The following is a 57671-nucleotide window of genomic DNA, read 5'->3' as shown; positions in this document are numbered from 1 at the left end:
CCGATGAAGAAGCACAGTATTTGGCAACCAGTGTTTACCAACGGATTCAAGCCTTATTGACAGGACAAAGTTTAAAACTTAAACCACCTGTAGACAGTATGGAGGGACGTTGGTCTGTTTCCGAAAAAATGGCAGTGCAAAACTTCTTAGCCGTGGCACAAATTGGTTCTCCTAAAACAGTAAAAACCGGTCTTGAACAGCTTTTAGAAAAATACCAAGTTGATGAATTTATTTTTACTTGCGATATTTATGACACAAAAAAGCGTTTAGAAAACTTTAGCTTATTGATGGATTTGAAAAAATAATACAGACATAATCACTTTTCCTCTTTACCAAAATGAGACGCCATGTTTCATTTTGGTTTTTTAATTCAAAAAATAAAAATAGCATCACATTTATTTGATTTTTAGCATAATTTTATAATTCACATCGCTTTATGATTTTTCATCAATAGAGACCAACTTGAAATAAATTGCCATCTCTTTTCAAATCAGCATAATAGATCATATAAAAATCTATAGAAAATCAATAAGAGGCAACCATGAATCAATATATCAACAAACCCACCCCCGCTTTTATTGCCGTGAGTTGGATTGCCTTGCTTGCAGGAGCTGCAGCTTATTGTATTGGCTTATTCAATGCACAAATTCAGTTGAATGAAAAAGGCTACTATCTCATCCTCATCCTTTATGGTTTGTTTTCTGCTGTTTCATTACAGAAAATTGTTCGTGATAAATTAGAAGGTCAGCAAGTGACTGCCATTTATTATGGACTATGTTGGGCTTCGGTCGCGATTTGCATTGTACTTTTAGCTTTAGGGTTATGGAATGCAACCATGACTTTAAGCGAAAAGGGTTTTTATATCATGGCATTTTTATTGAGCTTATTTGGTTCTGTTGCTGTTCAAAAGAATATTCGAGACCTAGAATACTTGCGCACACATAATACTCAAGAATTACCTCATATCACTCAAAACATCGAATCAAAAGAGATTGAAAATAAAGAAGATGTTTTATAATTTCTAAAATTAAAAATACAAATCACACATTATATGGCGAATTCTATCAACCCAATTTGTATATTTTGGATAGATAGAATTCGCATCAAATCAAATAAACTTTCAAAGTATTTTCCTCAAAATCAATCATCAATACTAAAAGCTTGAGGATGACTGGCAAGCTTGCACAAACTCAAGCAAAATTTCTGAGTTGGATATATAAGTAAATATGGAACGAACCGCTGTTCATAAATAAAAAAAGGAAAGAATATGCTCGACAGGAAAAAGAGCCAAACCGAAGGTTTTTTTCAAAATTTACCTGAGTTTTTTAAATGCTATAAAGGTAAATGTATCGCTTCATCAGAGATCAAAATGATGGACTTTACAGGATTAAAGGTCGCGATTATTGGTGCTGATCAATTGACAGTTACGCATTTAGATCACATTTTAAATTCAGCTGAATTTGTTAAAGTATTTCAGATCGCCCCTGCCTTTATCTTGCCTCAGACTGAAAAAGGTGTTCAGAAACTGGTTTCACATCCCCTGATTATTAAAAACCGTCGTTTGTTTAATCAACGGGTTAAATCCATGTTGTCTATTCGTTTTCTAGAATCACAAGTCCAAGAACAATGGGTAAAACGTCAACTCATGCCGAATTCTGCAGCAAAAACCAAAGTATTTTTTAAATCGGATAGCTATTACAAAGCACTACAACGTGATAACTGTCAGTTAATCACTTGGCCCATCGTTAAAATTACGGAAAATGCGATTCAAAGCATGGACGGTGTTGAACATTTTGCGGATGTGATGATTAGCACTTATTAAATCCCCCAATTCTAAGCGAAGTCTTCTTTGGACTTCCCTTAGTCCCCCATTTTTTCAATGGTTTGTCTAAGTCCAAAATGGTTCACTACATCAGTAAGTTTTTCAATACTGATTCAAAACGATTTAACCGCCTATTCCTAATTCCTAATTCCTAATTCCTAATTCCTAATTCCTAATTCCTAATTCCTAATTCCTAATTCCTAATTCCTAATTCCTAATTCCTAATTCCTAATTCAATGATGATGGAATTACATTACTTTTATTTCATTTTTAATCAATTTTAAAATGATGCCTTGGATAAAATTCACCCAAAAACTTTTTTTTCGGGCAATAGAACAGCAAGTAGATGAAAAATTTTACGTCACAAAAAAACCAAATTGTGTATTTATTAATCAAAATTATCTAAATTTTCCTCATTTTACTATTTAGATTTTAAATAGTTGCTATACCTAATATCATTTCAGATAATATTTACATCATTTTTTTTATAACTATGTCCCATTTTTTTGAGTGATACCTTATAAGCATCTTAAAAACTCCAGACTAACAATGCGCATAATTTAATCAAATTCTGCTAAATACAGTCCATTTTATTGTGCTGATTAATAGAAATTTTATATGAATAAGCACAATATTTGTAATGACAAAACATAAAAAAAGCCGAATTTACATTCAGCTTAATCACGACAAAAAAATAGATTTTTAGAGATTAAATATCAACCAATTCGACGTTTTAAACCAGTCATTTGCAGTACACGTGTTGAGATTTCTTCAATCGACATTTCCGAAACATTTAAGTATTTAATCCCCTCTGAAATGTAGATTCCTTCCACAGCTCGGAGTTCCATTTGACATTGTGAAAAGCTCGCATAACGGCTATTCGCCTTACGTTCTGTACGAATCGCAACCAAGCGCTCAGCATCAATCATCAAACCGAACAACTTATGTTTATGTTCTTTAAGCACTGCTGGCAAGCGATTGTCATCCAAGTCCTCTTCTGTAAGTGGATAATTTGCAACACGAATTCCAAATTGTAATGACAAATAAATAGAGGTTGGAGTTTTCCCTGAACGTGACACTCCGATCAAAATTAAGTCAGCTTTATCGTAATGACGGGTACGTGCTCCATCGTCATTATCCAAAGCAAAATGTACTGCATCAATACGTGCTTTGTATGACTCAGAATCGGTTACCGCATGGGTCTGCCCGACTAAAGTCGTAGGCTGAGTACCTAAAACATCTGACAACTTGCTAATAAGCCCTTCAAAAACATCAAGATTTACAGCATTTGCAGTATTAATAATGTCACGTACATAAGGGTCAACCAAAGTGTCAAAAACTAGGGGTTGTTGACCGTCTTTTTCCGCACGAATATTGATCTCTTCAACCACATTCATGGCAGCTTCTTCAGAGGTAATATAAGGAATAATATGTATATCAAACTTTACATGAGGAAATTGCGCTAATAAAGAATGTCCAAGGGTTTCAGCAGTGATCGCTGTACCATCAGAAATAAAAAATACACTTCTCTTTATCTGGTTACTTTCTGACATTAAAAATCTCCTTACACATTTGTCTTAGCGATGTATAATCTTTATAGTAAGCCCATCTTACATGACCTTAGACTGAGTGGAATAAAAAAGCTCAGTTTTTTGTTATAATTTCACGCCAAGATAGTGATTAAAACTGCATAAGTGGAGTAACAACTTTGGAAGCACGCGTAATCGGTCTGGAAAAACTAGGAAAACACGACGTTGAACTCGTGGGTGGTAAAAACTCATCACTGGGAGAAATGATCAGCCATTTAGCTAATGCCGGCGTATCAGTACCAGGGGGTTTTGCAACTACTGCTGACGCGTACCGCGAATTCCTTGAGCAAAGTGGTCTAAACGCTAAAATCAATGCCGAATTAGCAACATTGAATGTCGATGATGTTCTTGCACTTGCAGAAACAGGCGCAAAAATTCGTCAATGGATTGTAGACACTCCTCTTACAGCTGGTTTAGAAAAAGAAGTTCGCGAAGCTTTCGCAGCACTTTCAAATGGTAATCCAGATATTGCAGTTGCAGTTCGTTCTTCTGCTACAGCAGAAGATTTACCAGATGCGTCTTTTGCAGGACAACAAGAAACTTTCTTAAACATTCGCGGAATCGACAACGTTCTCATCGCGATTAAAGAAGTTTTTGCTTCACTTTATAATGACCGTGCTATTGCTTACCGTGTACACCAAAACTTCGCGCATGACATCGTTGCTCTTTCAGCAGGTGTTCAGCGTATGGTTCGCTCTGAAACAGGTGCTGCAGGTGTAATGTTTACCCTTGATACAGAATCTGGTTTCCGTGAAGCGGTATTCATCACTGCCTCTTATGGTTTGGGTGAAATGGTTGTACAAGGTGCAGTAAACCCTGACGAATTCTATGTTTCAAAGCCACTTCTTAGAAATGGTAAACACGCAGTCATCCGTCGTAACCTTGGTTCTAAACACCAAAAAATGATTTATGGTGAAGAAGGTGCGGCAGGTAAATCTGTTGTTGTTGTCGACGTTGAAAAAGCTGAACGTCAACAGTTCGCTTTGAATGATTTAGAACTTCAAGAACTTGCTAAACAAGCATTGATCATTGAAGAACATTATCAAGCACCGATGGACATCGAATGGGCGAAGGATGGTGACGACGGTCAGATCTATATCGTTCAAGCACGTCCTGAAACAGTTAAAAGCCGTGAAAATGTCGGCACAATGGAACGCTACCTACTTAAACAAAAAGGTACTGTACTTTGTGAAGGTCGTTCAATCGGTCAACGTATCGGTTCTGGTAAAGTCCGTATCGTTACTTCTATTAAAGAAATGGACAAAGTACAACCAGGTGATGTTCTTGTATCAGACATGACTGACCCAGACTGGGAACCAGTGATGAAACGTGCTGCAGCAATCGTCACTAACCGTGGTGGTCGTACTTGTCACGCTGCAATTATTGCACGTGAATTAGGCGTTCCAGCAATCGTGGGTTGTGGTAATGCAACTGAAGTCCTTGTAGATGGTCAAGAAGTGACTGTTTCATGTGCTGAAGGTGATACAGGCTTTATCTACGAAGGCGCGTTAGATTTTGAAATCCAACGTAACTCGATTGAGTCTATGCCTGCACTTCCATTCAAAGTGATGATGAACGTCGGTAACCCTGACCGTGCATTTGACTTTGCGCAAATCCCTAACGCAGGTATTGGTCTAGCACGTTTAGAATTCATCATCAACCGCATGATCGGCGTGCATCCTAAAGCATTGTTGAACATTGACAGCCTACCACGTGAAACTCGTGCAGCTGTAATGGCGCGTACTGCGGGTTATTCATCACCAATCGAATTCTATGTAGAAAAACTAGTTGAAGGTATTTCTACGCTTGCTGCTGCATTTGCAGATAAACCTGTGATTGTTCGTATGTCAGATTTTAAATCTAACGAATATGCGAACTTGATCGGTGGTAAATTGTACGAGCCTGAAGAAGAAAACCCAATGTTGGGCTTCCGTGGTGCAAGTCGTTATGTGTCTGATAACTTCCGTGACTGCTTCGAGTTAGAATGCCGTGCGTTGAAAAAAGCACGTGACGAAATGGGCTTAACCAATATCCAAATCATGATTCCTTTCGTACGTACAGTTCACGAAGCGAAACGTGTCATCGAGTTATTGGCTCAAAACGGTCTTAAACGTGGTGAAAATGGTCTTAAAGTGATCATGATGTGTGAATTGCCAACCAATGCGTTATTGGCTGAACAATTCCTTGAACACTTCGATGGCTTCTCTATCGGTTCAAATGACTTAACTCAGTTAACGCTTGGTTTAGACCGTGACTCTGGTATTGTTTCTCACTTGTTCGACGAACGTGATCCAGCGGTTAAAGCATTACTTTCTATGGCAATTCATGCTTGCCGTAAAGCAGGTAAATACATCGGTATCTGTGGTCAAGGTCCTTCTGACCACCCAGACCTGGCATTCTGGTTAATGGAACAAGGTATCGAATCTGTTTCTTTAAACCCAGACTCAGTTTTAGATACTTGGTTCTTCCTTGCTGAAGAAAAATCTAAAGCTTAAGCTTAATTAAACTGATAAAAAGACCCTTTCGAGGGTCTTTTTTATTTCAAACGACAACACACAATAAAATTACAAATATAGCGACAACATAAAATGACTATTAAGCTTGAATGTAAGTTTTTTAGTGAAAATAAACACATAACAAAATTGTTTCTCATCGTTGATTTTAAAATTTCACGTAAATTTAATTTTCAACAGGGTAAAAATCTTGTATACATAGTCGTTTATAAAAATTGATGAATTCAGTTTATGTTATATTGTATTCATTCACGATTTTAGATTTATTTTGAGATTTAAGTTTTATGCAAATTTACTTGGCGAGAAATAACCAACAAGCTGGTCCCTACTCAGTTGAAGAACTCAACCAGATGCTTGCAAGTCAACAAGTTTTATTGACTGATTTAGCATGGTATCAAGGTATGACTGAATGGAAAGCACTTGGCGAACTTACACAAGGTAAACTTGTATTTGAACCTTTACACAATCCACCTGTATCAAATTCCCATGAAGCAAATCCAACCATACAAAGCCTAAAAGTAGAGAAAAAGACTCAAGTATCGGCCACACCTGCTTCTGTAGGTAAGCGTATTTCTGCAAAACTGATCGATTTTTTATTGCTTTTAATCCCGCAGATGTGCGCCATTATCTACTACTTACCTGCTGATGCGTATAAAATAGCAGAATCAGGATATTCAGCTGAGAATCAAACTAAAGTCACTGAAATGCTTACACAAAGCATGCCAGTTTATGTGAGCACTGGTTTACTGGTATATTTATTTGCATTATTAATTGTACAATATTTTTTAATCAGTAAAACTGGTCAATCCATTGGTAAAAAAATATTCAAATTACAAATTGTTGATGTAGAAACCAATCAACTTGCAGGTTCTCTACGTGCTTTTTTTGTACGTACATTCCTATTTCTACTTATTTCTCAATTAACAAGTATTATTCCATTGCTTGTGATTGTTTTTATTGTCGATTTCGTTATGTTCCTTTCAAAACCACATTACGCCTTACATGACCGTATCTCAAAAACCAAAGTGATTGACATTTCAAAATAGAAATGTAATTACAAGCATTAAGAATGCTTCACTAATTTCCCAATGAATATAAAACTCAATGTTTTATATTCATTAACCTACATCAATAAGAACATATAAAAGTGCTACCTCATTATTGAAGAATCATACTGAGCAAATATCTAAACATTTATCATCCAAACACAACCTTCTCTTATTCTAAAAATTAAGTTTCGATTCTCTAAATTGCAAAGCATGATATATATCATTGTTTTCAGTCAAAACTGCTAAGTTTTACTTAACCAATTTGCTAAATACAAAGTGATAAATGAAAAACTTTTCACATAAACATAGGGATGTAATATAAAACCATACAATTCATAAGCAATTGTTTTTATTATCCAAATAAGCTCAATTGAATTTAATCCTGAGTAAATAAATTGGTTTTTATTACAGTCATTTAAAGCCACTTTATCTATAGCTAAGTTTGCTGATATGAGGCATAATGCCCTACAACGTAGCGGTGTCAGATGATTGAGAATGTTTGCTATTTGTAAATAATAGTCATTTTCAATCATGCGACACTTTATTCGCTATCCCGAATTTATTTAGGGAATGGGACTCTTCACCGAGGTTGTAAAATGAGACAAACGACTTTAGCTGTATTGTCTTTATCTGCGATGGCTGCACTCTTAACTGGGTGTGGCGGTGATATGGTACTTCTAAACTCTAAAGGTCCAGTTGCTGAAGGTCAAAGTAACCTGATGATGACTGCGATCTACTTAATGTTATTGGTCGTAATTCCTTCGATTTTAATGGCATTATGGTTTGGTTGGAAATATCGCGCGTCAAATAAAGATGCAGACTATAAACCTACATGGGCACATTCAACTGCAATTGAAATTGTAGTATGGGGTATCCCTTGTATTATTATTGCTATTCTTGCGTATTTAACATGGTGGGGCTCACATAAATATGACCCATACCGTCCGCTTGAATCAGACAAAGCGCCTGTAACTATTCAAGTTGTTGCTGAACAGTTTAAATGGATCTTTATCTATCCTGAACAACAAATTGCAACTGTTAACGAAATTCGTTTCCCTGAAAAAACGCCAGTTAACTTTAAAGTGACTTCTAACTTTACAATGAACTCTTTCTTCATTCCTAAGTTAGCAGGTCAAATCTATGCAATGGCAGGTATGCAAACTCAGTTACACGTATTAGCAGATGAAACTGGCGTATATCGTGGTTTCTCTTCTAACTATAGTGGTTATGGTTTCACACAAATGCGCTTCTTAGCTCATTCTGTTACTGAACCAGAATTCAACAGCTGGGTAGAAGCAGTTAAAGCAGGTAAAGGAACTTCAATTAACCCTGAAGCTCAACAAAAAACTGTTTTAGATGCAGCAGAATTTGCAGCGCTTAAAGATGGTGACCGTTCTAAGCACCAAATTGAGAATATGCTCAAAAATGCGCATACCCCAGAAGAAAAAGCACTTGCAGAAGAAGCTGAACGTAAAGGTCCATTCCCTACTAAGCCGTATCCTGTAACTTACTATTCTTCAGTTGAGTCTAATTTGTTCGAAAGCATTATCAATAAATACATGAGCAACTACCACGGTGCAGATCATTCTGCGCAAGCGGGTACTGAACATGTTGGTGCTGAACATGCAACTGCTTCAGTAGAGGAATAAGACATGTCGGTATTATTCGGTAAACTCAACTGGGACTCGATCCCTTATCAAGAGCCAATCGTACTTGTAACCATGATCATCATGGCTTTAGGTGCAGCTGCGCTTCTTGGTGGTATCACCTATTTCAAAAAATGGGGCTACCTGTGGAATGTATGGTTTAAATCTGTAGACCATAAAAAAATTGGTATCATGTATATCATTGTATCTGTGGTCATGCTTGTGCGTGGTTTCGCCGATGCGATCATGATGCGTCTTCAACTGTTCCTTGCAAAAGGTGGCGGTGAAGGTTACTTACACCCTGACCATTACGATCAGATCTTTACCGCGCATGGCGTGATCATGATCTTCTTCGTAGCAATGGGTCTTGTTGTAGGTATGATGAACATCACTGTACCACTTCAAATTGGTGCGCGTGACGTTGCATTCCCATTATTAAACTCTTTAAGCTTCTGGTTATTCGCAGGCGCTGCTGGTTTGATGATGGCATCACTTGTATTAGGTGAATTTGCTGCAACTGGTTGGATGGCTTACCCTCCTCTTTCAGGTATTCAGTATTCTCCTGGTGTTGGTGTTGACTACTACATCTGGGCACTTCAGGTTTCAGGTTTAGGTACGCTTTTAACAGGTGTTAACTTCTTTGTTACCATCATCAAAATGCGTGCACCAGGCATGGGTCTTATGGACATGCCGATCTTTACTTGGACTGCACTTTGTACAGCAGTATTGATCATTGCATCTTTCCCTGTGTTAACTGCAACTATTGCAATGTTAACGCTTGACCGTTACTTCGGTTTCCATTTCTTCACCAATGAGCTTGGCGGTAGCCCAATGCTTTATGTGAACTTGATTTGGACATGGGGTCACCCAGAAGTATATATCTTAGTTTTACCTGCGTTTGGTATTTACTCAGAAGTAGTATCTACATTCTCTCGCAAAACTTTGTTCGGTTACAAATCAATGGTATATGCAACTATCGCAATTACAGTTCTTGCGTTCGTTGTATGGTTACACCACTTCTTTACCATGGGTGCTGGTGCCAACGTTAACGCGTTCTTCGGTATCATGACCATGATTATTGCGATCCCAACAGGTGTGAAAATCTTCTCTTGGTTATTCACCATGTATAAGGGTCGTATTACGTTTACATCACCAATGTACTGGACACTTGGCTTCCTTGTGACTTTCGGTATCGGTGGTTTAACTGGTGTATTAATGGCTGTTCCACCAGCTGACTTCTTAGTACACAACTCTTTATTCTTGATTGCTCACTTCCATAACGTAATTATTGGTGGTGTAGTATTTGCAATGTTCGCAGGTATCACTTTCTACTGGCCAAAAATGTTTGGTTGGAAGTTAAATGAAACTTGGGGTAAAGCATCTTTCTGGTTCTGGTTCTTCGGTTTCTATTTTGCATTCATTCCACTTTATATCCTTGGTTTCATGGGTATGACTCGTCGTTTGAATACATATGACAACCCTGAATGGGATCCGTACCTTGCAATTGCATTCTTCGGTTCTGTACTTGTTGCAATCGGTATTTTCTGTTTCATCATGCAAGTTGTTGTAGGTTTCTTACAACGCGAACAAAACATGGACCACACAGGTGACCCATGGGATGGTCGTGTACTTGAATGGTCTACGTCATCACCTGCTCCATTCTATAACTTTGCTCACCTTCCAAAAATCAATGGTATTGATACTTTCTGGAATGACAAAGAAAATGGTGTAGCGTATGCACGTCCAACAGAATATGAAGATATTCATATGCCAACTGACCGCGCTGCTGGTTTTGTGATCGCAATGTTCATTACTGTAATGGGCATGGCTTTGGTATGGCATGTTTGGTGGCTTGTTATTGCAACTTTCTTAGGTGCTGTGATCAGTTTCATCGTAAGTTCATTTACGAAAAAAGTGGATTACTATGTGCCTGCAGCTGAAGTAGAACGTATCGAAAACGAACGTTATGCTTTACTTGAAAAACACTTGAAGAAGGACTAAGACAATGGCTGAAGTACTTCATCACGATAACCACGGACACGATGAGCATCATCATCACGATGATACTGACATCACTGTCTTTGGTTTTTGGACCTACTTGATGAGTGACTTGATTTTATTCGGTACACTCTTCATCGCGTTCGCTGTATTAAGCAGTCATATTCCGCCTGGAACTCCTAGTCCAAAAGATTTATTTGGTGAGTCTTTAGGTTTCGTACTTGTAGAAACTTTTGCTCTCTTGATCTCTTCTGTGACTTTTGGTTTTGCAGTACTTGCTTCATACAAGAAAAATGTTGGTCAAGTTTTAACTTGGTTAGCAATTACTTGGTTATTCGGTGCAACATTCATCGGTATGGAACTTTATGAATTTAATCATTTAGTTCATGCTGGTCATGGTCCAAGCACGAGTGCGTTCTTATCTGCGTTCTTTACTCTTGTAGGAACACACGGTATTCACGTAACTTCTGGTTTGGTTTGGATGCTTGTGTTGATGTATCAAATCAAGAAAAATGGTTTGACTCTTCCAAACACACGTCGTCTTGCTTGCTTAAGCTTGTTCTGGCACTTCCTTGACATCGTTTGGATCTGTGTATTCAGCGTCGTTTACTTACTGGGAGTTATCTAATGAGTCACGATCATAATTCTGCAGGTGCTTCGCATGGTAATGTGAAACAATATACGATTGGTTTTATTGTTTCTGTATTGCTTACCATTGTTCCATTCTATATGGCAATGCATCCAGCTGACTTCGGTCGTGGTGCGATTATAGCAACGATTGCGATTACAGCTGTGGCGCAGGTTCTTGTTCAATTAGTATTCTTCTTGCACATGAACACTTCATCAGAACAACGTTGGAACGTAATTGCATTCATTTACACGATCTTGTGTATCGCAGTTCTTCTCATCGGTTCTGTATGGATCATGAACTACTTACATTCAAACATGATGCTCTAGGGTGTCATGTTGAAGAAATATCTATTCCTGACTAAGCCAGGAATTCTCTTCGGTAACTTCGTTACCACTTTGGGCGGCTTTTTCTTAGCCGCTCAAGGTTCTGTAGATTTCCTTTTACTTCTCATCACACTTCTTGGCACTACCCTCGTGGTTGCTTCTGGCTGTGTTGTGAATAATGTCATTGACCAAGACATTGACCAAAAAATGCAACGTACGATGAATCGTGCTTTAGTCAAAAAAACCATCAGCCCTACAGTTGCTTTATTGTTTTCTGCTGTGCTCGGTTTACTTGGCTTTGCTTTGTTGTGGTTTTTTGTCAACGCCTACGCATTTGGCTTTGCGGTACTTGGCTTTGTCGTATATGTGATTTTTTATAGTTTATGGAGTAAACGTACCACCATTCACCAAACCGTGATTGGCAGTATTTCTGGTGCAAGCCCTCCAGTGATTGGTTATACCGCTGTTTCAAATGAATTTGATGTTGCTGCGCTACTGATTTTTTTAGCATATGCACTTTGGCAAATGCCACATTCATGGGGAATTGCAGTTTATCGTTTCGATGACTATAAAAATGCTGGGATTCCTATTTTACCCGTTGCTCGTTCGATTTATCGTACTAAGGTTGAAAGCCTGATCTACGTGATCTTATTTGCACTGGTATTAAATGGTTTGTATTGTTTTGGCTATACCAATATTTTCTTTTTAATTATCTTTAATGTGATGTGCGCTTATTGGGTGTATTTATCGCTGATTGGATTTAAAGCTGAAAATGATCAGGTTTGGGCAAAAAAATACTTTTTGTATTCTGTAATTTTAATTACCGCTTTAAGTTTTAGCTTTAGTTTTAGTTACGTCTCCCCTGCACCACATTTACCAATTTTTTAAAAAGATAGAGTTCCACTCTATCTTTTTTTTGATCTGCTCTAAATCTCAAATCAATTTCGATTCAATAATATATTTTGTACTTTGTATTCCCTGTTTCACTTGTTATCATATTTTCAATAATTACAACTTTCACATTTTCAATGAAGACTCAAACTAAGTTCATTTATAAAATCCTATTCAGTTCCACCCTACCTTTTTTATTTTATAGCGCTACTGTGCATGCAGGTGCTGAAGACATTTGTGAGCCTGATTTTTATTTAAATGGTGACAGCTACAATAAGTGTAGTAATTTACCCGTTCTTGTTCCAAGTAATGACAACCAAACCAATATGCTGCTATTGCTCAGTGATTTAGGCTTGGCGAATATTAAACCGCGTCAACCCGATACTGAGTTATGGACATCCGCGTATGGTCAAACACCTTTTGAAGGCGTTCCTTCTGCAGAAAATCGGATTACCAACCAACGTATTAAATTTGCAAATGATCAAAAAGGTTATGATGAACGTTGCAATACTTTAGCCAATGGTAAAACCAGTTTCATTACTCAAGTTCAAAATAATAAAAATATATCTGCATCTGAGAAACAGGCTCTCATCGCTGAACGTAATAAAATTTCAGAATGTACCAATAAAATTCCATTAATTCCAATCAATGCGCAATGGTCACCTACTACTCGACAATATGCCTCCTATTTAAATGCGACAATTGCATTTTACAATGCTAACTTTTCCACAGCGACGAAGATATATTCAGTACTATCCACTGTAGATGATGCATGGCTCAAAGAAACTTCGCAATATATGTTGATTCGCTCAAGTTTAAATTCAGCCTATGCAACAGGAACCAACCAATATGGTGATGTAGATTTAGATAAAATTAATAAAACTTTACTGAAGCAGTTTTTAGATAACATTACAGCTTATCTCAAAGCTTATCCAAATGGTCAATATGCTGCCAGTGCTCGTGGATTTATGCGTCGTGGATTTTGGCTTACAGGTCGACAAGATTTATTGGTCAATGAAATTATTTGGCAAATCAACAATCCGAAATCCAAATACTACAATCTTGATGTCAATGAGTTCCCTGCCGAAATTGACCGTCGCGTTTTTGGTAGTCAATATTTCAATGTTAAAAATTTGAATGATCCATTTTTATTGGCAACTTATGATCTCATGCAAATGCGCGATTCTTCTGCCGAAGGTTATAAGCCGATAACGTGGACGCAGTTGAATGCGCAAAAAGAAAGTTTTAAAAATCAACCTGAGTTGTTTAAACATTTACAAGCTGTGCATTTATTTTATGTACAGAAAAAGCCACAAGAAGCTTCAAAATATTTATCAGATAGCAATGATTTAAATCAATATGTTCAACTGAGCCAAGCCTTTTTAAAAGGTCAAATCTTAGAAAAAACCAATCCTACGCAAGCTGAACAATATTGGTCACAACTACTCAATAAATCGAAAAATACTTATCAGCGTGGCTTATTTGAAACAGCGCTGTCCAATCATTTAAATGCCAAACAAGATGCAAATGCATTTATTGGCAAAAAACCTTTGATTAGCCAAATCAATTTACAAAAGCGCTTTATCCTCTATAAAGCCAATGATAAATCTTTGCAAAATATCATTCAGAATAATGTTGCAACAACTGATCAAAAACAGGCAGCCATTTACACCTTACTGCATAAATCGTTGAATCAACAAAATTATGCCTTGTTTAATCAATACTATAGTCAGCTACCAAAAGATGCTGTGCAATATAAAGATTATGAAAGTTCTGATAAATATAAAGAAAAACCACCCTTTGCCGATTTTGTTTGGAATGGCACAACCATTACACAACAACTCAAATGTTCCAATTTACCGACATTGACCAGTCAATTAGAAAAATCTCCCAAAGATCCACTGTTAAATGTCTGTATGGGTGAATATGTTCGAACTGGTCATCATGGTTTTCCTTATCAAATGAATGGGGAGAACACTTCAAACCAAGAGGATAAAGGCGAATTTGCTCGCGGTGATGTTTATAAATCAATTATTAAATCAAGCACTAAAGGTGAATTACATGCCTATGCCCTATATCGTGCCATCATGTGTTATTCACCGAGCGGTATGAATGATTGTAATGATAAAGAAGTACCTAAAACTGTCCGTAAACAATGGTACGACCAAATCAAACAAGATTATCCAAATACCACTTGGGCTAAATCTTTGAAATATTATTGGTAGTTTCAATGTCAAAAAGATTGATTCGGTTTTTATGGCTATCACTTTGTTGCTTGAGCATTATTGCATGTCAGCCGAGTCAATCTGCTTCTTCAAATCATCATGTTAATGCAAATGATTATGATGCTTTTTGGATTTGGGGCGATATTAAATCCGCGCCCTATTTAGCCAAAGCCAAAGATATTTATATTCTTCAAGGCGAAGTTCGAGTAGATAAAAAGACACGACAATCCACTTTGATTCCACAAGGCACAGGAATTTTAAAATTACCTCACCAAAAAGTCTGGCTCGTGTTTAGAAATCATCATTTGAATTGGCAAACCCATGAATTAGATCAAATTTTAAAACGTGTTCGACAATGGGAAAACTCAGGCAATGATATTCAAGGCATACAAATCGACTTTGATGCACGAACTAAGAACTTGAATGAATATGCCCTTTTTCTTCAAAAACTTAGAAAGCTATTGCCGAAACAATATCAACTCAGTATTACCAGTTTAATGGATTGGACCAATATTCAAGATCAAAATACGCTTAGGCTATTTAGAGAAAATATTGATGAAATGGTGATTCAGACTTATCAGGGTTCAACCACGATTTCGAATTATCAGCAATATTTAAAGAAAGTTTCAACACTTCGATTGCCCTACAAAATTGGGCTTGTTCAGCATGGTGAATGGAATCCGAATTTAAACTTTAAAGCTGATCCAAATTTTAAAGGTTATGTGGTATTTTTGCTGAAAAACTAGCCATTTTTTAAATAATGAATATCACCACTTCAAACTTACGATCTCTCATACAATAGATTTTATTATTTTAAACTCATGGAAATAAGCATGCTAAAAAGAACACTTTGTTTAATGTTGATATTACAAGGATGTAGCACAAATCCGCCTCAAAAAAATTTGGACACCAAACCTTCAGAATCATCCGCAATTACAGCCCCAATTTCTGAGAATAAAGCCCCTGCTTCAAAGAGTTCAAGTACAAAATTACAAGATGCTTTAAGGGCGAATATCTATCAAGTATCAACAATCAATCGCGATGAAGATTTATGGGATTTTCCACCAGTAAAATACAAAAAAGTTACTTTTGAACAATTAACTGATCAAGAAAGAACTGTGTATACCGCTTTAGAAAAAAACTATTTAAATGAGTGGATTATGTGCAATGGTAAAGAATATGTTTTCTCTAGCGGTGGTGCTCCGTTTTTTCTATTTTTTGAAGTCATGAATTATCAAGCTCGTGTAGAAATCAATACACTTCCTCTTAATCAGCAAGATCGTATAGATCAAATCCAGTGGAAAGGTAATATTCGCCTAGGATTTTACAAATCTCTGGCTCGCGATGTGGTAATCAATCAAAAATATACTTTTTTATCTGAAGACCCGTACCAATCCTTACCTAATTTCCGTTGGTATAGTAATAATAGTGACTTTCAATTAAAAAATGATCGCATTTTCCATGAAGATCGCCAAAAAATCGTGGCTTATGAAATCAACCCGCCTAAACTAAATTGTGATTTGGTACAAAAAGTTTTAGAAACCACAAAATAGTACAGCGAAACACCGTTTATTTAGATTGTAATTCAATGGTGTTATGCCTATAATACCACCTCGCAAATTTTGCGGCTTAATCTGTTAGCTGTTTCAGTTAACTTAAGATTATGACTCCTTGCTTCATTCATTTTTGGATGGGGCTGCATAAACCGTAAGGAGCTGACAATGCGTCACTACGAAATCGTAATTCTGGTACACCCAGACCAAAGCGATCAAGTGGTAGGTATGGTAGAACGCTATATCTCTCACATTAAAGATGCTGAAGGTCAAATTCACCGTCTTGAAGATTGGGGCCGTCGCCAATTGGCTTACCCAATTAACAAAATCCACAAAGCGCACTACATTTTGATGAACATCGAATGTGGTCAAACTACGCTTAATGAATTAGAAGAATTGTTCCGTTATAACGATGCAATCCTTCGTAATGTAATTATCCGTCGTGAACACGCTATCACTGAAGAATCTTTACTCGCTAAGAGTGCTGAAGAAAAACGTGCGCGTAAAGCTCAACGTGAAGAAGCACAACAAGCTCAAGATTCTGTTGAAGCATAAGGAGAACATCAATGGCACGTTTTTACCGTCGTCGCAAGTTCTGCCGCTTTACAGCTGAGAACGTTACGTACATCGACTACAAAGATATCGACACTTTAAAACAGTACATCACTGAAAACGGCAAGATTGTTCCTAGCCGTATTACAGGTACTAAAGCTCGTTACCAACGTCAATTAGCGCTTGCTATCAAACAAGCTCGCTATTTAGCGTTGATTCCTTACACTGACAATCATAAGTGAGGTTGAGCCGTGGATATTATCTTATTACAACGCATTAAAAACCTTGGTAAATTAGGCGATAAAGTATCAGTTAAAGCTGGTTACGGCCGTAACTTCCTTATCCCTCAAGGTAAAGCAGTTGCTGCTACTGAAGCTAACACTGCTGCTTTTGAAGCTCGTCGTGCAGAACTTGAGAAAGCTGAAGCTGAAGTTTTAGCTACTGCTCAAGCACGTGCTGACCAATTGAACGAAGTAAATATCGTAATCACTGCGAAAGCTGGTGATGAAGGTAAATTATTCGGTTCTATCGGTACTCGTGACATCGCAGACGCGTTAACTAACGCTGGTCTAGTTGTTGACCGTGCTGAAGTACGTTTACCTAACGGTGCGCTTCGTAACACTGGTGAATTCAACATCGCAATCCAATTGCACCATGATGTTGTTGCAGAAGTTCTCGTTACTATCGTATCTGAGTAATTTCGTACCAAGAAAAAGAGCATACTTTTGTATGCTCTTTTTTTATCTTTAAAATTTCAAACATTCCCCCATTTACCTATGTAAGTTTGATATGCTCCCTTATCAAATATACTCGTTAGATAATTTCAGACTGCTGCATTAAGATACCTACTTGATCAAGTAAGTAATTTTTTTACCGCATACACATTATTTAAAATCAAGGTCTTATATGTCACAGGCAACCGCCACAGCTTCATCAAATAATTTTAATAAAGATGCTAAGTCACCAGACACAGCACAACAATTAAAAGAATTTCGCACGCCACCACATAACTTGGCGATTGAACAGGCTGTGCTTGCTGCATTGATGACTGTTGCTGAATCTTTTGAACAAGTCAGCGATACCTTGAATGAAAATGACTTTTATGCGACACGACATAAATACATTTTCCGTGCCATTGAAAAACTTGCCCAAGAAAGTTCACCTTATGATGCTGTTTTGGTCAATGACTGGTTAATTAAACAGAATCTACTCGATGCCATTGGTGGTGAAGAATATTTAATGCAATTGATGGCAGATTCTCCATCAAGCTTTTATAACCTCGAAACCTATGCAGCTAAAATTAAAGAATTTGCGACTTTAAGAAATATGATTAAAATTGGGAATGAAATTCTGCAAAATGCTTATGACACTAAAGGTCGAGATGTCAGTGAAATTTTAGACCTTGCTGAAACCAATATTTTTTCGATTGCGGAACAACATAATAACAATGCCAAAGCGCAAGGTCCTAAACCGATTACCTCAGTTGTAGCGGACGTATTCGATAAATTGAATGAGTTGTCACAACTCGATGGTAATATCACAGGTTTAACTACAGGTTTTACCGAGCTTGATAATAAGACTTCGGGAATGCAAGCGGGTGACATGATCATTGTCGCTGCGCGTCCTTCGATGGGTAAAACCACTTTTGCGATGAACTTGGTCGAAAGTGTTTTATTTAACTGTGACTTACCTGCCCTTGTGTTCTCTATGGAAATGCCAGCTGACTCGATCGCCATGCGTTTGATTTCAGCTTACGGTAAAGTCCACCAAGGTCACTTACGTTCAGGTAAATTGGATGGTGATGAATGGTCTAAAGTGACAGGTACAATCCTACAACTTCAAGAAAAGCATCTGTATATAGATGACTCTTCTGCCCTACCGCCTACGGAAATGCGTGCGCGAGCAAGACGTATTGCCAAACAACACGGCGGTAAGTTGGGTTGTATCATGGTCGATTATCTTCAGCTCATGAAAGTTCCAGGTATGGGCGATAACCGTGTTGGTGAGATTGGTGAAATTTCACGAAGCTTAAAAGCGCTTGCCAAAGAAATGATGTGCCCTGTTATTGCACTGTCTCAGCTCAACCGTTCTTTGGAGAACCGTCCAAATAAACGCCCTGTGATGTCAGACTTACGTGAATCTGGTGCGATCGAGCAGGATGCCGATTTGATTATGTTTATTTACCGTGATGAGGTGTATAACAAAGAATCGAAAGAAGCAGGTACAGCAGAAATTATTATTGGTAAACAGCGTAACGGTCCAATTGGTACAGTGCGTTTAGCTTTTGAAGGTCAATATACTCGTTTCAGTAACTTATCCCCTGAATACTATGCGCAATATGATGATGAAGAGTAAGGGATTCCCTGCTCTTTGTTTCATAAGTGGGCTTTAATTTACCGTTTTATATTCAGGCTGATATTTTCAAAACTACGACTTAAACCAGTTGATCAGCCTTTCCCACCACAATTTCCAACCCGATATCGCTTGTGAATGTTGAGGATGATCATTCATTTCAAGTGGTGGAAATGCCTTGTTTAACTGCTGACAGCCTAGATATTTCTGTTGTAGTTTCGCAAGATAATAAGCCTGATCATGTTCTAAAAAACCGTCCAGAATTCCTGTGTCTTTCCGATCTCCCAAGGCACAATTTGCTGTTTGTTTATTCCACGCTAAAAATGGCTCAATCGGTTTAGAAATACTCAACTGATCATTCTCACAACTCAGTTCTGCAAATGAAGCGATCTGATATTGCTCAGGCTTCCCACCATCAGGCGCATAAGCTAAACCAATGATTAAACTGTCTTTTGCAACATGTTGACTTAAAAATGCGCTATGCCATTGTTTCGGTTTAGCATATTTAAATATATCCGACCATGAACGAAAAATAAATTGATCTGAGCTGAGCACTACAGCGAAATTTGTATTCTCATGATTCATAGCTTGTGAGCTTTGAAACCGTGCAATAAATACATCATCTGGTGAGTGTGGCATACATGCCAAAACTGTCTGCGTAAAAAATAATACACATAATCCAATATAGTAAGAGATACGTATCATTAATTTATTCGGTATATCTAAGTTTATGATGCATTTTTTAATATTGCTTTCAGTTCATTTAAGTTTTGTGTCCATTCTTCATAATCATCAGAATCTTGCCACAACTCATCGAGTTCAGAATTTTCTTGTGTCAGGATATCAATAACGATGATGGCTTTCTGAATCAGCGCAGTAGGAGGTCGTGCATCCAGTTGATCAATCCACTGACTCACACCATCCAGAAAATCCAGATCCTGTGTACCCTGACCCGTGATTTGAGCCAACACTTCCGCTGCCGCGTGCGCAATACTGCCATCGTCCGCATCAATAAAATCTTCATTTTTATCTGCAATGACCTGATCTAAAGCTTGCTCTATCACCACAAAGCCCGTGCTTTCCTCTAATTCAGCCGCCCAATCACAGGCGGTGTCATTACCAAATGGTTCGTGTGACCATGCTCCCATCTTTCTACTACCCTTTCAAAATATCATGTTTATAAAATGTACAATTTTATATTAAAAATAAAGTCTGAAATTTTTACAAATTATGTTCAGAAGCAATTTTCACAAAAATTTCGATCTTAAGTCAAATCATGATCAAAAACATAAATGTTGATGTTTATTTCAAGTTGATCGGCATACAATAGACAGCATTGGAAAATCCTCAACAATATTTGATATTCTCCAAATGACGTGCAGCTTAGACTGCACGTTTATGTTTTTAATCTTCCTGAAGGAGTAATCAGGGTGCGCCAAGCAACAGTTTATATTGACAGTAAAGCGCTGCAATATAATTTAAACCGTGTTAAACAACTTGCCCCAACTGCTAAAATTGTCTGCATGGTCAAAGCCAACGCCTATGGGCACGGCGTAAAAGACTGTTTAGCCGCCTTAGCTGAAACGGATGCATTCGGTGTTGCCTGCCTTGAAGAAGCTTTAGAAATTCGTGCATTGGGCTATCAACAGCCGATTACCTTAATCGAAGGTATTTTCAGTGCCGATGAAATGGCTGTGGTGGTTGAAAATAACATTGAAGTCGTCGTCCATCAGCAAGTACAGTTAGATTGGTTACGCACTCAAAAAGATGCCTACATTGCCAAAGGATTAAAAGTCTGGGTGAAACTCAACAGTGGCATGAATCGCTTAGGTTTTAAAGTCCCTGAAATTATTGATGTGATTAACTCACTCAAAGCAGACGGTTTTACTTGCGTACTTGCAATGCACTTTGCCAATGCTGATGCAGAAGATCATCCGCTCAATGAGCAACAAAAAAATCAATTTTTAGATGTCAAAGAAGCCTGTGATCCAATTATGGCGTCATGCTGTAACTCAGCTGCGATATTTAAATGGCCAGAACTTAACTTTGACTTTGTTCGTCCAGGCATCATGCTCTATGGTGCATCACCTTTTGCCGATAAGTCTGCCAATGATTTAGACATCAAACCTGTCATGACGTTTACTGCGGAAATTATTGCTTTAAATCATATTCAAGCAGGTGAATCAGTTGGTTATGGTTCAACATTTGTTGCAGACACTGAGATGAATATCGCCATTGTGTCTATTGGTTATGGTGATGGTTATCCACGTGCATTTCCAAAGCAAAACTATGTGGCAATCAATGGCAAACCAACTCGTGTGATTGGTCGAGTGGCAATGGATATGATTGCGATTGATGTCACAAGTTTAAATGCACCTTTAGGCACTGAAGTTGAACTTTGGGGTAAGGATCGCTTAGTCGATGATGTAGCTGAAGCCAATGGGACGATTGGTTATGAATTGCTGTGTCGTATGAGCAATCGCCCTGTTCGTAAGCAAATCTGAGCTTTATAAAAAAGATGAGGGGTTTTAACACCCTCATCCTAAGCTTCTATAAAAGCCCCCTCATCCTAACCTTCTCCCTGAGCCATATATGGCGCAAGAGAAGGAATTTCCAATATATTTTATAATTTATGCAAGAATTCGATTAAGTTCATTTATAAGACTTCTTGAACAATCTTTTGAGTTAGCATAGCTCTCTAATTTATTGATAAAAATAAAGTATCCCATTCACTGAAAAAAATCATCATTCGGTTTTGGCAAATCCTGTAAACCCTTTTTCAAGGTTTCAGACCACTGCTTACTGATATTCTGAAAATAAGGTTCATCTTCATTGATTCTTTTTCCTTGCGGAATCACAAAAGAATCTTTTTGATAGACCAAAGTATCCAATGGCATGCCTACAGAAACATTGGAACGCAAAGTAGAATCAAAAGAAATTAAACTGCAACGTAAAGCTTCATCTAAAGGCATGTCATAACTTAGAGCACGATCTAAAATAGGCTTACCATACTTACTTTCACCAATCTGAAAATACGGCGTATCACTGGTCGCAGAGATAAAATTCCCTTGTGGGTAAATATTATACAACTGCATTTCCTCGCCCTTGATCTGACCACCGACCAATAAACTACAGAAATAATTGCTTTGCTCTTGCGTATCTTCGGTTACATCTGCGATCACTTTACGTAGAATCTGCCCCACCAAACCCGCAACCTCAAACATGGTATTTACACTGTATAAATTGGGTTCTTGTTTAAGTGCTAAATGATTTTGCAAATGCCCGATGACTGCTTGAGTTGTTGCCAAATTTCCAGACGTTTGAATGCAAATGAAACGCTCATTCTGCACCCCAAATGTATACAGTTTTCGATATACTGAAATATGATCTACACCTGCATTGGTTCTTGTATCACTAATGAATACCAAACCATCTTTGAGCCTTAATGCACAGCAATACGTCATAGAATTACCTTTTACAACAACGTCTTAAATTTGAAATAAATCACACTTTTGCAAGTGTTTAGACTATTTAACACTCATCAGATTAACATGCAAGCACTTGAACGATAGAGTACATGGTTTCAATTCCACCTAGCTGACGCATGCCACGCACAGGGGCAACATCCCAATAATCACGTCCAACTGCTACATAAACATGTGAATCTGGACGAAAAAGTTGGTTACTCACATCCATAACATGCCAAGCACCATCCAAATAGACTTCTGCCCATGCATGACTAGCTAGGTGAGATTGCTGATTGACATGCAAATAACCTGAAACATAACGTGCGGGGACACCTAAGGCTTTCGCCATCGCAATCAATACATGGCTATGATCTTGGCATACCCCTTGTCGGTCAGTGAAAGACTCCATTGCTGTATGCATCACTGTCGTACTGGCACTGATATACGGCATATAACTCAATAATGCTGCAGCAAGTTTTTTAAAATTCGATACGGTAATTATCGGCACATGCGATTTTGCAAAATCCAGCATTTCTGTATTACATAAAGTTGCCACAGTCGGTTGCAAATACAGCATGGGTGATAATTGATCGGAAACCCCAAACTGATTGTGTAAATTAATCTCAACAAACCCCTGTGCCATAATCAACATTTGTTGATAAGGCTCAGACTGCGAACTGGTCAACCAGACATTATCAAAAGCATCACGCTTCAGTTGTGTCACCCCCGGCACACTCACCTGCCACGCTGTCACATGTTGGTGTATGTTTGATTGTGGCGTCATCTTGATATACTGAATACTATTCTTTGCCCATTCAGTATATTGATAATGTGTTTGATGATTAATCATGAGCTTCATAGGCGATCCAATTCAAATAATGAATCAATATGATCACTAAAATGATAATAATTCGCACGATTTGGCTGTTGTTTAAGTTCCAACCAAACATCAGGCAAACTACTCATTCCTTCCTGATCTAAACTGCGAATCAAACCATCCAACTGCATTAGGGTCACTGAATGATTTTGATTTAAACGTAAGTTACGATCCAGTTGCTCCATTTTTTGCCCTAAACTAAAAAATAGAAATAATAATTCGTCTTCTTCAGCTTCTAAGACGTCATTGCATTCCTCACAGACATCGCAAATAAATCCTGCATTTTGTTCAGCTTGTTGCAATAATTGATTGAGTGCAGCAAAAGATTGTGCGGAAATCACACCACGCAAATCATGAATATTATTTTTTGCACAAATGAATTGCTGATGAAACGACGCAGGTTGTTCAAAATCTAAAATTAATTCATTCAATGAACTGGCATCAAATGCAGGCAAACAGAATGCATGTGCATAATCTAAAGCCAATTCATTGGTTTTAAATGGATATTGGCTACATAAATATTGTATACGTGTTAAATAACGACCTAACCAAAATATATTTTGTGCATTTGTACTGAGTAAAATCATGTTCTCGCTCCTTTGGTTGAGGTTATGGGCGTGGGCTAAATTGAAAATTCATCAATCACCCATGTGTCCTTAATTCCACCACCTTGTGATGAGTTGACCACCAATGAGCCTTGTTGCATCGCAACACGGGTTAAGCCCCCTGGAACAATTTCCACCCGTTCTGGAGAACTTAAAATGAATGGTCTTAAATCAATATGTCGTTCAGCTATACCTTGATGAGATAATGTTGGTGCAACAGATAAATCCAAAGTGGGTTGCGCTATATAGGCTGATGGTGAACTCATCAATTTGATTTTAAATAAATCAATTTCTTGCTCAGATGCCTTAGGGCCGATCAACATACCGTAGCCACCAGAGCCTTGCGCCTCTTTCACGACCAACTTATCAAGATTTGCCAAAACATAATCTAAAGCTTCTGCTTCACGACATTGATAAGTAGGCACATTGCATAAAATGGGCTTTTCATTGAGATAATATTCAATCATTTTATCCACATAAGGATAAATTGATTTGTCATCCGCAACGCCAGTTCCAGGTGCATTGGCAATCACCACATGACCACTAATATATGCTGACATGAGCCCTGCAACACCCAAAGTGCTGTCAGGTCTAAAGCTCAACGGATCTAAAAACCCATCATCAAGTCGTCTATAAATTACATCAACTTGTTGACGTCCTCGGATGGTTTTCACATAAACCTTGTCGTTTTCAACAAAAAGGTCACGTGATGTCACCAATGGCACACCCATTTCCCTTGCAAGAAAAGCATGTTCATAATACGCACTGTTATAGCGACCAGGCGTGAGTACAACGATCATTGGCGCATCGACTTTAGAATTTTCAGCCAATATTTCACGCAATAATTGTGGGTATTGTTCGATACCTGCAACTGTTTGATTACACAAATCAGGCATGAGTTTTTGGCTCATTTTACGACTTTCAAGCATGTACGACACACCCGATGGTGTACGCAAATTATCTTCGAGTACAAAGAAATCCCCATGACGATCTCGAACAATGTCTATTCCACTGATTTGACTGTAAATATTGCCATTTAGCGTATTATTTAACATCGTCGGTTGATAGGCTTCATGTGACAGCACCTGTAACTCTGGAATCAAACCCTCTTTTAAAATATGTTGTTGATGGTAAATATCCGCAAGAAATAAATTCAAAGCTTGAATTCTTTGCGTACATCCAGCAGCTATTTTGTTCCATTGCTGTTTTGCAATCACACGTGGAATTAGATCAAAAGGAATTGTTCTGTCAATTCCAGATTTTTCACCATAAACCGCAAATGTAATACCTTGATGTAAAAAATGTGATTTTGCTGATTCATTTAACTTTTCAAGTTCATAAATACTGTGCTTTGATAACCAATCCTCTATTTTTTCAGCTGTTTCAGGTGATAGAGCTTGATCATCCGTCATTTCATTGAAAAAAATAGAATCCATTTGTTTGAGCAAATGTTGTGTGGGTTGCTGCACATCGATGAATTGTACAACCTCTTGAATCTGACTCGTTTGTTGCTGTCTAGCGCGCGTCGTTTGTGTATCTGTTTGCTCAATCACAGGCAAAGTAAAATTTTCAGAATAATGATCTTTCGGTGAATTTGTATCTAGCGTTTCTTTTAGCATACAAACCTCTTTTATGTTCTATTTGGTATAGTTTATTAAGCAATATCAATGCCAAAGTGCATGTGAGCTGTGAACTTTAGGTAAATTATGACTTAAACAATAAGGAGAATATTTATTAATTCATTGTTTGAACTTCAGCTCAATACAAGTTTTGATCGAACATGTTTCAAAATTTTTTAGTCAATTTTTTCAATAATTAAACAGATAAATTTAGGATATAACTTGCAGAACGATGCTGAATTTTCTATTGTGTAACTGATTTAATTCCTTAACCTTTCACGATTTAAACGATAGCGATCATGTCTGCACAAGAAAAAGAAACTTCCAATAGCCTTTACCGCCAATGGCAAATTCTCTCTCGTTTATCTACGGGTAAATGGTTGGGTACGAGGGAATTACAAGAAACCTTAGAACGCGAGGGCATTGAAATCAGCCTGAGAACCATTCAACGTGATCTCAATCAAATCGCACAACGTTTCCCGATTGAGAGCAATAAAACTGTTCCCCAAGGCTGGCGCTGGCGCTCAGATGCACCGATTCAAAGCTTACCGCACATGACTAGCTCACAAGCGGTCACCTTTATGATGGTCGAAGAACACTTAAAACATTTATTGCCACCAAGTTTGATTGATGAAATGAATCCTTGGTTTGATTTGGCACGACGTAGTCTTTCAACTCAGAACAATGTTCGCCAATGGATCAACCGTGTTCGGATCGTTCCTGCGAGTCAGCCTGTTATTCCCCCTCTCGTTGAGCGTCAAGCGCAACAGTCGATTTATGAAGGTTTATTGCAAGACAAACAAATTGAATGTGTTTATCGTTCACGCGGACATCAAGGTGAGGAAAAAACCTATACACTCAATCCATTAGGCTTGGTTCAAAAAGGTGCAATTATTTATTTGATTTGTACTCGACATGATAAAACTGAAGTTCAAACTTTTGCACTGCATCGTTTTAAATCTGCAACTGTTTTAGACACTCGCGCATTACACCCTGTTCAATTTGATATTGATGAATATATTGATTCAGGTGCTTTAGGCTTTAGGGTTGATTTTTCAAAGCCAACTGAAAATGTTGAATTAAAACTGGTGATGCACGAAGATGATGCACTCTACTTTACTGAAAGCCAACTCAGTAAAGAGCAAAAAGTTGAACAGTTAAATGAACAACTTTATCAAGTCAGTGCTGTTGTGCCTTTTACTTCGCAACTGGTTTGGTGGCTCAGAAGTTTTGGTAAAAAAATTGTACGAATTGAACCTGTTGAAGTATTCAATGCCGTTCATGAAATTGAATGATTTTTAGTGCAATCTGTTCATAGAATCTCTAAATTCAAAACAATAAAAAAAGAGCCTTTCGGCTCTTAATTGTTTATTATTTTCATTCTTTTTTAAATTTTATTGTTTTGCGCTTATTTAAAACTCATGTCACATCTTTGCAAATGTCCACAAGACATGAGTTTTCATTGGAGAATTGAACATCACATTAAGCAGCATGCTAGTTCAGCAGTATTGTAACGAATGCTCTTCATAGTCATGGTTTTCACCTCTCGTTTGAATGTAGTTTTAATTTAGAATATTTTATTTTGATTGTGAAATAAGCAATTTTGAAATTTTATTCTTAATTTATATTAAACAATTATCCTGATATTTTTATCTTATAAATAAAAAAGCGACCATTTAAATGATCGCTTATATTATCAATTCAATGACATCATCCAATATAAGATTATTTCTTATTCGCTTTATATGTCGATAATGCTGTAACTGCAATTGCAGACAACACAATCCCTGGCGCACTTGCCACGAGAATACCTGTCGTACCTAAACCTAAGGCAAGGATTTTCCCTGTTAATAAAGGCCCAGTCATTGCACCCAAACGTCCAAGTGAAATCGCACTCCCCACGCCTGTGACTTTTCCTGTTGGTGTATAGAAAATCGGTGAAATACCATAAAGAATCGACTGCCCACCCGTAGAGAAAATACCACCGATCAGCCCTGCGAAAATCAGCAATGGAATTGATTTTGTGGTGAATAAAATCAATACCGCAATAAATAAACCTGTATAGATAATTACCGCCATTTGCCACAATTTAAGACGATCTAATAAATAACCCAAACCTAAAGTCCCAATCACAGCACCGACTTGGAAAATCAACATAATCATAAAAGCTTGTTGCTTTTCTAAGCCTTGTTCCATGAGTAGGTTTGGCAACCAACTGATCAGAATATAATTCACCATTAGAGTGAAAAAGAAACTCACCCAGAGTGGTAACGTTTGTTTATAGGTATTATTTTTAAATAAAATTTCTGTCATTGCAGGAACATGTTCATCCACTGCAACCACTTGTTCTTTTCGTTTGTCTTTTAAAATCATTGCCATAAATGGAATGAGTAGCAATGGTGTAATCCCACCTATCAAGAATAAGGTATGCCAAGAAATATCTTTGAATAAAATACCCAATCCTGCGACAAAAATTGCGCCTACAGGTAAACCGCAATACATTAAGCTGTTTAATTTACCGCGATTGGCTTCAGTTGCTTCATCGCCTACCACTGAAATCATGGTTGGCATTGCAGCACCTAGACCTAAGCCTGTAAAGAAACGTGCTGCATATAAAATCTCTACATTTGAGGCAATTGCAGTGAGTGTCATAAAAACACCGAATATGGCGATAGACAGCATCAATACTTTCTTTTGCCCTAAATAATCTGCGATACGTCCACCGAAGAATGCGCCAAAGAGCATTCCGAATACACCTAAACTAAAGACATAGCCCATTTGCACTTGGTCTAAGCCAAATGTCGCTGCGATTCCTTTTGCTGCGATGCCGGGTGCTTGTAAATCGAATCCTTCAAAGAAGGCGACCCAGAAACATAAAAATACGGTGAGTATTTTTTGCACCTTTGTTGACTGTTCATGTGCCATGATTGATCTCCATCAATAGTGAACAAATTACATGACCGAGTAATTTGCTCGACTATTGTGAAATCAAATACCGAGGAGAAATAGCACGACAAAGGTCGGGTTTCTACAAATAAATACCGTAATTTCTTAGCGAAATAAGACTTCAAAGCGAGTTTATTGATAGTTATCAGAGATAAACCACTTATTTCTACCTAGTATTCAAATACTTAATTTAATAAAAGCTATAAATGATCATGTAATCACTTAAATCTATTCAGTATTAAAAATCCTGAATCAACCGATCAATCTGTTTAGATTTTAAATAGATGAAGACACATGCTTCAGTAATTTATTCAGCAAAGGTTCTACAAGCGCTTTACCACTTAATTGTTCAGCCCAAACTTTTGGAATTGCCTCAGAACCATAGTACAAACCTGCAATTCCGCCTGCGACGCAAGCCGTGGTATCTGTATCTCGACCTAGTGAAATCGCTGTTTTCACAACATCTTGATAAGTCGGTTGTTGCAATGCAAAACGAGCCGATTTCAAACAATCCACGACATAGCCACTGCCTGTATGTACTCCCTCTTCATCTGGCTGAATATATAGTTCGAGCTGTTCCAAGTCTTCAGGTTTGTCTTGATAATATTCACGTAAAATTGCTACAGCCTTCTTCCACCCTTCATTAATATCCAAACCATTTAATATAGATCTCACCCATAAACAATACAGTGCACAACAGACTTTTGAACGTAAATGAGCGTGGGTAATATGCGATTGTGCATAAGCATCTTGAATTAATTCTTCATCTGTTCCTTGATGCCACAATGCTAGAGGCAATACTCGCATCAGCGAACCATTACCATTCGATAACTCATCATTTTTGGCAACTTTTTCCAATGGAACGCCATTTAAATACAGATTAATTGCAGACGATGTCTGTATACCCACATCAAACACTTGGTAATCAACAGCCATATAACCATGTTGATACCAATTGCAGATTCGATTCATAAAGTCTTCAACATCGAATTTATTTTTATAAAGCAATGAATCTAATAAACATAACACTTGAGCGCCATCATCTGACCATGTTCCAAAAGCAATATTAGGATAGGTTTTTACAAAGCCATTTGGTGTGATCATATCAATTTGATCATAGACAGGTAGTTGTTCGGGTAAATTAAATTCATACGGTACACCCACTGCATCACCAATTAGTAAACCGTAAATTGCGCCTTTGATTTAATCTTGTCTGCTCATATTTCTACACGTCAATTATTTGAACAAATTATATATTGTTATAGTGACACTATATTGTAATATATTCAAGCCTTTCAATATCAAAAATAGCGACAATAAAAAAGCCCGCATTACGCGAGCTTCTTAAAACTAAAAAATCTTAAGCAGATTTTTTAGTTTGATTATTCTTACGAATCGTAATCATCACCAACTGAACTGCCGCAGGTGTAACACCTGGAATACGGCTTGCTTGACCTAAAGTTTCAGGACGAACATCTTTCAATTTCAAGGTAATTTCACGAGAAAGACCAGAAACCACATCATAATCAAAATCAGCAGGAATACGGGTATCTTCCAAACGCTTCATTTGCGCAACATCTTCTTGCTGACGGTTAATATAACCCGCATATTTCACCGCAATTTCAATTTGCTCACCGACAAATGCTGACACTTCAGAACCTGTGATTTCAGCAATTTGAGAGAAATTAATATTCGGACGTTTTAACAAATCAATCGCATTGGTTTCTTTAGACAGATCATCGCCAGTCAATTCAACGAATTTTTTACCCAAAGGATTATTCGGTGCAGCCCAAAGATGTTGCAAACGACCTGTTTCTTTCTCTACAGCTTCCATTTTTTGGCAGTAAGAATCCCAACGCTCATCGTCCACAAGACCCATTTCACGACCAATAGCTGTTAAACGCTGATCAGCATTGTCTTCACGCAACATCAAACGATATTCCGCACGTGAAGTGAACATACGGTACGGTTCTTTCGTACCCAAAGTAATAAGATCGTCAACAAGTACGCCCATGTACGCTTCATCACGTTTTGGTGTCCATTGCTCTTGATCCCATGCACGACGAGCAGCATTTAGACCTGCCAATAAACCTTGTGCACCTGCTTCCTCATAACCTGTTGTACCGTTGATTTGACCCGCGAAGTACAAGTTATTGATTGATTTTGTTTCTAAAGAGAATTTCAAAGATTGCGGGTTGAAATAATCATATTCAATTGCATAACCTGGACGAAGAATGTGCGCATTCTCCATACCACGAATCGAACGAACCAACTCAAACTGCACATCAAATGGCAAAGAAGTCGAGATACCATTTGGATAAAGCTCATGTGTATCCAAACCTTCAGGTTCTAAGAATACTTGATGCGAGTTTTTATCGGCAAATTTATGAATTTTATCTTCAATTGATGGGCAATAACGTGGGCCTACGCCTTCGATCACACCGGTATACATTGGTGAACGATCTAAACCACCACGGATAATGTCGTGCGTACGTTCATTGGTATGCGTGATATAGCAGTTCACTTGTTCAGGATGCATTGACACATCGCCCATGAATGACATGGTTGGTGATGGGAAATCACCTGGTTGCGGTGTCATTACAGAGAAATCGACTGAACGTGCATCAATACGTGGTGGTGTACCCGTTTTTAAACGACCAACAGGTAAATTCAATTCACGTAAACGTGCCGCCAGTGAAATTGAAGGAGGATCACCCGCACGACCACCTGATGAATTGTTTAAACCGACGTGAATCACACCACCAAGGAAAGTACCCGTTGTTAAGACTACAGTTTTCGCATCAAAGCGAATCCCCATTTGGGTCACAACACCTTTAACGGTATCGCCTTCAACGATTAAATCATCCGCTGCTTGCTGGAAAATATCCAAATTGGCTTGATTTTCTAAAGTATGACGAATCGCTGCTTTATAACGAATACGGTCTGCTTGCGCACGTGTAGCACGAACTGCCGCACCTTTGCGGGAGTTGAGAATACGGAATTGAATACCACCTTTGTCAGCTGCAAGTGCCATTGCACCGCCTAAAGCATCAATTTCACGCACCAAGTGTGATTTACCAATACCACCAATCGCTGGGTTACAGCTCATCTGCCCTAAAGTCTCAATATTATGAGTAAGGAGTAAAGTCTGTCGACCCATACGTGCCGCAGCAAGTGCCGCTTCCGTACCTGCGTGACCGCCGCCGATAACAATGACATCGTAAACTTTAGGATAATGCATAGTGGTAATATTAGGAGAAAAAGAATGACAGAAAATTATAACAAAATTTTGATTTAAGTTTTAGGCAGTTTTACAAATTTATTGGGCTAAATCGCCAGACTAAGCCAATAAACAATACTTTACAGAGACTACATAAGATAAACAGACCGTTGCAGTAAGTCTTCACAAATCGAATTTAACTGAACATAAAACAGCTTTAGGATAAAAACCACTCAGACAAATAAATTTTCAATGAATATAAGGATTAGGAATATGAAAAATATAGTGTCTAAGCTGATGGTTAGCTCATTACTGACTTGTGTTGCTTTATCTACGGCACATGCTGAGGAAGAAAATGCCAGTAAAGCTGAAATTAAAAAGCAAATCCAAGTCTGTGCTAAGAAAAAAGAGGGGGATTGGGTCACTTATGCCAATAAAGGTGTCACTTATAATGGTGCATGCTTACCAAATGAAAGTGGCAAACTTCAATTTAGCTTCCCTGCACCTGCGGGCGGTTCTTCAGCAGCTGTTGCACCTCCAGCCGCAGATGATGCCATTGCCAATAAGCCCGCTGTAGAAGCTGTGCCTGCTACGCAACCTGCTCCTGCGGCTGCACCAGAAGCACCTGTTGAGCAATCTGCACCTCAAGCAAGTGAACAACCTGCAACAGATGCACCTGCCCCACCGTCAGCTCAATAAGATCATTTCAACTTTGTAGAATTTATTCATCGTTTTTACTGACCTAAAAATGGAAGGACTCACATTGATGAGTCCTTTTTTATACTTTAAATTTTATGCTTTAAAAAGTGAAGTTCGTCTGTACTCTAATTTTCTAATTATTTTTTATTTTCTAATTCAATTATTTCTATTACACTCAAAGTGAATCTGGATGATTCTTCAAACAACTTTAACCTATATAAAATAACAAATTAAGGATGAAAATATGGATTCAGGGATTATTACGATCATGCTTCCGCTTGCCTTAGCTATCATCATGATTGGCTTAGGTCTCGAACTTACACCCAAAGACTTTGCCCGAGTTTCCAAACATCCCAAAGCAGTATTGATTGCTCTATTTTGTCAATTGGTTCTGCTTGTTGGAATTGCCTTTATTATTTGTAAAGTATTGGCATTGCCTCCCTTACTGGCAGTCGGCTTAATGCTACTCGCAGCATCACCAGGGGGAAGTACTGCAAATTTATTTAGCTATTTATTTAAGGGCGATATTGCGCTCAATATTACACTCACAGCCATTAATTCAGTGATTGCAGCATTTACTTTACCGTTGATTGTAAATTTCTCGATTCAATATTTTATGAATGATGGTCAACAAATTAGTATGCAATTCAGCAAGATCATTCAAGTTTTTGCGATTATTCTAATTCCAGTGTGTATTGGCATGTTAATACGCCACTTTGCACCTCATTTCAGTGAGAAATTAAATAAACCTTTGCGTATATTTTCCGTCCTATTTTTAGTTTTAATTATCATCGGAGCAATCGCAAAAGAACGTGCAAATATTTTGCAATACCTCACCCAAGTCGGTTTCGCTACAGTCATTTTCTGTATTTGTAGTTTAGTGATTGGTTATTTTGTACCACGACTCATGGGGATTAATAGTGCGCAAGCACGTGCTTGTGCCTTTGAAATTGGCATTCACAACAGCACTTTAGCGATGACGATTGCCTTAACTGTGATTGCCAATAGCACGGTTGCGATGCCTGCCGCAGTCTATTCTATTTTTATGTACATTTTCGCTGCTCTATTCGGATTCCTCATTTCCAAACTTGCCGACAAAGAAACCGTACAAAAAATGGCATAGCTCAGTGATAATAAAGCTTTGTACAAATTCAGCATCAGAAATAGCACTGATTTAAAATGGACGTTTCAACGTCCATTTTTTATTTCTACAGGAATATAGGCGTAACTTGCCTGTTTCGGCTACAATATGCGTTTTTAAGAAAATGATTTAGGTCTTTCCCGTGAAGTGGTTACAAATCCATATTACAGTAGAACAAGCTCAAGTTGATTTTACAGAAACATTGTTAAGCTCTTTAGGTGCAGTCAGTGTGACTCTGGATGATGCTGAGAACCAAGATTTACTAGAACCACTTCCTGGTGAAACGCCACTTTGGAATAAAGTCATTGTCACTGGCATTTATGCGCAAGAAGATGATGAAACGATTGATGTCGCTGCTTTAGAAACTTTTATTCGCACTCAACTTCCAACTGAACCAATGCGTAGTGAATTCTTAGAAGACCAAGAATGGGAACGTACTTGGATGGATGCCTATGAACCCATTCAGATTGCTGAAAAATATTGGATTGTTCCAGAATGGATGGAAGCACCTGAAGCAGATGCAGTCAATATTAAACTTGATCCAGGTTTAGCTTTCGGTACAGGAAACCACGCGTCAACATTTCTTTGCTTACAATGGTTAGGCAAAACAGATGTTAAAGATAAAATCGTCATCGACTATGGTTGTGGTTCAGGTATTTTAGGTGTTGCTGCACTGCTTCTCGGTGCTAAAAAAGTCTATGCAACGGATATTGATCCGCAAGCAGTTTTAGCAACCCAACAAAATGCTGAACTCAATGGTGTACTTGAAAATCTATACGTTGGGCTTCCTGAAGAGTTCAATGCAGAATTTAAAGATAAACAAGCAGATATTTTAGTTGCCAATATTCTTGCAGGACCACTGATGTCACTTGCAGAAGAATTCTCAACTTTAATTAAATCTGAGGGAGAATTCGCACTCGCTGGTGTAATTGAAGAGCAAGTAACTGATGTATCTAGTGTTTATTCTGAATTTTTTGATATAGTAGAAGTTGAGAAACGTGACGAAACTTGGTGTCGAATTTCAGGATCACGTAAAAAATTTTAATCCTATGAAATAATCATATCTATGGCTGAAAAACAAACCATTTGCCCAAATTGTGCATCTATTTATAAAGTATCAGTAACTCAGCTTACTGTTGCGCAGGGAATGGTTTGTTGCCCAAAATGTTCACATGATTTTAATGCCCTACTGCATTTACAAAAAACACCGCCTATTGATACTAATATTGATCACACAATCACTTATTTTGAAGAACCCCAAGATTTTTTCTTTAAGAATAAAGAAGCTGAATTCACTATTTACGATATTTTTAAACGTAAAGTTGAAAATTCAAATATTGATTTAAAAACATATTTGAATAACTTAAATTACTTTAATAATGAACCAATCAATGTCATACCAAGCTTAAATCTTGCACAAGGCATACATAAGCCCAAACAAGATAGTTCTTCGTCTAAAAGCGTACTCTATTATGCAGTTTGGAGCCTGATCAATCTTGCGCTGTTCAGCGTACTGTTATTTCAAATCGTATGGTTCAATCCAAAACTAACAGACCAGTACCCGATCGTTAATTCAATTTTCACAAAAACATGCGCTATATTACGTTGTGACACCATTGATCAACGTTATAAAAAAGTCATAGTTCAAAATATTAAAGTTATTTCGCTCAACCATCAGCAAACCCAATTTACAGGACAAATTAACAATCAGTATTCTAAAAGCTTAGAACTTCCAATATTAAAGTTAACGCTTAAAGATAAAGGAAACGTTGTTAATACCTCGATCATAACTTCTGATGAATATTTGATTGATAGTTTGCAAGGCATAAAACGGATTCCTCAAAATAGCCCTTATCCGTTCAAATTTGTAATCAAACAACCGAGAAATAGTTTTGATGAGTATGAATTCGTAATCATTCACCCTTAAGATTGAAAAAAACTATAAAAAAATGAAAAAAAATGTAGTTTTCTTGCTCATTTTTTCTTAGACAATGGTATCATACGCGCCACGAAAGCTTTGTCCTGCAAACTCCTCGCATTTTTTCAAAAAAATATAGTTTTATTATGTGCTTTATAATTTCAATATCGCGCAAGTAGAACGTTTTTTGTTTAAAAGAGTGTTGTAACAAATATTAATCTATTGTTACGCTTATTTTTCACTCAATACGATGATTTGTGGCAAGCTAATTGTTCTTGTTTTAGAGCCAACCGTTTTAGGATCTAAAACGGAGCTCAGATTTTTTTAGACCACATTTATATATTGCTTTACCCTAGCAATATTTTGATTTTTCGGATTAACTCGCATGAATAGCAAATCTCCTATTTTTACTGCACAATCTGATGTCGCTCTTCGTATTCACGTAGATCGCGCAGTTCGTCACTATTTTGCACAATTGCAAGGTGAGCAACCATCTCAAGTGTACGACATGGTGCTAGCAGAAATGGAGAAACCTCTTTTATCTGTCGTTCTAGAATATACGCGTGGTAACCAGACTCGCGCTGCTGAAATTCTCGGACTAAACCGCGGAACTTTACGTAAAAAGTTGAAAGCTCACGGTTTAATGAGTGAATAAATGATAAAATGCTCACGGCTTGCGTGGGCATTTTTTTTACCTATGCATTAGCTATTTGTTAAATCTCTAGACTTAAACACTGTTGACGAAGATCATGACTATTAAACGCGCTTTAATCTCTGTTTCTGATAAAACCGGGATCGTTGAATTTGCCCAGAACCTTGCTGCTCTTGGGGTGGAAATTTTATCTACTGGTGGTACATATAAGTTGCTTAAAGACAACAATGTTGCCGTAGTTGAAGTTTCAGAGCACACAGGCTTCCCAGAAATGATGGATGGTCGTGTAAAAACATTACATCCGAAAATTCATGGCGGTATCTTGGCTCGCCGTGGTCTAGACGAAGCTGTAATGGCTGAACACAACATTGATGCGATTGATCTTGTTGTTGTGAACTTATATCCATTTGCTGCAACTGTGGCAAAACCAAACTGTTCACTTGCAGATGCGATTGAAAATATCGACATCGGTGGTCCAACCATGGTTCGTGCTGCTGCGAAAAACCATGCTTCTGTAGGTATTGTTGTCAATGCATCTGACTATGCAACTGTCGTTGAAGAGTTAAAAGCAAACGGTGCTTTATCTCATGCAACACGTTTTGACTTAGCGGTTAAAGCATTTGAACACACTGCACAGTATGACGGTATGATTGCTTCTTACTTAGGCGCTCGCGTAGGTAAAGAGGAAGGTCAAGCAGACAAATTTGCGCGTACTTTCAATACCCAATTAAACAAAGTTCAAGACCTTCGTTACGGTGAAAACCCGCATCAATCTGCTGCATTCTATGTAGAAGATACTGCGACTGAGGCATCTGTTTCTACTGCGAAACAACTTCAAGGTAAAGAGCTGTCTTATAACAACATCGCAGACACAGATGCAGCACTTGAATGTGTGAAATCATTTGCTAAACCTGCTTGTGTGATCGTTAAACATGCAAACCCTTGTGGTGTTGCGGTTTCTTTAGATGGTATCCAAGCTGCTTATGATCTTGCTTATGCAACTGATCCTGAATCTGCATTTGGTGGCATCATTGCATTCAACCGTGAATTAGATGTTGCAACTGCGCAAGCGATTGTAGACCGTCAATTCGTTGAAGTGATCATTGCACCAAGTATTGCTGATGGCGTACTTGAAGTGACTGGCGCGAAGAAAAATGTCCGTGTACTTGTATGTGGCGAGCTTCCTGCAATCACTGAACGTAAAGCGCAACTTGACTATAAACGCGTAAATGGCGGTTTATTGGTTCAAGACCAAGACTTAGGCATGATCACAAAAGATGATCTTAAAGTTGTGACAAAGCGTGCGCCAACTGAAGCAGAAATTGATGATTTAATCTTTGCCTGGAAAGTTGCGAAATACGTGAAATCAAATGCGATTGTTTATGCTAAAGGTCGTCAAACGATTGGTGTAGGTGCTGGTCAAATGAGCCGTGTAAACTCTGCACGTATTGCTGCGATCAAAGCTGAACATGCTGGCTTAGTGGTTGAAGGTGCTGTAATGGCGTCTGACGCATTCTTCCCATTCCGTGATGGTATTGATAACGCTGCGAAAGCAGGTATCAAATGTATCATTCAACCGGGTGGTTCTATGCGTGATGAAGAAACCATTGCTGCTGCTGACGAAGCTGGTATTGCAATGGTCTTCACTGGTATGCGTCATTTCCGTCACTAATTAATATATAAGTCGTATTTATTAATCCCCCTAAATCCCCCTTTGTAAAAAGGGGGACTTTTCGCATCATAAAACTGTGTTTTATTTGCGATGCCCTTTCCCCTTTTTAAAGGGTGAGAATCCTCAGAATATATTCTGAGTTTGCAAGGTGGGATTCTATTCTTTTGAGGGATTTTTAGATGAATATTTTAGTTTTGGGTAATGGCGGTCGTGAACATGCACTTGCATGGAAAATCGCACAAGATGACAAAGTCGCAAAAGTATTTGTAGCACCTGGCAATGCCGGTTCTGCAACTGAAAATAAATGCGAAAATGTTGCCTTAAATATTTTAGACAATGCTGCGATCATCGACTTTGCAAAAAACAATGCGGTTGATTTAGTGATCGTGGGTCCTGAAGCTCCGCTTGTAAATGGTGTGGTTGATGCATGCCGTGAAGCTGGCGTTAAAATCTGGGGTCCAACTCAGTTTGCTGCACAGCTTGAAGGCTCTAAAGCATTTGCTAAGCATTTCCTTAAACGCCACAACATTCCTACTGCTTTCTATGACGTATTTACTGAAGTAGATGCAGCAAAAGCTTTTGTTGAAAAAAATGGCGCGCCGATCGTGATCAAGGCTGATGGTCTTGCTGCGGGTAAAGGTGTGATTGTTGCGATGACCAATCAAGAAGCATTCGATGCAATTGATGACATGCTGGCAGGCAACAAATTTGGTGATGCAGGTTCTCGTGTCGTCATCGAAGAATTCCTTGCAGGTGAAGAAGCATCATTCATTTGTATGATTGATGGCGACAACATTTTACCAATGGCAACCTCACAAGACCACAAACGTATTTTTGAGGGTGACCAAGGTCCGAACACAGGAGGTATGGGTGCTTACTCTCCTGCTCCTGTTGTGACTGCAGATGTATTTGAAAAAACTATGCGTGAAGTGATGCGTCCAACTGTAGATGGTATGAAAGCAGATGGTCATGTCTATACAGGTTTCTTATACGCAGGCTTAATGATTGATGAACAAGGTCAACCGAAAGTGATCGAGTTCAACTGTCGTTTTGGTGATCCTGAAACTCAACCCATCATGATGCGTTTAAAATCATCACTTGTTGACTTGGTTGAAGCAGGTATTGCAGGTAATTTACCTGTGGAAGCTGATTGGGATGAGCGTAAAACTGTCGGTATCGTACTTGCATCTAAAGGCTATCCTGAAACTTCAAGCAGTGATGATGTTATTTCAGGTTTAGATACTGAAATGGCTGATGCTAAAGTATTCCACGCAGGTACGAAAGCCAATGAAAATGGCGACATCGTGACTGCTGGTGGTCGTGTACTGTGCGTAACTGCACTGGGTAATACGATTGGTGAAGCACAAGCTAAGGCTTTGGAGCTTTGCCAAAAAGTGACTTTTGATGGTGTTCAATATCGTAAAGATATTGGTTACCGTGCAATTGCACGTGAAAATGCTGAATAAGTTTTCATAGTCTCAGTATTTTAAAAACCCGCTTAAGCGGGTTTTTTATTTCACCAACAATTAGATGATAAAGCCTTATTTAAGGCGTGATTGTTCTAACCAGAAAGCTGCTAACTCTTCATTTTTTACTACGCCCCAACCATTTCTATATAAATTACTTAAACGTAGTTGGGCATCCTTATTTCCCTTTTGAGCTGCAATATTCGAGTATTCAAAAGTTTTCATATAATTCTGTTTACTTCCAACTCCAACATAATACATTCTAGCTAATCTATTTTCAGCAGCGCCATTATTTACACTACCCAACTCTTTCAACTCTTTAGCCAGATGATGATCTGTGATTTCCTGACTATTCAAAATAAATGGTGCTGATATATCAATCACTTTTATTCTTGGCTTCTTCACATGCTCAACTTGCGTATTACTTTCCTCAACATTCGCTGAACGAACACCAACTGATGTCTTTTGCTGTTCAAATTCCTTTGACTGAGAAGAATCAACATGATCACCCATAGCCACCCAATGCTCATGTCCACATTTAGGGCATTTATATCCTTTGCTAGCTAGCCATTGTACAATTTCATCCTTGTACATAAGAAGTGCTGGACCTCCTGCAATAATCGCAATACAAATCGCCATTGCAAAACCTGTGCCTGCAAATAAGAATGATGTCCATGCAAAAAATCCAAATGCTGGCATAGCTGCACCAAGAACTTTAACAAAAAGCTCTTTATTGGTTGTTTCTGTAAATCCACAATTTTTGCATTGTATTTTCATACTTAATATCTTATTAAAATCAACATACTAATTATAAATTATTCTATATATTCATCAATTCAAATCTTCCGAATTAGCTTTTTTATAATTTCACCCCTATTCCCAAATTAATCATAAAAACTTAATATCTTCTTATGACTATTCAAATTCAAACCCCTCGCCTCATTCTCCGCCAATGGCAAGACTCCGACACTGCCCCATTTATCCAAATGTGTGCAGATGATGAAGTCATGCGCTATTTCCCTAAAAAACTGGATGCTTCTGAAGCCACTGCTTTTCTGCAACGTATCCAAAATGATATTGAAAAGCGTGGTTGGGGCTTATTTGCAGTAGAGCTAAAAGCTACAGGTGAATTTATTGGATTTATCGGCTTACACGTACATCCACCTGAGTTTGAAATAGCCGATGCCCCTGAAATTGGTTGGCGTTTACTGCCCCAATACTGGCATCAAGGTTATGCAACCGAAGGCGCTAAAGTGGTGTTAAAGCATGCTTTTAGAAACTTACGTATAGATCGTGTGATTTCATTGACCGCAAGCATCAACACACCGTCCGAAGGTGTCATGCAAAGACTCAGTATGGATAAAGTAAGAGAGTTTGATCATCCTTTTGTTCCAGCTGATCATCCGTTACATCGTCATATACTGTACGAAATGCATCGCGGTGATTTTCTGCATCACACATTTTGTTGATGCTAAAGTGCTTCATGCAGACACGAAAGCCAGTGAAAATGGCGACATCGTGACTAGGTGGTCGTGTACTTTGTGTGACTGCTTTAGGTAATACCATTGGTGAAGCGCAAGCTGTTGAGGTTTTTTTGATGCCACTTCACCTTTAAAACCCACCTCAAACCATTTTTTTTACTTAACTTATAAAAACTTAAACTATCGACTACCCTAATTCATTGCTATTCTGTTCCAAAATTTTATTTATTAAAACTTAAAATCCATATATTCAAATCCTTGGAGTATCCATGAATAAACTGTTTAGCATCTTATTAAGTGCATCTGTACTGACTTTATCTGCATGTGGCAACAAACCTGAGCAAAATCAAACATCAAAAGAAAATGATCAAGGTTCAACTCAAGCGCTAAAAACAATTAAACTCGTATCAACTGGCGCAGATACAGACATTTGGAAATATATTTCCGATCTTCCTGAAACAAAACAAGCTGGGATCGACTTAAAAGTCACAAATCTAACCGACTATGTGGTATTAAACACCTCGGTCGCTAGCGGTGAGCAAGATGTAAATGCCTTCCAATCATTCAATTATCTCGCAGCTTATAATGCATCAAACAAAGAAAAAATTGCTGCTGTTGCCACCACCTATTTTGAACCAATGGGAATCTATGCCAATACAGTGAAGTCTGTAGAGCAATTTCCGCAAGGTGCAACCATTGCTATTCCAAATGATACAGCAAATGAAGCGCGCGCCCTGTCGTTATTACAATCAGCAGGTTTACTTAAACTTAAGCCCAATTTTGACCTAGGTAAAGGCACTGTTAACGATATTATTGAAAACCCTAAAAAATTAAAGCTCCGCCCAATACAAATGACCACTGCCGTTCGAGTGAAAAAAGATGTGGATGCAATTGTCTTGGGCAATACCCTAGCACTTGAAGGTGGATTAAATGTATTAAAAGACTCTATATTTCATGAGCCTGTAGATGAAACTACCAAAATTTATGTCAATTTATTGGGTGTTGCAGAAGCTCATAAAGATGATCCAATTTATACAAAATTAGGAAATCTCTATCATTTACCACAAGTACAAAAATTCATTAGTGACAAATTTGCTGGAACCAAAGTCGAAGTCAATCAACCTGTTAGTGAATTTACTGACACCAAATAGGATTTAGCATCATCCTAAATCATGTATCGAGCAAAGTTGGATATTTTATTGATTCGACTTTGCTCAAATACTTAGCTCACATCCCACAGCTTATAAATAGAATCAATCGATCAAAGCTTTCAAGAAAAACTGCGCTATGCTTTGATTGATATTCAAAAATCATATATAAAATTGAAAAAAAATTATATCTAGTGAATTACCATTGCATGAACGGATCCCCCAAAGAATAAACAAAAGTTTTTGTTTTTATTATTAAATTGACTCAAATTATAGAATTCAAATCGCTCTCAAGGTATAGGATTTAAAAAATCAGCTACTATGTATAATATAAATTTATTGATATGATAAACAAATCTTTAGAATCAGTTTTAAAAAATCTAATTCATTAAATCTGTACTCTAATCCTCAAATGTACGAAATATAAAGCATGCCAAAAGACGAATGGTCAAAAGCATGATTTATTTTCAAAAATGTTAAAAATTGATCTCAACCATCGAGAATGCATAAGAATTACTTCTGCATTTCCTTGTTAGGAATTATCCATGAATAAGTTGTTTGGCGTTTTACTGAGTGCTTCTGTGCTAACTCTTGCTGCTTGTGGTAAACAAGATGCTCCAAAAGCAGAACAAGTAGGTAAAGCACCTGCTGGTGAATTAACAACAGTTACACTTGCTTCAAGCGGTTCAGACACAGACATTTGGAACTATATTGCGACATTGCCAGAAACTAAACAGGCTGGAATTGAGTTAAAAGTTAAAAACTTTACTGATTATGTTTCTATGAACACGGCTGTAGCAAACAATGAAATCGATGCTAATGCATTCCAATCGTATGCATATATGGTCGCTTATAATGACAATAACAAAGCAAAAGTTGCACCAATTGCAACGACTTATCTAGAGCCTATGGGTATCTATTCAAGCAAAGTGAAAAAAGTTGAAGAATTTGCCAATGGTGCAACCATTGCCATTCCAAATGATGGTGCAAATGAATCTCGTGCATTGTTATTATTACAATCAGCAGGTTTGATTAAACTTAAAGCTGGTTTTGATGATGTTAAAGGTACACCAGCAGATATCACTGAAAACGCGAAAAAAATTGTGATTAAACCAATTCAAATGGCAACTGCTGTACGTGCCAAAGATGAAGTTGATGCGATTGTTCTAGGTAACGTTTTGGCAATGGAAGGTGGTCTTAACGTGATTAAAGACTCGATCTACCATGAGCCTATCGATCAATCAACTAAAATGAATGTCAACATCGTCGCTGTTGCCGATGCGCGTAAGAATGATCCTACATTGCAAAAATTAGGTACGCTTTACCATACTGCTGCTGTAGAAAAATACATCCAAGATCATTTCCAAGGTACGAAAGTTGATGTAAATAAACCTGTAAGCTATCTTACAGAATCAAAATAGTCTTATAATGACTTTCATTAAACAGGCAAAGTGACTTTGCCTGTTTTTCTTTTTTGTACATTTTTTTGACGATATGATTGAATTTAAAAATATTTCCAAACACTATGATCTCAAAGGTCAAACCTTACTTGCTCTGGATGAAATTAATTTAACCATTCCAGCAGGCAGTATTTTTGGCATTATTGGCTATAGTGGTGCAGGTAAAAGTACCTTAATCCGCTTGATTAATTTGCTTGAACGTCCGTCTCAAGGTCAGATTATCATCAATGAAAAAGATTTTACTGCTTTGGATGCTCGCTCACTTCGTCAAGAACGTGCCAATATCGGCATGATCTTTCAGCATTTCAACCTACTACAAACCAAAACTGTAGCAGATAATATTGAAATGCCGTTGAAATTGCTCGGTGTTAGTAAAGACAAACGTGAAAAACGTTTAAATGAATTACTTGAATTTATTGATTTAAAGCATAAAAAAGATGCTTATCCAGATGAACTTTCAGGTGGTCAAAAACAGCGTGTCGGGATTGCTCGTGCACTTGCAAATCATCCTAAAATCTTGCTTTGCGATGAAGCGACTTCTGCACTTGATCCGCAAACGACTAAATCCGTCTTGGAATTATTGAAAAAAATCAATAAAGAGCAAGGTATTACCATCGTCATGGTGACTCATGAAATGGATGTGATTGAATCTGTATGTGACTATGTTGCAGTGATGGAACAAGGTAAAGTGATTGAAACAGGTTCAACCCTAGAAATCTTTAGTCAACCACAGCATCCTACAACCAAGAATTTTATTCAAACAGTTCTACAACAACAGCTTCCTGTAAATATTCTCAACAATTTAGAAAATCAAAATCATAAGAGTATTTATAGCCTGCAATTCTTAGGCACTTCTGCTCAGGAAACTGTAGTTCAAGCTGCGATTAAACAATTTGATATTAGCTTGAATATTTTATTTGCCAATATGACTGAAATTAATGGTTCAGTGATCGGACAGATGTTTATTCAATTATTGGGTGATCCTGCGATTATTCAACAAGTCATCAACTTCTTCGAAGCACAAGGTGTGAAAGTAACCCAATCAGGAGTAACCGTATGAGAGATTTAATCGTACAGTGGCTCACAGAACTGACTGCGCCTTACTGGAAAAGCTCGTTATCTATTGATCAATTTGTTACAGCCATGCAAGAAACCTGTCACATGGTATTCTTTGCAATGTTATTTGGAACGATTTGGGGCTTTATTCAAGCGATTATATTATTGGTGACACGTCCGAATGGCATCATGCCGAATCGTGCGGTTTATCATGTGATGAACCCGATTGTGAACGCCTTACGCTCCCTTCCCTTCATTATTCTATTGATTGCTGTTATTCCACTGACTAAATTATTGGTTGGGACTTCAATCGGGACTTGGGCTGCAATTGTTCCTTTGACCATCTATGTCGGTCCTTATATTGGTCGTTTGATTGAAACGTCTTTACTTGAGGTCAATGAAGGGATTGTTGAATCTGCACAAGCAATGGGCGCTTCACCTAGCCAGATTATTTTTAAATTTATTATTCCTGAAGCACGTAGTTCTTTGATTTTAAATTTAACCACGGCAACCATTAGCTTGATCGGTGCAACTGCAATGGCAGGTGCTGTTGGTGCAGGCGGTATTGGTGACTTAGCCATTTCTTATGGTTATCAGCGTTTTGACACAAGCGTGGTCATCTTAACAGTGATTGTATTATTAATCTTGGTACAAATCGTTCAAAGCTTAGGGGATTGGTTGTCTAAATTACGATAGACACATCATCAAGATTTTTAAGTTTAGCCCTTATCTGAGGGCTTTGCTTTATTTACTTAATTATCTAACAATATAGAATAAGATAAAAATTATGATCTAACACTTTAAACCCATGGATAATCAAAATAATACGTTTCAAATCAACCATCTAAATGATCACACTGAGATTGATATTCAATTTGATAAATCAAAATATTTTCTTGATATTTTTATAAATATTCTCGTGTTAAGTTTTTTTTGGATTGCAGGAATTTCAGACATGTATGATGTCTTTTTTGGTGACGATACAAATGCGAGTGGCTTTTTGATGTTGTGGGCTGCTTTTGTTTGTACATTCACTTATTTTACAATTGAAAATATTTTATGGCTCTCCAAAGGCACTGAAAAAATTTATATCGATCAGAATAAAATCACGATTACTAAATATATTCCCTTGTATTTTCTTAAGAAAAACTGTGAAGAAACTCAAACCATTTTATTTGAAAACTTCGAGAAAATGTACTATTCAGAGTACTATGCCAACAAAAGCCAATTACCTCGCCCTAAAAAAGGCAATCTTCATTTAAAACACAAATCAAATACCCTCTCTTTTGGGATCACTTTAGACAAACCAGAAGCTGATCTTATTTTTAAGGAAATTCAAAACTATGCAGATCAATATCATTTAAAAAATGAAGCAAAAGGTCTGTAAATTATGTATTATTTTTACACACGCTTTTATGCATAAAGAACTCATGCATAATTACAAACGAAAATATTCCTACAAATACACTGACGGTAACAATGAAAATCTTATCATTTTTTTTAACAACACTATGCTTAACAACAACTTCATTCACGTTTGCACAAAGATCTATTGATTACACCACTTCGGTAAAAGTAAATGGTGTTGAACTCATCAATGCAATTCCATCAACTCAAGTTGAAAAATTGATTGGTCAACCCTCTAAAAAAATCAATAAACAATTTTCAGAATGTACAGGAAATTATGAATATTCCACATCGACATCGACTGGAAAAAACTTAAAATTCGAAATTTATAGTGAGGATAATCCTCAAGTAAAGTCTGAAAACTTCTACAAAACTAAAAATAATTTTCAACAACTTGGCACAACCAAAGGCATGGTTTGGTTGAGTTGGGCAAATGCTCAAACTATGACGGATACCATCCTGATTAATTCAAAAGTAATCAATAAGCAATATACACCGAACCAGTTTAAAAAAGACTTTCCAAACAGTGCCAAAACTGGAACAAACTCCGTCAGTGTTCTTATGCTCGATACATCTGAAGTAAAACAGTTCTTAAAGAATCCTGCTGATTTTGAAGTCGGTTATACCGCTTCTGTTCATTTTGCTTTTAAAAATGGAAAGCTCAATACATTAGCCATTAATCAAGCCATTGCTTGTTAAGGTCAGGTAAATACTGAATATAAAAGCGCATTTACGACGGAAAATGTGCTTTTAGAAAGTCTTAAATATCAATAACGTTATCTAACTTAATCCACCCACATCCACGCAATTTTCTTCATTAATTCAGCATAATATGGTGCAGTAGGATTACATGGATTACGGCGTACTTCATTTTCATAAACAGCTTGTTTGCAATTTAATTCGTTGAAACTTCATTTTTGGGTCTTAAAACTTAAAGTTAATGCTTTGACACAAAAATGAGTGTTCAAAATGTTAAACTTGTTTAAACAACCTATTTTAGATTAAATAGAAGCAGCGCTAACAATGGAATTCAAAGATGCAATTTAAAATTCACGTGATCGATGTCAAAAACCAATTACAAAACTATATCTGGTTACTTGAGGAAACATCGAGTCATGATGTTGTTGTCGTAGACCCTACTGAATCAGCGTTAGTTGAGCAATATTGTGCTGATCATCATTTAAATCTAAAGCAAATTTGGCTCACACATTGGCATAAAGACCATATTGGTGGCGTTCCCGAACTCATTGCCGATCAAAATATTCCTGTTTATGGCCCTCGTGCTGAACTGAGTCACATTCCCTTTATTACTCACCCACTTCAACATGATGATCATTTTGAATTTCATGGTTTAAACATTGACATCATTGCAGTGCCTGGACATACCTTAGGTCACATTGTTTATTTTATCGATGCATTGGACATGGTGTTCTGTGGTGATACGTTATTTGCAATGGGCTGTGGTCGAATGTTTGAGGGTACCGCAGAACAATTTTATCATTCACTGAATCGTCTAGCTGCACTTCCACCACGCACCAAAGTATATTGCACCCATGAATATACACTGTCGAATGCTCAGTTTGCCTTGCATATAGAACCTGAAAATCGCGCTATTCAACAACGTGCTGAAGAAGTTAAACAATTACGTGAACGTGGTGAGATTACCCTACCAAGTACCATCGAGTTAGAACTAGAAACTAATCCGTTCTTACGTGTTGAAAGTGCCGAGGAGTTTGCACGCATTCGCACCTTGAAAGATAACTTTTAACGCATTGTGAGTTTCTCTAAAGCTTGTTCGCTTCTGCAAATGATTTTTAATGCACAATATCTTTTCAATCCATGCCTAAATTAATTCATCCAAAGCCGATGTTTTTAAAAGGTTCAGCGCAAGCTGTGCTTTTATTGCATTCCTATACCAGTACCTATCGTGATGTAAAACCATTAGCTGTGTTTTTAAATCAACATCAATACACTTGCTATAGTTTTAGCTATGCAGGACATGGGCTAATGATGGATGAGTTTCTAAAATTTAATCCTGATGATTGGTGGCAAGAAGTCATCCAAGCTTACAATTTTTTAATTGAGCAGGGTTATCGTGAAATTGCGGTGATTGGCGTTTCATTAGGTGCTTTGCTTTCCCTAAAACTCGCTGAAAGCTTCCCTATCAACGCTTGTATCAGTATGTCAGCGCCACAAACTCGCTCTGTCGAAGATTTATTTCAACGCCTAAGTAAATACGCTGAATATTTACAACAATTTGAAACAGATCAGCAGGTTTTGAATATTGCCCAGTTATATATCAAGGCTCAACCACAACTCGAACAGTTTGAAAACTTTGTGGTTTCAACAATGCAAAACTTAAATAGAATCCATGCGCCTACAGCTACTCTTTTTGGCAAACTGGATGAAGCATTATATGAACAGTCTGCGCATTATATTTTTGAACAAATCTCAAGTTCAGACAAAATGATCAAAGCTTATTCTCATTCTGGGCATTTGATGACCTTAGGGCAAGATCAGTCGATTTTATTTAAAGATATTTTAAACTTTCTAAATTTACACCTACCCAATACATAAATTGGAAAATCATTTTTTTGAAATTATTTCTTACATTTATAAAAATATTTTCACTGATACAATCTTGGTTTTTTATTCCCTATTTTTGCATCAAAATATTACAGATTGATTTAAAATATTATAATAATTCATTGTTTTACCTATTTATTTTTAAAAATTGTTAAATTGCATTTCACATTTAAAGAGAAAAAATACGCTCTGCTACAAAAGACCCATTTCTCTAACTGATCAAATATTGGTATAAAAAATAAGTTTCATCAAATTTCCCCCTTTAAAAATTTAGTGGTCATCCCTATTAAATTTATAGACAGGAATTAAGGAGATCTTCTGTGAAAAAGGTTGTTAAAGCAAAAAATTTGATCGCTTTCCGTATCTGGTTAGAAAAACTGGGATACTCTGTAAAAACTTTGGCTGATGATAAAGGATTTACCTTCAGCTTTAAAAAAGAATATGGTTTAGTCACGTGTGATTTATCAGGCAATAATTTAGCCATGCAACTTGGTGAAGAATTTGAAGACCATTTAAAGGCCTAATGTTGATCCATTTTACATAATCAACGTATGTTTAAAATGAAGCTCTCTGTTAAAGACCTCAAGTGATTCACTGAGGTCTTTTTATTTTATCTAAATTCAGTCAAATTTATCCAAGCTAACTAACGCGACAGCGCTTGATATACTTGAATATAATGTTCTGTCGCTTGTTGATGTTGCGAATATAAAGTTTCTATATTCTTCTCAGATTCATTTGCTGCAAGCGCTGAAAGATAAGCCTGATAACGCAACATTGCAGCTTGGCAAATCGTATCTAACTGTACCTCACCCGTTGAACAAGACGCCTTATCTGATTGCCCCAAAGTCTTAAAATGGGATGGCTTGGCTTGCTGTTTAGTACTCCCCTCATTTTCCTCATCATCTGCAAAGTCTTTTTGCATGCGTGACATGGTATCCATCAATTCTGCATTATCTACGCCCATATTTTTCAAAACATTCATTTGCTGTTGCAATAACGCGGCATCATTATTTGCAAAACAATTCAATGAGACTACACAGCCGATCACAACTAAGATTTTATTCATAAAATTACCTATTCTATTTTTAATCATTCACACTCGATTTATAGGCTATGCTTATTTTTCCACAGAATATATTCCCCAAACGAGGGGTAAGTGCAAATAATAATTTTTGATGTTTTTAATTCTAATTTTTAGGCAATAAAAAAGGCATGATTTTCATCATGCCTTTTTCAAATATGGTGGGGACGGAGAGACTCGAACTCTCACACCTCGCGGCGCTGGAACCTAAATCCAGTGCGTCTACCAATTTCGCCACGTCCCCGAATAAAAAAACCACATCAGTGGAATCTTTAAAATAAGTGGCAGAGGATCAAGGATTCGAACCTTGACGAACGGTTTTGGAGACCGTCATGCTACCATTACACCAATCCTCTATAACATATCATCGGGCTTTCGTACCACCAAATGAATTGCTTGGTGGGGACGGAGAGACTCGAACTCTCACACCTTGCGGCGCTGGAACCTAAATCCAGTGCGTCTACCAATTTCGCCACGTCCCCGATGGCTGTGTATATTATAGAGATCACTTAGGTATGACAAGCCCTTTTTTATAAAAAGATACTCGTTTGTTTAAATAAAAAACAAAAGTAGTGAATAGTGCTTTTAGTTTAAGCAATCTGGCTTAATTGTTGTTTTATTTGATAAATATTTGTACAACGTTGCCCTGCTTTTTTCTTTAGCATGGATTTTAAAACCGCTTCAAATATTTTAAATCGACTCGGTAAGTCCACTTCAAGCTGTTGGCAATGCAAAATTGCCCAATCTTGATAGCTTTTTGCAGTTAAACGGCGCTGAGTCAGCCATTCCAACCAAATTATTCCTAAAGCATAAAGATCTGTTGCAAATGACTTTGGTGCTGCATGAAACAATTCTGGTGCCATATAACGCGGTGTCGCTGTATTCGGCATGACTCCAACATCCCTAATATGAAAACATTGCTCATAATCAATCAAAACTGCTTGCTGTTGCTTAATACGGAAATGCTGTAGCTTTAAATCACCATGTATATAACCCAGATCATGCAACTGTTCTAAAACTTCAAGGCTCAACACTAAAGTCGAAAAAATATCACTTAGCTCAAGTTGATTGGGATGTTTAGCGAACAATGCAGGAACGTTTTCAATCCATAAGGCTTGATTAAATACTTCTTCTTTTAAATTGAATTTTTGATAGGGATTGAAAATAGAAAAGTTGCATAGAAAACTTTGATCTACTTTTTCAAAACGATTTAATTGTTGGTAAATGTCTAACTCATGTAAAAAACTATCTTGATACGCCTGATTCGATTGTTTTAATTGTAGTTTAAGCCAATAGCTTTGATCGCCCTGTTGAATTTGATAAACACGGCGACCAAACTTTTGACTTTGTAATGAATTAAGCGCTTGAGGAAGCTCTATTTCACTCATGCTTCTGATAATTGTGTTGTGGAAGTTTTCTTTTCAGTTGGAAAATTCAAAACTTCTAAACAATGCTGAATGGTTTTACCAATACGTGCATGCGTTTCAATATTGGAAATCTTCGGCCAAGTTGCTCGCTCACCTTCTCGTTGCAATAATTTAAATAAATGCGGACGCGGGTTTTGCAACATATAACTATAATGTCGCAAGCTATAATTACCAATAATATTCACATCACCATAATAACGCTGATCCACAACACCATAGCCATGATCTAATAGACGACGAATCGTAGGTACACGCCCCATGCGCCCACGCGCGAAGTCCATAACCCCCATGGTTGCCATCTTGCCCTGTGAACGAACAATACGCTGTGGCCAACTCAATAAATCCTTACGATAACGATCCTCATCATCTTGCATAAACGGCACAATATGTGGGTTTACCTGACTAGCTATCGTGTAATTCAAATTATAAAGACGTGACATGCGTTCTTGCGGGAAGTCATTGCACACACTGCCATCAACCCAACGCGTATTGGCTAAATATGGTGTATGTAATCCATCGTAGCGCTTACTGGTCAAACGCACGGGTGGAAATAAGATAGGTACTGCACAAGATGCCAAGACCGCACTCCACACCAATAAATCAGGTGAGGTATATTTATTCATAATTCGCGCATCTTCTTGCGAAATATCATACGGTGCAACGGTTACATTGATGTCTAAACCTGATTTTTCAAAAGCTTCGGCAAAAGTCACATCACCTAGATTTTCTACAAGGAATTTTTTGAGATAACGTACATCCGCAAAACCACCATTTCCTTTGAGTAATTCTTTTACACTACGGAAATGAAACGCTTCACTATAGAACTGATCACCTGTTAAAAGATTGGGAATTTCACTCGGTTCATTCACTCCCAACATAGCCGTCATGATTGCACCTGCACTCGAACCAGACAATACTTTTGGCATTAAATCTTGTTCCATCAGCGCCTTACACACACCACTGTGGAATAAGCCTAAGGTTGCACCACCTGAAAACATCAGTGCAGGCTGACCATAGGCTTTTTCACAATTTTCAAAAAAGCTTTTCTTACTGTCTAAGCACAATTCTTGGCAACTTTCAGAAGCAATAAAAGCAAGGCTTTTGCTCACTTCATCAATATAATCTTCAATCAGTTTTTTGGTACCGACATAGGCATGTGCAAACAACATCGGATGCCCAATATTTGCAACGTCATGACTAAATCCTTCACGTAGGATATACATCAAATCCTGAGTACGACCTTGTTGACGATACCGACGTAATAAATTTAAACGATGGGAAATAATCTCAGCATCAAAATACGGTGAACTATTATCCAGTTTCCACTCTTGCGCACCTGTTTCAGAGTCTAGCTTTAAAGCAATGGACTTCCATTCCTCGTAGCATTCAGCATGCGCCAAATTTCTTTTTAGTTTTTTTATACGATAAGCCTGATGTGGATTTAAATCTTGGGTAAGTTCTAATAACATTTTCTAATATTCCTTTGATTTTAATCCGAGGATGAGTCACACATCATTCAACTATGCTTAAAAATCACGTGAGAATCAATCACCATCAGTCATTTAATTCTTGCTCGTCCTTTTAATTATCGCCTATTGAGATTAGATCAATAAAAATACTGTGTTAATATTGGAGCAATCTCTCATCAAATGTAATTTTCAAAATATAGTGAACGGACATGGCAACTATCGATTTACCTGACAATATCATTGCACAATTATCTACTGTTTTAAGCCAATTACAGCAAGTCTTACCAGAACCCAAACAACCCACTGATTTTGAAGCAATCGCGTTTAGATGGCATGAAAAACAGCTCAAAGCGATTTACAATCCTAAAGCGGTTCTATTGGAAGACCTCAAAGGGATTGAACGCCAAACAGCTAAAATCATTCAAAATACTGAACAGTTTTTAAATGGTCTACCTGCCAATGATATTTTACTCACAGGTTCTCGTGGTACGGGTAAATCTTCCATTGTTCGTTCACTATTGACTAAGTATGCAGATCAAGGTTTACGTTTAATTGAAATTGAACGTGATGATTTATCAGAATTACCTGAAATTCAAAAAATCATCAAAGATCGCCCTGAAAAGTTTATTGTCTATTGTGATGATTTAGCGTTTAACGCAGAAGATGAAAATTATCGTAGTTTAAAAAGCGTACTCGATGGTTCTTTACAATCAGGTTCAAGCAATTTTGTGATCTATGCGACCAGTAACCGTCGTCATTTATTGCCTGAATTTATGCATGAAAATACCCCAGTAACCAAGGTCGATGTGCCGCAATATAAAGAACTTCACCCGCAAGAAGCGATTGAAGAAAAAATTTCTTTGTCTGATCGTTTTGGTCTATGGCTGTCGTTCTATCCAATGGATCAGCAACTTTATCTTGAAATTGTGGAACATTATTTGGCGAAAGAAAATATTTCATTTACAGACGAAGTTCGTGCTGAAGCTTTAAGATGGTGTCAAGCACGTGGACAACGTTCAGGGCGTGCTGCTTATCAATTTTCAAAACATTGGATTGGTTCAGAACGTTTAAAAGCACTTTAATTTTAATACTGCCTCACCAGTTGTTATTCTAATATTCATTGCAATAACAACTGGTTTATTTAGATTCAATTAAAACAAACATCATGAATAACAAATTTATTTCATTAAAATTCAATACATTGGATAATTAATTTCAAATACTAAATTACGCACATCTCAGCCTAAGCATGATAAAATGCTTCACAGTTTTAAATAGGATTGGTCTATGCAGTTTGTTCATCTTGGTATTCATACCGAATTTTCGATTACAGAATCGATCGTACGTATACCTGATCTGATAAAAGCTGCTGCATCAGACGAAATGCCTGCATTAGCGATCACAGACCTATCCAACCTACATGCCGCAGTCAAATTCTATAACAAAGCAATGGGCAAAGGCATCAAACCCATTTTTGGTAGTGTCATTCGCTTAAACGATGCAAATCACAAAGCGACTTTACTCGCAATGACCAATAAAGGCTGGCGTGGACTGACTGAAATCGTCTCACGTGGTTTTATTGAGGGACAACAACTCTCAATTCCCTGCATCCAAAAAGATTGGGTACTAGAACAATCACAAGACATTATTGTCCTGCTTGGTTTACATAGTGATGTCGGTGAAATGCTACTTTCAGCCTATCCTGAAAAAGCAGAGCCACTACTTGAAGAATGGATCGAAAAATTTGGCAATCGGGTCTATTTAGCATTAACACGTACAGGACGCCCACAAGAAGAAAGTTTTAATATCGAAGCGGTTAAATTGGCTTCTAAATATGGCATCGGTGTGGTTGCACACAATGATGTGCACTTCATCACCGCGGAAGACTTTGAAGCACACGAAGCACGCGTTTGTATCGCAGATGGTTATGTACTGGGTGATGATAAGCGTCCAAAAAATTATAGCCCTGAACAATACTTCAAAACCTCCGCGGAAATGATTGAACTATTTGCAGATATACCAAGTGCGATTGAAAATACACTTGAAATTGCTAAACGCTGTACAGTGTCATTACGTTTAGGTTTCCATGACTTACCAGACTATCCAATTCCTGAAGGTCATACTATTCACTCCTACTTCGAGCACTTGTCCGAGGTCGGTTTAGAAGAACGCTTAGATGTACTCTACCCTGTAGAAAAGCGTGATGAAGACTGGGCTGAAATCCGTAAACCTTATGATGAACGTCTAGCCTATGAGCTTGGCATTATCAATAAAATGGATTTCCCTGGCTACTTCCTGATCGTAATGGACTTTATTGGATGGTCGAAAAACAACGGCGTTCCAGTTGGGCCTGGTCGTGGTTCTGGTGCGGGTTCACTTGTTGCATACAGTTTAAAAATTACCGACTTAGACCCGCTACGTTATGACCTCCTGTTCGAACGTTTCTTAAACCCAGAACGTGTTTCGATGCCTGACTTTGACGTCGATTTCTGTATCGCAGGTCGTGATAAGGTCATTGATTATGTAGCACGCCATTATGGACGTGATGCCGTTTCGCAGATTGCAACATTTGGTACCATGGCGGCTAAAGGTGCAATTCGAGATGTTGCCCGCGTATTGGGTAAATCCTATGGTTTGGCAGACCGTATTTCAAAAATGATTCCAACCAAACCTTTAGGTTTAAGTTTGGAAGAATCATTGGAAGCTGAACCACAACTCAAAGACATCGTCACCAACCCATCCAACCCAGATAACGATGATGCTGCTGAAATTTGGGAAATGGCGCTCAAACTTGAGGGTATTACCCGTAACACAGGTAAACATGCGGGTGGTGTGGTTATTGCCCCTACGAAGATTACTGATTATTCCGCTGTATTATGTGAAGCCGATGGTACAGGTCGTGTTGCTCAATTTGATAAAGATGACGTTGAAGCTGCAGGCTTAGTTAAATTCGACTTCTTGGGTCTACGTAACTTAACCGTAATTGAAGATGCGGTTCAAAATATTAATAAGCGGGTCAAATCTGAAACACCGCTTGATATTGCGCATATTCCATTAGATGACCCTGAATCTTATGCCGTATTTGCTGATGCAAATACCACTGCGGTATTCCAGTTTGAATCCGTGGGCATGAAAAAGATGCTCAAAGAAGCACGCCCAAGTAAATTTGAAGAAATTATCGCCTTCGTATCTTTATACCGTCCTGGTCCAATGGATCTAATTCCTGACTTTATCCATCGTATGCACGGTGGTGAGTTTGAATACCTGCACCCATTACTTGAAAGTGTACTTGAACCGACATACGGTATCATGGTGTACCAAGAACAGGTGATGCAAGCGGCACAGTTCTGTGCAGGCTATACCCTCGGTGGTGCAGATTTACTGCGTCGTGCCATGGGTAAAAAGAAAGTCGAGGAAATGGTCAAACAGCGTGCCACCTTTATTGAAGGTGCTGCGAAAAAAGATATTGATGAAGGCACAGCTAACCATATCTTTGACTATATGGAAAAGTTCGCAGGCTATGGTTTTAACAAATCACATGCTGCCGCTTATGCCCTCGTTGCCTATCAAACCGCTTGGCTGAAAGCGCACTACCCTTCTGAATTTATGGCTGCGGTCATGTCTTCGGAAATGCAGAATACAGACAATATTGTCTTCTTGATCGACGACTGTCGGATCAACAATTTAAAAGTTTTACCGCCTTCTGTGAATATGTCGTTCTATCAATTCCATGCCAGTGATGCTGAAACCATTATCTATGGTTTAGGCGCGATCAAAGGTGTGGGTGAAGCTGCAATGCAGTCGGTGATTGATTCACGTGAACAAGATGGAGAATTTAAAGACCTCTTTGATTTCTGCCATCGTGTAGATTTGAAGAAAATTAATAAGCGAACTTTAGAGGCTTTGATTCGTGCAGGTGCTTTAGACTGTTTAGGTATTGAACGTTCAAGCTTAATGGCGCAATTACCAGAAGCTGTACAAGCGGCGGAGCAAGCACGTTCAAACCGTGAAACAGGCATCATGGATTTATTTGGTGAAGTTGAAGAAGTTCAACGTAAACCAGCAAAACCTGTAAAACCATGGTCAGATGAAGTTCGCCTCAAAGGTGAAAAAGATACCTTAGGTTTATATTTAACAGGTCATCCGATTGATGTTTATCGTGCAGAATTAAAAGCATTTATTCCACATAAAATCAATGAACTCACGCCTACACGTCGTGGTGTAACGACTGTTTTTGCAGGTTTAGTGGTCGATGTTGCCAACTTCCCGAACCGTATGATGATCACCCTAGATGATGGTACTGCGCGTATCGAAGTCTCAGCGAATCACGAACGTTTCCAACGCTTCAAAGATATTATTCAAAATGAAAAAGTGGTGGTCATCGAAGGTGAAATTTATGAACGTGAAGGTTTTGATCGCCCAATGGGACGCTTAACCAAAGCATTCACCTTAAATGAAATCCGTCAAAAACGTGTCAATCACATCGAACTTAAACTTCAACCTGAAGTTATTAGTAAAACTTTAGTTTCTGATCTGCAAAAGATTCTATTACCTTTCTGTAATGTCGATATGTGTCAGCATATTCCAATGCAAATATTGATGGACTATGACTATGCAACTGCTGATTTGCATTTAGGACAACAATGGAAAGTTGCACCTTTGGATGATTTGCTCTCAAAATTACGTGATTATTTTGGTAAAGAATCGATTCATCTTGAATACCATGTTAAATCTAAAGCAGCTAAGGCTGTGGATCACCGTGAACTCGCCCAAACAACTCAAGTTGCTCCGCCACCTGAGAACATGAGTATGGATGATGCCATGGATGAATATATGGCTGATGCAGGTCAATTTTCCTAAATTGTTCTCCCTAATTTTTTAATTTTTATATGTTGGAATATTCATGGATATCTTCGACAATGCTGTGATTTCACAGCATTTAAGTCATGTACGTATTGTCATGGTCAATACCACTCTGCCAGCCAATATTGGTAGTGCTTTGCGTGCGATGAAAACAATGGGACTATCTAAACTGGTCTTAGTTTCACCTAAAACTTATCCGCACCCTGATATTGATGCACTTTCTGCTGGTGCTTCTGATTTGATTGAGCAGATTGAAATTGTAGAAAC

Annotated in this window: 53 protein-coding genes, 3 tRNA genes and 2 pseudogenes (2 of these 58 cut by a window edge); 40 read left to right on the top strand and 18 right to left on the bottom strand. The window is 37.8% G+C overall.

The window, feature by feature from the left end; all coding sequences use genetic code 11:
* From EXE09_RS02150 to EXE09_RS02140, 3 genes are all read left to right on the top strand, one after another.
* Positions 1 to 305, top strand: partial view of an LLM class flavin-dependent oxidoreductase gene (locus EXE09_RS02150; protein WP_130116175.1) — the end only. The gene continues 709 nt to the left of window position 1, outside the view; only the last 305 of its 1014 coding nucleotides appear in the window; the start codon falls outside the window, past its left edge; the stop codon is at positions 303 to 305.
* A 236-nt stretch (positions 306 to 541) separates the two neighbouring features.
* Positions 542 to 1018 (top strand): inner membrane protein YiaA, encoded by a 477-nt coding sequence (yiaA, locus tag EXE09_RS02145; protein WP_068976204.1) that lies wholly within the window; start codon positions 542 to 544, stop codon positions 1016 to 1018.
* Between the two features lie 249 nt (positions 1019 to 1267).
* The gene (locus tag EXE09_RS02140; protein ID WP_130116174.1) at positions 1268 to 1822 is read left to right on the top strand and encodes a flavoprotein; all 555 of its coding nucleotides are present in this window, start codon (positions 1268 to 1270) and stop codon (positions 1820 to 1822) included.
* Between the two features lie 716 nt (positions 1823 to 2538).
* Here EXE09_RS02140 and EXE09_RS02135 read toward each other — a convergent pair.
* Complete coding sequence (locus EXE09_RS02135; protein ID WP_068976206.1) at positions 2539 to 3375, bottom strand: pyruvate, water dikinase regulatory protein; 837 nt, start codon at positions 3373 to 3375, stop codon at positions 2539 to 2541.
* A 155-nt stretch (positions 3376 to 3530) separates the two neighbouring features.
* Between EXE09_RS02135 and ppsA the strand changes: the two genes are divergently transcribed.
* The 14 genes from ppsA (at position 3531) to dnaB (ending at position 19147) form a co-directional block, all read left to right on the top strand.
* Positions 3531 to 5906, top strand: coding sequence for a phosphoenolpyruvate synthase (gene ppsA, locus EXE09_RS02130; RefSeq protein ID WP_130116173.1), 2376 nt, complete (start codon positions 3531 to 3533; stop codon positions 5904 to 5906).
* Positions 5907 to 6208: 302 nt separating this feature from the next.
* Positions 6209 to 6970 (top strand): RDD family protein, encoded by a 762-nt coding sequence (locus tag EXE09_RS02125; protein ID WP_130116172.1) that lies wholly within the window; start codon positions 6209 to 6211, stop codon positions 6968 to 6970.
* Between the two features lie 599 nt (positions 6971 to 7569).
* Complete coding sequence (gene cyoA, locus EXE09_RS02115) at positions 7570 to 8622, top strand: ubiquinol oxidase subunit II (protein ID WP_068976209.1); 1053 nt, start codon at positions 7570 to 7572, stop codon at positions 8620 to 8622.
* 3 nt (positions 8623 to 8625) lie between these two features.
* The gene (cyoB, locus tag EXE09_RS02110; protein ID WP_087552744.1) at positions 8626 to 10620 is read left to right on the top strand and encodes a cytochrome o ubiquinol oxidase subunit I; all 1995 of its coding nucleotides are present in this window, start codon (positions 8626 to 8628) and stop codon (positions 10618 to 10620) included.
* A 4-nt stretch (positions 10621 to 10624) separates the two neighbouring features.
* On the top strand, positions 10625 to 11245 hold the full coding sequence (cyoC, locus tag EXE09_RS02105; protein ID WP_068976211.1) for a cytochrome o ubiquinol oxidase subunit III: 621 nt from the start codon (positions 10625 to 10627) through the stop codon (positions 11243 to 11245).
* A complete protein-coding gene (gene cyoD, locus EXE09_RS02100; protein WP_068976212.1) occupies positions 11245 to 11574 on the top strand; it encodes a cytochrome o ubiquinol oxidase subunit IV in 330 nt (109 codons plus the stop codon). Before cyoC ends, cyoD begins: the two co-directional genes overlap by 1 nt.
* Before the next feature lie 6 nt (positions 11575 to 11580).
* Complete coding sequence (cyoE, locus tag EXE09_RS02095) at positions 11581 to 12459, top strand: heme o synthase (protein ID WP_068976213.1); 879 nt, start codon at positions 11581 to 11583, stop codon at positions 12457 to 12459.
* A 140-nt stretch (positions 12460 to 12599) separates the two neighbouring features.
* Positions 12600 to 14687, top strand: a complete 2088-nt coding sequence (locus EXE09_RS02090; RefSeq protein ID WP_130116171.1) for a hypothetical protein — start codon at positions 12600 to 12602, stop codon at positions 14685 to 14687.
* A 5-nt stretch (positions 14688 to 14692) separates the two neighbouring features.
* Entirely contained in the window at positions 14693 to 15433 is a 741-nt protein-coding gene (locus EXE09_RS02085) for a DUF3142 domain-containing protein (protein WP_130116170.1), read from the top strand.
* 75 nt (positions 15434 to 15508) lie between these two features.
* Positions 15509 to 16240 carry a hypothetical protein gene (locus tag EXE09_RS02080; RefSeq protein WP_130116169.1) on the top strand — a complete coding sequence of 244 codons (732 nt, stop codon included), beginning with the start codon at positions 15509 to 15511 and terminating at the stop codon, positions 16238 to 16240.
* A gap of 168 nt (positions 16241 to 16408) precedes the next feature.
* Complete coding sequence (gene rpsF, locus EXE09_RS02075; protein WP_068976217.1) at positions 16409 to 16795, top strand: 30S ribosomal protein S6; 387 nt, start codon at positions 16409 to 16411, stop codon at positions 16793 to 16795.
* Between the two features lie 11 nt (positions 16796 to 16806).
* Positions 16807 to 17034 carry a 30S ribosomal protein S18 gene (gene rpsR, locus EXE09_RS02070; RefSeq protein WP_004719336.1) on the top strand — a complete coding sequence of 76 codons (228 nt, stop codon included), beginning with the start codon at positions 16807 to 16809 and terminating at the stop codon, positions 17032 to 17034.
* A 9-nt stretch (positions 17035 to 17043) separates the two neighbouring features.
* Entirely contained in the window at positions 17044 to 17490 is a 447-nt protein-coding gene (rplI, locus tag EXE09_RS02065; RefSeq protein WP_068976218.1) for a 50S ribosomal protein L9, read from the top strand.
* A 208-nt stretch (positions 17491 to 17698) separates the two neighbouring features.
* Positions 17699 to 19147, top strand: a complete 1449-nt coding sequence (dnaB, locus tag EXE09_RS02060) for a replicative DNA helicase (RefSeq protein WP_130116168.1) — start codon at positions 17699 to 17701, stop codon at positions 19145 to 19147.
* A 72-nt stretch (positions 19148 to 19219) separates the two neighbouring features.
* Here dnaB and EXE09_RS02055 read toward each other — a convergent pair whose 3' ends face one another.
* Together EXE09_RS02055 and EXE09_RS02050 are read right to left on the bottom strand one after the other, a co-directional pair.
* Positions 19220 to 19849, bottom strand: coding sequence for a hypothetical protein (locus EXE09_RS02055; RefSeq protein WP_323052790.1), 630 nt, complete (start codon positions 19847 to 19849; stop codon positions 19220 to 19222).
* A gap of 23 nt (positions 19850 to 19872) precedes the next feature.
* Positions 19873 to 20292 carry a DUF4259 domain-containing protein gene (locus tag EXE09_RS02050; protein ID WP_130116167.1) on the bottom strand — a complete coding sequence of 140 codons (420 nt, stop codon included), beginning with the start codon at positions 20290 to 20292 and terminating at the stop codon, positions 19873 to 19875.
* Between the two features lie 282 nt (positions 20293 to 20574).
* Here EXE09_RS02050 and alr point away from each other — a divergent pair, with 282 nt between their 5' ends.
* On the top strand, positions 20575 to 21648 hold the full coding sequence (alr, locus tag EXE09_RS02045) for an alanine racemase (protein WP_130116166.1): 1074 nt from the start codon (positions 20575 to 20577) through the stop codon (positions 21646 to 21648).
* Positions 21649 to 21873: 225 nt separating this feature from the next.
* Here the strand turns inward: alr and EXE09_RS02040 are convergent, their stop codons facing one another.
* The 4 genes from EXE09_RS02040 to EXE09_RS02025 all read right to left on the bottom strand — a co-directional run bounded on the left by EXE09_RS02040 (position 21874) and on the right by EXE09_RS02025 (position 25712).
* Entirely contained in the window at positions 21874 to 22608 is a 735-nt protein-coding gene (locus tag EXE09_RS02040; protein WP_130116165.1) for a proteasome-type protease, read from the bottom strand.
* Between the two features lie 82 nt (positions 22609 to 22690).
* Positions 22691 to 23470, bottom strand: a complete 780-nt coding sequence (locus tag EXE09_RS02035; protein WP_130116164.1) for a transglutaminase family protein — start codon at positions 23468 to 23470, stop codon at positions 22691 to 22693.
* Positions 23467 to 24075 (bottom strand): alpha-E domain-containing protein, encoded by a 609-nt coding sequence (locus tag EXE09_RS02030; RefSeq protein WP_068976225.1) that lies wholly within the window; start codon positions 24073 to 24075, stop codon positions 23467 to 23469. Before EXE09_RS02030 ends, EXE09_RS02035 begins: the two co-directional genes overlap by 4 nt.
* 35 nt (positions 24076 to 24110) lie before the next feature.
* Entirely contained in the window at positions 24111 to 25712 is a 1602-nt protein-coding gene (locus EXE09_RS02025; RefSeq protein ID WP_130116163.1) for a circularly permuted type 2 ATP-grasp protein, read from the bottom strand.
* A 299-nt stretch (positions 25713 to 26011) separates the two neighbouring features.
* Here EXE09_RS02025 and EXE09_RS02020 point away from each other — a divergent pair, with 299 nt between their 5' ends.
* Positions 26012 to 27007 (top strand): helix-turn-helix transcriptional regulator, encoded by a 996-nt coding sequence (locus EXE09_RS02020; protein ID WP_068976227.1) that lies wholly within the window; start codon positions 26012 to 26014, stop codon positions 27005 to 27007.
* A gap of 430 nt (positions 27008 to 27437) precedes the next feature.
* Here the strand turns inward: EXE09_RS02020 and mhpT are convergent, their stop codons facing one another.
* The 3 genes from mhpT to mnmG form a co-directional block, all read right to left on the bottom strand.
* Positions 27438 to 28637, bottom strand: a complete 1200-nt coding sequence (gene mhpT, locus EXE09_RS02015) for a 3-(3-hydroxy-phenyl)propionate transporter MhpT (RefSeq protein ID WP_130116162.1) — start codon at positions 28635 to 28637, stop codon at positions 27438 to 27440.
* 297 nt (positions 28638 to 28934) lie between these two features.
* Positions 28935 to 29861 carry an ADP-ribosylglycohydrolase family protein gene (locus tag EXE09_RS02010; protein WP_228257147.1) on the bottom strand — a complete coding sequence of 309 codons (927 nt, stop codon included), beginning with the start codon at positions 29859 to 29861 and terminating at the stop codon, positions 28935 to 28937.
* 157 nt (positions 29862 to 30018) lie between these two features.
* Positions 30019 to 31899, bottom strand: a complete 1881-nt coding sequence (gene mnmG / locus EXE09_RS02005) for a tRNA uridine-5-carboxymethylaminomethyl(34) synthesis enzyme MnmG (protein WP_130116161.1) — start codon at positions 31897 to 31899, stop codon at positions 30019 to 30021.
* A 252-nt stretch (positions 31900 to 32151) separates the two neighbouring features.
* Between mnmG and EXE09_RS02000 the strand changes: the two genes are divergently transcribed.
* The 7 genes from EXE09_RS02000 to purD all read left to right on the top strand — a co-directional run bounded on the left by EXE09_RS02000 (position 32152) and on the right by purD (position 39426).
* Positions 32152 to 32577 (top strand): hypothetical protein, encoded by a 426-nt coding sequence (locus tag EXE09_RS02000; protein WP_130116160.1) that lies wholly within the window; start codon positions 32152 to 32154, stop codon positions 32575 to 32577.
* Between the two features lie 244 nt (positions 32578 to 32821).
* Positions 32822 to 33700 carry a bile acid:sodium symporter family protein gene (locus tag EXE09_RS01995; protein WP_130113152.1) on the top strand — a complete coding sequence of 293 codons (879 nt, stop codon included), beginning with the start codon at positions 32822 to 32824 and terminating at the stop codon, positions 33698 to 33700.
* Between the two features lie 160 nt (positions 33701 to 33860).
* Positions 33861 to 34763 carry a 50S ribosomal protein L11 methyltransferase gene (gene prmA / locus EXE09_RS01990; RefSeq protein WP_130116159.1) on the top strand — a complete coding sequence of 301 codons (903 nt, stop codon included), beginning with the start codon at positions 33861 to 33863 and terminating at the stop codon, positions 34761 to 34763.
* A 21-nt stretch (positions 34764 to 34784) separates the two neighbouring features.
* Complete coding sequence (locus tag EXE09_RS01985) at positions 34785 to 35645, top strand: zinc-ribbon and DUF3426 domain-containing protein (protein ID WP_087552759.1); 861 nt, start codon at positions 34785 to 34787, stop codon at positions 35643 to 35645.
* Between the two features lie 376 nt (positions 35646 to 36021).
* Positions 36022 to 36291 (top strand): DNA-binding transcriptional regulator Fis, encoded by a 270-nt coding sequence (gene fis / locus EXE09_RS01980; RefSeq protein ID WP_001086304.1) that lies wholly within the window; start codon positions 36022 to 36024, stop codon positions 36289 to 36291.
* A gap of 94 nt (positions 36292 to 36385) precedes the next feature.
* On the top strand, positions 36386 to 37960 hold the full coding sequence (gene purH / locus EXE09_RS01975; RefSeq protein WP_130116158.1) for a bifunctional phosphoribosylaminoimidazolecarboxamide formyltransferase/IMP cyclohydrolase: 1575 nt from the start codon (positions 36386 to 36388) through the stop codon (positions 37958 to 37960).
* Between the two features lie 179 nt (positions 37961 to 38139).
* Positions 38140 to 39426 (top strand): phosphoribosylamine--glycine ligase, encoded by a 1287-nt coding sequence (gene purD / locus EXE09_RS01970; RefSeq protein WP_130116157.1) that lies wholly within the window; start codon positions 38140 to 38142, stop codon positions 39424 to 39426.
* 75 nt (positions 39427 to 39501) lie between these two features.
* On the opposite strand, the gene EXE09_RS01965 is transcribed toward purD, so the two are convergent.
* Positions 39502 to 40203, bottom strand: coding sequence for a tetratricopeptide repeat protein (locus EXE09_RS01965; RefSeq protein ID WP_130116156.1), 702 nt, complete (start codon positions 40201 to 40203; stop codon positions 39502 to 39504).
* Positions 40204 to 40337: 134 nt separating this feature from the next.
* On the opposite strand from EXE09_RS01965, the gene EXE09_RS01960 reads away from it, so the two are divergent.
* The 8 genes and pseudogenes from EXE09_RS01960 to EXE09_RS01930 all read left to right on the top strand — a co-directional run bounded on the left by EXE09_RS01960 (position 40338) and on the right by EXE09_RS01930 (position 46677).
* Complete coding sequence (locus EXE09_RS01960) at positions 40338 to 40895, top strand: GNAT family N-acetyltransferase (RefSeq protein WP_130116155.1); 558 nt, start codon at positions 40338 to 40340, stop codon at positions 40893 to 40895.
* A pseudogene (locus EXE09_RS19190) lies at positions 40882 to 41008 on the top strand (phosphoribosylglycinamide synthetase C domain-containing protein); the annotation flags it as partial. The gene EXE09_RS01960 and the pseudogene EXE09_RS19190, both read left to right, overlap by 14 nt.
* A gap of 168 nt (positions 41009 to 41176) precedes the next feature.
* Positions 41177 to 42058: a MetQ/NlpA family ABC transporter substrate-binding protein gene (locus EXE09_RS01955; protein WP_130116154.1), complete on the top strand. Its 882-nt coding sequence runs from the start codon at positions 41177 to 41179 to the stop codon at positions 42056 to 42058.
* A 542-nt stretch (positions 42059 to 42600) separates the two neighbouring features.
* Complete coding sequence (locus EXE09_RS01950) at positions 42601 to 43476, top strand: MetQ/NlpA family ABC transporter substrate-binding protein (RefSeq protein ID WP_130116153.1); 876 nt, start codon at positions 42601 to 42603, stop codon at positions 43474 to 43476.
* Between the two features lie 73 nt (positions 43477 to 43549).
* Positions 43550 to 44575 (top strand): methionine ABC transporter ATP-binding protein, encoded by a 1026-nt coding sequence (locus EXE09_RS01945; RefSeq protein WP_068974333.1) that lies wholly within the window; start codon positions 43550 to 43552, stop codon positions 44573 to 44575.
* Positions 44572 to 45267, top strand: coding sequence for a methionine ABC transporter permease (locus EXE09_RS01940; RefSeq protein WP_068974334.1), 696 nt, complete (start codon positions 44572 to 44574; stop codon positions 45265 to 45267). Before EXE09_RS01945 ends, EXE09_RS01940 begins: the two co-directional genes overlap by 4 nt.
* Positions 45268 to 45526: 259 nt before the next feature.
* Positions 45527 to 45958 (top strand): hypothetical protein, encoded by a 432-nt coding sequence (locus tag EXE09_RS01935; RefSeq protein WP_130116152.1) that lies wholly within the window; start codon positions 45527 to 45529, stop codon positions 45956 to 45958.
* Positions 45959 to 46050: 92 nt separating this feature from the next.
* Positions 46051 to 46677 carry a hypothetical protein gene (locus EXE09_RS01930; protein WP_130116151.1) on the top strand — a complete coding sequence of 209 codons (627 nt, stop codon included), beginning with the start codon at positions 46051 to 46053 and terminating at the stop codon, positions 46675 to 46677.
* Between the two features lie 86 nt (positions 46678 to 46763).
* Here EXE09_RS01930 and EXE09_RS19160 read toward each other — a convergent pair.
* Positions 46764 to 46856 (bottom strand): annotated as a pseudogene (locus EXE09_RS19160) (DUF4951 domain-containing protein); the annotation flags it as partial.
* 158 nt (positions 46857 to 47014) lie between these two features.
* On the opposite strand from EXE09_RS19160, the gene gloB reads away from it, so the two are divergent.
* The 3 genes from gloB (at position 47015) to EXE09_RS01915 (ending at position 49088) form a co-directional block, all read left to right on the top strand.
* Positions 47015 to 47746 carry a hydroxyacylglutathione hydrolase gene (gene gloB / locus EXE09_RS01925; protein ID WP_130116150.1) on the top strand — a complete coding sequence of 244 codons (732 nt, stop codon included), beginning with the start codon at positions 47015 to 47017 and terminating at the stop codon, positions 47744 to 47746.
* 71 nt (positions 47747 to 47817) lie between these two features.
* On the top strand, positions 47818 to 48555 hold the full coding sequence (locus EXE09_RS01920; RefSeq protein WP_130116149.1) for an alpha/beta hydrolase: 738 nt from the start codon (positions 47818 to 47820) through the stop codon (positions 48553 to 48555).
* Between the two features lie 329 nt (positions 48556 to 48884).
* Entirely contained in the window at positions 48885 to 49088 is a 204-nt protein-coding gene (locus EXE09_RS01915) for a hypothetical protein (protein ID WP_068974339.1), read from the top strand.
* Between the two features lie 119 nt (positions 49089 to 49207).
* On the opposite strand, the gene EXE09_RS01910 is transcribed toward EXE09_RS01915, so the two are convergent.
* From EXE09_RS01910 to EXE09_RS01885, 6 genes are all read right to left on the bottom strand, one after another.
* Positions 49208 to 49630: a hypothetical protein gene (locus EXE09_RS01910; RefSeq protein ID WP_087552769.1), complete on the bottom strand. Its 423-nt coding sequence runs from the start codon at positions 49628 to 49630 to the stop codon at positions 49208 to 49210.
* A gap of 174 nt (positions 49631 to 49804) precedes the next feature.
* A tRNA-Leu gene (locus EXE09_RS01905) sits at positions 49805 to 49889 on the bottom strand.
* 38 nt (positions 49890 to 49927) lie between these two features.
* Positions 49928 to 50001, bottom strand: a tRNA-Trp gene (locus EXE09_RS01900).
* 41 nt (positions 50002 to 50042) lie between these two features.
* Positions 50043 to 50127, bottom strand: a tRNA-Leu gene (locus EXE09_RS01895).
* A 108-nt stretch (positions 50128 to 50235) separates the two neighbouring features.
* On the bottom strand, positions 50236 to 51033 hold the full coding sequence (locus EXE09_RS01890; protein ID WP_130116148.1) for a protein kinase domain-containing protein: 798 nt from the start codon (positions 51031 to 51033) through the stop codon (positions 50236 to 50238).
* Positions 51030 to 52541 carry a DUF3336 domain-containing protein gene (locus EXE09_RS01885; protein WP_130116147.1) on the bottom strand — a complete coding sequence of 504 codons (1512 nt, stop codon included), beginning with the start codon at positions 52539 to 52541 and terminating at the stop codon, positions 51030 to 51032. The genes EXE09_RS01890 and EXE09_RS01885 overlap by 4 nt, the downstream gene beginning before the upstream one ends.
* A gap of 209 nt (positions 52542 to 52750) precedes the next feature.
* Here EXE09_RS01885 and EXE09_RS01880 point away from each other — a divergent pair, with 209 nt between their 5' ends.
* The 3 genes from EXE09_RS01880 to EXE09_RS01870 all read left to right on the top strand — a co-directional run.
* A complete protein-coding gene (locus EXE09_RS01880; RefSeq protein ID WP_130113137.1) occupies positions 52751 to 53623 on the top strand; it encodes an ATP-binding protein in 873 nt (290 codons plus the stop codon).
* 205 nt (positions 53624 to 53828) lie between these two features.
* Positions 53829 to 57401 (top strand): DNA polymerase III subunit alpha, encoded by a 3573-nt coding sequence (dnaE, locus tag EXE09_RS01875; RefSeq protein WP_130116146.1) that lies wholly within the window; start codon positions 53829 to 53831, stop codon positions 57399 to 57401.
* Positions 57402 to 57444: 43 nt separating this feature from the next.
* On the top strand, positions 57445 to 57671 hold the start of the coding sequence (locus tag EXE09_RS01870) for an RNA methyltransferase (RefSeq protein ID WP_130113135.1). The gene runs 607 nt beyond the window's last position; only the first 227 of its 834 coding nucleotides appear in the window; its start codon is at positions 57445 to 57447; its stop codon lies off the right edge, out of view.

The organism is Acinetobacter sp. WCHAc060025 (genome assembly GCF_004209355.1).
Lineage (GTDB): Bacteria > Pseudomonadota > Gammaproteobacteria > Pseudomonadales > Moraxellaceae > Acinetobacter > Acinetobacter wuhouensis.
Note: the sequence above shows the minus strand (reverse complement) of the source record. Positions and strands in the feature narration are given on the sequence as shown.

Coding starts and splice junctions, on each gene's coding strand:
- EXE09_RS01880 (WP_130113137.1), top strand. CDS start 52,751: ATGGCAACTATCGATTTACCTGACAATATCATTGCACAATTATCTACT.
- mhpT (WP_130116162.1), bottom strand. CDS start 28,637: ATGGCACATGAACAGTCAACAAAGGTGCAAAAAATACTCACCGTATTT.
- EXE09_RS02025 (WP_130116163.1), bottom strand. CDS start 25,712: ATGCTAAAAGAAACGCTAGATACAAATTCACCGAAAGATCATTATTCT.
- EXE09_RS01985 (WP_087552759.1), top strand. CDS start 34,785: ATGGCTGAAAAACAAACCATTTGCCCAAATTGTGCATCTATTTATAAA.
- rpsF (WP_068976217.1), top strand. CDS start 16,409: ATGCGTCACTACGAAATCGTAATTCTGGTACACCCAGACCAAAGCGAT.
- EXE09_RS02000 (WP_130116160.1), top strand. CDS start 32,152: ATGAAAAATATAGTGTCTAAGCTGATGGTTAGCTCATTACTGACTTGT.
- gloB (WP_130116150.1), top strand. CDS start 47,015: ATGCAATTTAAAATTCACGTGATCGATGTCAAAAACCAATTACAAAAC.
- EXE09_RS01965 (WP_130116156.1), bottom strand. CDS start 40,203: ATGAAAATACAATGCAAAAATTGTGGATTTACAGAAACAACCAATAAA.
- EXE09_RS02080 (WP_130116169.1), top strand. CDS start 15,509: ATGGAAATAAGCATGCTAAAAAGAACACTTTGTTTAATGTTGATATTA.
- EXE09_RS01950 (WP_130116153.1), top strand. CDS start 42,601: ATGAATAAGTTGTTTGGCGTTTTACTGAGTGCTTCTGTGCTAACTCTT.
- EXE09_RS01940 (WP_068974334.1), top strand. CDS start 44,572: ATGAGAGATTTAATCGTACAGTGGCTCACAGAACTGACTGCGCCTTAC.
- dnaB (WP_130116168.1), top strand. CDS start 17,699: ATGTCACAGGCAACCGCCACAGCTTCATCAAATAATTTTAATAAAGAT.
- mnmG (WP_130116161.1), bottom strand. CDS start 31,899: ATGCATTATCCTAAAGTTTACGATGTCATTGTTATCGGCGGCGGTCAC.
- yiaA (WP_068976204.1), top strand. CDS start 542: ATGAATCAATATATCAACAAACCCACCCCCGCTTTTATTGCCGTGAGT.
- EXE09_RS02030 (WP_068976225.1), bottom strand. CDS start 24,075: ATGATTTTACTCAGTACAAATGCACAAAATATATTTTGGTTAGGTCGT.
- EXE09_RS01885 (WP_130116147.1), bottom strand. CDS start 52,541: ATGTTATTAGAACTTACCCAAGATTTAAATCCACATCAGGCTTATCGT.
- EXE09_RS01955 (WP_130116154.1), top strand. CDS start 41,177: ATGAATAAACTGTTTAGCATCTTATTAAGTGCATCTGTACTGACTTTA.
- EXE09_RS02050 (WP_130116167.1), bottom strand. CDS start 20,292: ATGGGAGCATGGTCACACGAACCATTTGGTAATGACACCGCCTGTGAT.
- EXE09_RS01930 (WP_130116151.1), top strand. CDS start 46,051: ATGAAAATCTTATCATTTTTTTTAACAACACTATGCTTAACAACAACT.
- EXE09_RS02040 (WP_130116165.1), bottom strand. CDS start 22,608: ATGACGTATTGCTGTGCATTAAGGCTCAAAGATGGTTTGGTATTCATT.
- EXE09_RS01935 (WP_130116152.1), top strand. CDS start 45,527: ATGTATGATGTCTTTTTTGGTGACGATACAAATGCGAGTGGCTTTTTG.
- EXE09_RS02125 (WP_130116172.1), top strand. CDS start 6,209: ATGCAAATTTACTTGGCGAGAAATAACCAACAAGCTGGTCCCTACTCA.
- EXE09_RS01920 (WP_130116149.1), top strand. CDS start 47,818: ATGCCTAAATTAATTCATCCAAAGCCGATGTTTTTAAAAGGTTCAGCG.
- EXE09_RS01890 (WP_130116148.1), bottom strand. CDS start 51,033: ATGAGTGAAATAGAGCTTCCTCAAGCGCTTAATTCATTACAAAGTCAA.
- dnaE (WP_130116146.1), top strand. CDS start 53,829: ATGCAGTTTGTTCATCTTGGTATTCATACCGAATTTTCGATTACAGAA.
- fis (WP_001086304.1), top strand. CDS start 36,022: ATGAATAGCAAATCTCCTATTTTTACTGCACAATCTGATGTCGCTCTT.
- purD (WP_130116157.1), top strand. CDS start 38,140: ATGAATATTTTAGTTTTGGGTAATGGCGGTCGTGAACATGCACTTGCA.
- cyoC (WP_068976211.1), top strand. CDS start 10,625: ATGGCTGAAGTACTTCATCACGATAACCACGGACACGATGAGCATCAT.
- EXE09_RS01995 (WP_130113152.1), top strand. CDS start 32,822: ATGGATTCAGGGATTATTACGATCATGCTTCCGCTTGCCTTAGCTATC.
- cyoB (WP_087552744.1), top strand. CDS start 8,626: ATGTCGGTATTATTCGGTAAACTCAACTGGGACTCGATCCCTTATCAA.
- EXE09_RS01910 (WP_087552769.1), bottom strand. CDS start 49,630: ATGAATAAAATCTTAGTTGTGATCGGCTGTGTAGTCTCATTGAATTGT.
- rpsR (WP_004719336.1), top strand. CDS start 16,807: ATGGCACGTTTTTACCGTCGTCGCAAGTTCTGCCGCTTTACAGCTGAG.
- EXE09_RS01945 (WP_068974333.1), top strand. CDS start 43,550: ATGATTGAATTTAAAAATATTTCCAAACACTATGATCTCAAAGGTCAA.
- cyoA (WP_068976209.1), top strand. CDS start 7,570: ATGAGACAAACGACTTTAGCTGTATTGTCTTTATCTGCGATGGCTGCA.
- EXE09_RS02135 (WP_068976206.1), bottom strand. CDS start 3,375: ATGTCAGAAAGTAACCAGATAAAGAGAAGTGTATTTTTTATTTCTGAT.
- EXE09_RS02085 (WP_130116170.1), top strand. CDS start 14,693: ATGTCAAAAAGATTGATTCGGTTTTTATGGCTATCACTTTGTTGCTTG.
- purH (WP_130116158.1), top strand. CDS start 36,386: ATGACTATTAAACGCGCTTTAATCTCTGTTTCTGATAAAACCGGGATC.
- cyoE (WP_068976213.1), top strand. CDS start 11,581: ATGTTGAAGAAATATCTATTCCTGACTAAGCCAGGAATTCTCTTCGGT.
- EXE09_RS02140 (WP_130116174.1), top strand. CDS start 1,268: ATGCTCGACAGGAAAAAGAGCCAAACCGAAGGTTTTTTTCAAAATTTA.
- EXE09_RS02035 (WP_130116164.1), bottom strand. CDS start 23,470: ATGAAGCTCATGATTAATCATCAAACACATTATCAATATACTGAATGG.
- EXE09_RS01960 (WP_130116155.1), top strand. CDS start 40,338: ATGACTATTCAAATTCAAACCCCTCGCCTCATTCTCCGCCAATGGCAA.
- cyoD (WP_068976212.1), top strand. CDS start 11,245: ATGAGTCACGATCATAATTCTGCAGGTGCTTCGCATGGTAATGTGAAA.
- EXE09_RS02055 (WP_323052790.1), bottom strand. CDS start 19,849: ATGATACGTATCTCTTACTATATTGGATTATGTGTATTATTTTTTACG.
- EXE09_RS02020 (WP_068976227.1), top strand. CDS start 26,012: ATGTCTGCACAAGAAAAAGAAACTTCCAATAGCCTTTACCGCCAATGG.
- EXE09_RS02090 (WP_130116171.1), top strand. CDS start 12,600: ATGAAGACTCAAACTAAGTTCATTTATAAAATCCTATTCAGTTCCACC.